A 57,671-nucleotide genomic window follows, 5' to 3' on the forward strand; every position below is an offset into this window, starting at 1 on the left:
TAAAATACGAGTAATAATGCCTGGATTAGATTCATACCTAACATGCGAATCACAAGACTCCATACTCCATAACCTGATACAGCCATTGCAACTGCTATAACTCCAGACAAAATACTCGCTGCCATGTTAACTTTTGCTTGAACTTTAAAATTCACTTCTTTAGTAAACATGGCTCTAGGTATAATCGAAAATGCGTTAATAATGACACCTAATGCAAGCACTCGAATAATAGACGTTAACTGTGCTTGATCAAAGAAATTACTGATTAACGGTGCCGATAAAAACAGCACGCCATATATTAAAATCGATACAGCCAAGTTAAAGTAGAAAACTGTTGAATAATCGGTTTGATTTGCTTTTTGATCTCGGATTAATGCTTGTGTAAAGCCACTGTCAACAAGAGAATTGGAAAGTGCTACAAACACTAAAATCATTCCGATTAATCCAAAGGCTTCAGGAGTCAATAATCGAGCAAGAATAATCTGGATAACAAACTGGATGCCTTGGTTGCCCAGCATGTCTCCAAAGCTCCACAACAGTCCACTAATCGTTTTTTTCTTTAATGAGTTTTCCTGTTTCATAAGCCTTCTCCTAACTCTATACGATAAAAATAGAAAGTTCAGAAATATTAGAATACCGCATATATACCTAATTGAGTAGGTATATCAAATCTAATTTAAGATTTATAAAGCTCAAATCCGTTCCAAACATATTACTTTGTGCTTAATTCTTGTACTTGATAATCATTCTAACACAATATATGTCTTAAATGACAGATAATTTAGATTAATTTTTATTTTTTATTTTGCAAATTATTCCACTCTTTTTATTTCCAACATCATTTCGACTAATATTTGAATAAATTTCTAAGGAAGACTCTTCATTTTACTGTTATATCTTTACTATTTTTTAGAATCGTTCATTTTTAATTCTATTAAGCTGTTTGAAAAATATACTAAATAAGGAGGTCTACATCCAACTATGTATTTTCTTCTGTTCCAACAATCCAAATAAAAAAACAGTTTCAAGTAGCTATTGTTACTAGCTACAGAAACTGTCTTTTTAACCATATAATCACGAGGATATTTTATATAGTAATGCGCTTAAAGATCCGCTTAAAAAATTCGGGCTTTACATAAAACTGTCGGTACCCTTTTTTCATTGTTTCTTTAATTTTTAGTTGTTTTAATAACAAGTAAAAACGATTTCTTTTTTTTGTACGACTAATTACATTATCGTATTTAAAATTAGTATAAGCATTTACTTCATCAAGTAAATTTGCAATATCTTGAAGATGTTTTTTCTTAGCAGAGATGTCTGAGAGATAGACATCTGTCCATGAGCCTTCAACTTCTACTCGATATGCAGCCATATTCCGTTCCATGTAAAATATCGTTCCACTTAACGCGCCTAATATTACCATTGGGTAATCACCGATTGTAGCGTTCAAGTAAAACTCTGGCATCCCAGGAATTTTTTTACGTGAATACATAATCGAATTGGTAGCGAACAACTCTCCACCACCTTCTATTACTTCTTCGACTGAAAAAATTTTATCTCTTCGACTAGGTCTAACAGTATCCACCCTTTTTTTTGTTATAGCAGAAACTTTTTCAGCAGCATGCACACACATACTACACTCCGGATGTGCTTCCATATAATCTACTTGTTTTTGTAGTTTTTCCGGATCGGTCCAGTAATCATCACCTTCACAAACGGCGATGTACTTGCCTAATCCACGTTCACTATTGTACACCTCGAAAGGGATATCTTGTGAATATTGGTTTATTGTTTGATAGATGGGTTTGATGATATCCGGATACTTTTGTTCATAAGTTCTAATGATGTCAGCTGTTCGGTCAGTAGATGCATCGTCATGAACTAAAATCTCATAAGCGAAATCTGTTTTCTGCATTAGCATGCTGTCTAACGCTTCCGCTATAAATTTTTCATGATTATAACTATTACATTCAATACTCACCATTATCCGGTTCAGCATAAATCACAGACTCCTCTACAATTAAATAATTTCTTGTCATCCGATTAAATAAAAGACTAGAATACTACACCCAAATTTAATTGAGTAGAATGGCGATAAATTTCCTATACCTATCGTATCTTAGCATAAAAATACATTAAAAATAGATTATTCAGATAAAAATTAACTAAATTTACAAATATATTAAATTTTGTTTTATCATTCGTCTTTAACGATAAAATTTTCTCGTTGATATTTTACTCGTAACTCCTCATCGCGCAAAATCAAATTATTTTCTTCCACAGTATTCCCTTGGACAATATGGCCCTCACCGACATTAATATAAATTCCGCGTTCCGAGCTTTCTCTTGGACTGATGGCTAAATTGTTAAGGATACTAATTTTTTGACTCGGTGTCATCAAGTTTTTTCCACCGTCTCCCGGCCTTACAGCAATATTGAATTCATTGTTATAAACGACATTGCCTTTAATGATATTGTTTTCTGCTCCATTTTTAATGTCGATTCCGTAATAGAAACCACTCACCATGTTTTTTTCAATTATGCTGCCTTTTTCACTTTCTACGGTAATCCCCTGCTGATCAGTATAGCCTGGACGATCTTCAGTCACCATACACCCTTTTACTAAATTATGTTTTCCTTTACCAAATAAAGAAAGGTGACCATCCCCTGAGTTTCGAACAACACAAGATTCAATCGTGTTGTAGTCTGAAGCAAAATTAATAATGCCCGAACCATAATTAGATTCGGTTATTACATTTCGGATGATGTTGTTATTAGCATGATGTAAATGAATTCCTTGAGAATAGTTTTTTGTATACAGATTTTCAATCGAGCTTTCCTGACTATTTTGAAGCAGAATAGCAATACTTGAAGTTAATGCTCCCTTTTCAGGCAATTTATCCCCCATTAAAAAACCGCCTTTTAAATGGACATCGGCCGTAGCCGTAATCCAAAACACGCCATACTCATCTAATGATTCGGTTTTAAAAATCGCATTGTCCATATAAATAGTCATTGGCTTTGATATTTTTAAAGCAAAATAACTATCACCATATCCAGTGCTCGCTTTTAGATTAGGGTTTTTTGTCACTTTATAAATGCCAGGTGGGATGTGTAATTCTCCACCTATTGGCGTTTCATCAATAGCTTGCTGAATCGCTTGCGTATCATTAGTCACTCCATCACCTTCTGCTCCGAATTGTATTTTGTCGTTAGTCTTTTCATTTGCTAAGAATGAATGTTGTCCTATTATTAAAATAGCGATAAGCCCATAAATTCCTAATCCATAAAGCAGAAAGCGAATAGTTTTTTTGTAGGTCATCGACAACTCTCCTTTAACCTATCGATCAATTCGTAAAATGTGTAAGTGGAAGTTAATTTTAGTATAAGCCAAATTTTCTTTAAATGCACATTTTTCTGAATACTTGTTTTTTAAAAATACCCATTTTCTACCTCATTCTTTCCTACTTTCAAACGAATCCCTCATTTTTACTCGAATAAAAAGGTTTTACCCCCTCGCAATCACCTATAATGTCCGTTATACTTACCTTATAAAATTATTTTTTGAAAATTTAGTTATATTTAAGTTGTAATTCATATTTACTAAATGCATTAGTAAATAAAAAAGAATATTTAATACGCTGAAAAACTATTCGGAAATGAGGTTTTACTTTTGAGAGATGTATTTTTCGAGAAAGATTATGTCGAACTGTATGAGGAAATCGAAGGCGGGAACTGTGAGGTTTTCGAATTCGAGCACGCTTTAGGTACAGTTTATCACCAGTTTATTAAACGAGAGATTCCAGTCTCTATAGAAGGGGGACCTTATTTTGATCTTCTGACTCCTTATGGTTACGGGGGTCCCGTTATAACTGAGCTAAAAGATAAGGCGCGTAAAGATGAGTTAGTCAATCTTTTCTGCCAAGCATTCCAAGACTATTGCTTAGAACAAAAAATAGTTAGTGAGTTTGTTCGCTTTCACCCGCTTGTTGATAATGCTCAAGATTTCGAGTCTTGCTATACCGTTTTATTTAGGCGACACACAACCGGCATCACATTAAAAGGATTTGAAGATCCCATACAAGAAGAGTTTTCAGGCTCAACTCGCAAAAGAATACGCAAAGCATTAAGAGATGGTGTGACTTATCGAATCACAGAAAACCCATCTAACTTAGATCATTTTCAAGAGATCTATCTTACAACCATGGAACGAGTTGGCGCTGAAGCCTTTTACTTGTTTGACGATACGTACTTCTCTAAAATGATTGAGAATTTAGGCAAACAAATCATATTAGTTGAAGCGATTTACGACTCACAAGTGATTGGGGCAGAACTTCATTTCCACACTGGTCCATTTGTTCACACTCACCTTTCAGGCACTATTGAAGGCGATATCAATCATTTATCACCTGTCTATGTCATGACCTATGCGATTGTACTATGGGCTAAAGAACACGGGGTTGAATACATTCACTCTGGCGGTGGCGTTAATCCAGGTCCTGATGATTCATTGTATTTATTTAAAAAAAGATTTGGCAAAAATACAGAATTCGATTATTATGTTGGCAATAAAATCTGGAACCAAGAAATTTATGACAAATTGAATATAGCTACACAAGCAAAACCAGAAACCGAACTTTTTCCAGCCTATCGCTGGTCATAAAAATGGGAAGCAGAAAATTCTGCTTCCCATTTTTCTATTTTGAATGCCATGCCCAAGCACTAGAAATGATTGCGTCCAAATCATAGGCCGGAGTCCATCCTAATTCGCTACTGATTTTATTGGATGAAGCCACTAATGCAGCTGGATCGCCAGCTCGTCTAGGTGCATATTCGATTATCGCTCGTTTACCGGATATTTGCTGGCACGTCTCAATAATTTCTTTTACGGAATACCCTGCTCCGTTACCAAGATTATAGGTTTGATTGGCAATTTTTCCAGACGCCATACCTTCATACGATAAAATATGTGCATGCGCTAAGTCAGTCACATGGATATAATCACGGACGCATGTTCCGTCAGCTGTCTCATAATCTGTTCCAAATACAGAAATTTTGTCACGTTGACCAAGAAGATGTTGCAATACTATAGGGATTAAATGCGATTCAGGATCATGGCTTTCACCAATTTCACCAGACTCATGCGCGCCTGCTGCATTAAAATAACGCAAGACAACGTATTGGAAATCTTGCACATTTGCCAAATCAGCTAAAACTTGTTCAATCATCAACTTTGAACGACCGTATGGATTGATTGGATTTGTTAAGGTTTCTTCAGTAATCATGTTTGTATCCGGGATACCATATGTTGCCGCTGTAGAAGAAAAGATAAATCGCTTTACACCATGCTCAATCATTTTTTCTAATAGCACCAAGGTTGCACTCACATTGTTTTTGTAATACTTTAGAGGGTTCTCCACTGATTCCCCCACTAAACTATTTGCCGCAAAATGAAAAACAGCATCGATTTTATGGGTGGTAAAAATTTCATCTAAAATTGTTGGATCGCCCAAGTCTCCTTTAACAAAGCTGGCTTTTTGATCGATTAATTTTTCAAAACCTGTCGTCAAATTATCCAGCACTACAACGTCGTATGTATTTACCAATTCTTTGACCGTGTGGCTGCCAATATACCCTGCGCCTCCGCAAACCAAAATTGCCATCTGATGTTGACCTCCTTTAAGCTATTCTATTTCCAATTATACCATTTAGAGGTGTAGTTGATTTGAAAAAATTGTCGACCGCACCTCTTTTCTCTCTAACCGCACCACGTACAGCTTTAAGCGCACCTCAACGTGCAGGAACCGCACCTCAAACCATTTTTTCCACACCCCAACATGTTAAAACCGCACCTGAGCAAAATAAAACACGCTTCTAGGAACCCATGACGAGTTCTAGCAAGAAGCGTGTTTCACAAATCAACCTTTAATGATCGTCTTCTCCGACAAAATAGTTTTGACTTTCATAAATCTCCATGTCTTTGTCAGGAAGAATTAAATTATCAAAGTTTAACGTATTCCCGATTACCACATGGCCACTTCCTGCACCTACATAAATACCATAGGAAGATTTATCGCGTGGATCGATAACCATATTGTTTAATATTTGCGTATTATAGCTTGGCAATTCGAGGTTTTCCCCACCATCTCCACCACGTACTGCTATATTGTATTCATTATTAAAAGCAATATTCGATTCGATGATATTCGATTTCGAATCGTTTTTAATATCAATCCCATAATAAAAACCACTCACTGTGTTATTTTCGATCAAACTGCTTGTTTCACCTTCTACGGTGATGCCTTGCTGATCGTCAAATCCAGGACGATCTTCAGTCACAAGACAATTGACTACATGATTATCTTTACCGCCACCGTATAAGGACAGATGTCCATCGCCAGAATTTCGTACAACGCACGAATCAATGAGGTTATCGTCTGAATCAAAATTAATAATCCCTGATCCATAATTAAACTCGGAAGTAACATTTTTTACAACATTATGATTCGAATGATTAAGGTGTACACCTTGTGAGTAATTTTTCAAATAAGTATCTTCAATTGAACTATCACTTGTGTATAAAAACAATATACCTATATGCGATGTTAATGAACCATCTTCCGGCAAACGTTCTCCCATTAAAAATCCACCTTTAAGATGAACATCGCTTGTTTTATCAACCCAAAATACACCATACTCATCGTCCGTATCTGTCTTAAATATTGCTTCTTCCATTAAAATAGTAATTGGTTTTGATATTTTTAAGGCAAAATAACTATCTCCATAACCAGTAGTTGCCTTAAGGTCTGGATTTTTACTTAATTTATAGACACCAGGAGGGATTTCTAACGTACCACCAGCCGGAGTATCATCTATAGATTTTTGAAGTTCCACTGTTTTATCTTCTACTTCATCTAAACTCGCACTATAGCTCTCTGGTCCATTTTGTTCTTCTTCATTCTGTGTCATCTTTTCCATGATTAAAAATAAGTAACTAAACCCAGCCATGCCTAATAAAACAATAAAAAGAAACCCGATAGTTTTCGCTTTCATTTATGACACCTCCTGTAGCGAATATTCGTTTCTCTTCTATCATACATAGTTCTATATAAAAACGACAGCTTATTGTCCGATAATTCAGATAACTATTAAAAATAGGTTAATAAGGACTAAAAAAGACATCCGTCAGATTTGCTCTGATGGATGTCTTGCTGTATTTCCTTTATGTGATTGTCGCTGTTCAGTTGATTCCGTACTTGATCTTACTACCGGCACTGAGTCAGCACCCGAGTTTTCACTGCGTGCTAACAACTCTTCACGGTGGCTGTGGGTAGCTTCTTCACGCTTCGAACTTGCTTTTCCTAAAGAGAAAAGAACAGTCATTCCAAACACAAAGCCGCCTGTTAATAAAGCCCACATACATTCCACCTCTTTTTAAGTAAATTAATAACTATCATGATTGCACTTCTCCTTACAATTGCCATTAATCTTTCTGATTCAACCTATTTTACGCTTAATTTTAATCAAATGATAGATTCTTATGTACCAGTAATTCGAATATGGATAAGACTTTAAAACCAAATTAAACCTATATTTTGTTATTAATCTATTTAAAATTTCTTTTTATTGTCTTTTCTTTCTGAAAAACCAATAAATTACCAATTAAAGTGTAAATTACTACACTTAATCCAACACCTGCGCTATCAATCAACACATCTCGAACTTCACCGCTACGTCCCTCAATAAACAATTGATGAACTTCATCCGTTACAGCAAACAATACACTCAAACCAAAACCGAATATTAATCGTTTAACTCCACGATACCCGCTACTTCTCCATGCATTTAAGCTCAACAAACCTAATAAAAAATAAGCGAAAAAATGAGCGTTTTTCCGTATAAAAGTATGAAAACTTTCAATATCAATATTTAATTGAGGAGCTATCCCTTCAATTAACTCGAGCAATGCTGCGACAATACCTGAACTTAATTGACTAGAAGCTGATCCTGGTTGATGAGAAAGATAAAAAATGACAGCCATCCAGGAAAATACAGCTATCCAAGAAACATATTTGTATACCTTCATACGACAAATCCTTTACTTAAAAATCATTTTCTTCAATACGATTGATTATACCACTCACTTGAAAAAGCCGTCTAAGAGAGAATTATGCAAATAAAAAAGAAGTCGCTTTAAAAGCAAACTTCTCTCATGAACACTCGATTTCTAATAAATAAAGTTACTCTTTCACTAATTTTAAAGGCGCTGAACGATAGGCTGGAAAAGAAGCGTGTTCTTTATCGACACCGACACTGTCGCATAACAGGTCGTATACTTTTTGATTCCAAACTTTATAACTTACATAAAACGAAAACTCGGTATTTTTTCCAAATTGTTTTTTGAAAAGATACAAAGGATCATCTGGCTTACCCGTTAAACCTCCACCTTCATGGATAAGCTCCATTCCGTGTTCTTTTCCCCATAATACTAAAGCATATCGCATAACAAAAGCCGACGACAAATCTTGATATTCCTGTAACGTTCCAGACAAATGAATATGAATAAACTTCCCATAAGCAAAGTTTAATCCACTCGCAATTATTTTTCCTTCATATACCACTTCTACAACTACAATACTCGGACCAAAAGATTTTAGGAGCCCATCGAAATATGCATCATCGAAATAGTAAACAGATGCCGCACCTCTTCTGTTCATCGTTTCGTAATATAGGTGTTTAAATTCTTTTAAATCTGGTGGATTAACAATTACACGATACTCAACACCCGCTTTTAACGCTTTTTGAACACTTTTCTGTTTTGATCTAGAGAATTCGGATTTAATGGGATCGTCAAAATCTTTCAAGTTTGTTCCTGTCGTATACCGACGGAATGTCAATTCATAACAGCTTTCAAAGTCTTGTGCGTTTGTAAACAATGGATGAAAACGCACAAACTCGCTAATAATATTCTCTTGTAGACAATATTCTTCAAATGCATGATGAAAAGCTGCAACAAGTTCTGCTTTAGCCCCCTCCTTACAGTCACTAATGCGTGGGCCTCCATATCCGTATGGAGTTGTAATATCGTAGAAAGCTTCTTCTCTCAGATCCATAGAGATAACTCTCCTTATGAACATATGGTCGACTCTTCCAAATGGATGTTGAAATTTAAACACCTCGCAAACCCCTTTTTCAATCTGTTCATATAAACGACCGTAGTCTTTTTCAAAATAGATATCCTTCAATTCGAAGATGCCTCCCCATACTTGATTTTTATTTCAATTTACTTAGTTGTAAATTCCCATTCCCTTACAAATAAAACTCTATTAACGTTCATTCTAGCACAAAAGAATTAGTAATACTTAAATAATTAGAATATTTAGATTTATTATCTTTGATTCTGTAAAACGTCTTTTTAAAGTGATTTAAAAGAATTAACTATATTTCTCAAATACCTATTAAATACCCATTTTTCTGTTGACATTATACATATATTAACTGATACTCACTTTATATGACTATTTTTTACAGAAAGGTTTTGTTGTACATATGCAAAAAAATAACGAGAAATGAAAAGCTCCAAATTTGTTTTAAGTATGTTGTTTCTAATTAGTATATGCGTTCTACTTTCGATAACAAAAGCAGAAGCAAATTATGCAGATAGTGATTTTGACAAATCCGAACTACTAACTACCACAGAAGTTTCATCATCTATTCTTATGAGTACGCCGATGCGTTTTATTTTAGAGTACTACGGGTTTAAAATGGGATGGATTGAAGATTCCACCAGCCCACCTAAAGTGTTAGCAGCAGTAACTGACAATCAAGCTGTAGATATTCCTGTGTTGATGTATCATATTTTAATACCAGGTCGAAATGACTCGATTAGTGTAGATCCTGTCCGTTTTAAAGAACAAATGCTTGCTCTAAAGTTATCTGGCTACACGACGATTACAGAACAACAATTGCTCGCTCACCTAGAAAACGATGTACAGCTACCAGAAAAACCAATATTAATTACATTTGACGACGGTTATATGAGTAATTACACAATAGCTTTTCCCATACTAAAAGAACTGAACATGAAAGCGAGTGTTTATGTCATTGCTAGTCGTATTTTTGAAACCAATGGAGTTACTCCTGGCGAATACGAAAAGTTCTCCTGGCAACAAGCTAGAGAAATGGTCGGAACAATAAGCATTCAAAGTCATACGTGGGATTCTCATTCTAAAAAACCCGACTCTCACTATCAAAGTCGAGGATTGATTACAACCCGATTGTTTAAAGAAAACAAACTAGAAACACAGCAAGAGTTTGAAGAACGTACGTTTAAGGATTTATTTACAGCTAAAAATACCATTGAAGAAAATGTCGGTACCGAAGTTATTGCAATTAGCTATCCCTATGGCGAATATACGGATGATACAATCCGTTTAGCAAAAAAAGCAGGCTACAAAATGGCTTTCACCATAAATAGCGGGACTAATGACCGAAATTCATCTTTATTTAAATTAAAACGATTTACCGCTGACGGTATGTATTCAGGTCAGGAATTGATCCAACTAATCGAATCCAAATAAAAAGCAGTGACCAAGAAATTAATGGTCACTGCTTTTCGTTAATTTTTATCAATATAAGATTCTTTTAACTTGTCATCAAACAACTGTAATAAACGCTCTCGCAATTCAGGACGTTTTAAAGCAAATTCAATCGTCGTCTCAATAAAGCCAAATTTCTCACCCACATCAAAGCGGCGTCCATCAAATTCGTAAGCATAAACTTCTTGAACTTCATTGAGTTTTTGGATAGCATCGGTCAATTGAATTTCGCCACCGGCACCAAGTTCATGTTGTCCAAGATACTCAAAAATTTCAGGAGTTAAAATGTAACGCCCCATGATCGCATAATTTGAAGGTGCGGTTCCTGGTGAAGGTTTCTCAACAAAATTATCAACTTTGATCAATTTTCCGTCGATTGAAATCGGATTGATAATACCATATCGATGGGTCTCATCTTCTGGAACTTGTTTTACGCCGATGACACTTTTACCGGTCGACTCGTTTTGTTTCATTAATTGTGCTAAGCAAGGCTCTTCGTTTTCTACAATATCATCGCCCAATAAGACGGCAAAAGGTTCATTACCGATAAAGCGGCGCGCCGACCAAATTGCATGCCCAAGACCAAGTGGTTCTTTTTGACGAATATAATGAATTTCCACATTCGAAGTTTCTAAGACAGAATCTAGCATATCTGTCTTTCCTTTTTTCAACAAATTATCTTCTAATTCGAAAGCATGGTCAAAATGATCTTCGATGGCACGTTTACCTTTACCGGTAACAATAATAATATCTTCAATACCCGAAGCAATCGCTTCTTCAACTATGTACTGGATTGTCGGCTTATCAACGATGGGCAACATTTCTTTTGGCATAGCTTTTGTTGCTGGAAGAAATCGTGTTCCAAGACCTGCAGCAGGAATTATTGCTTTTTTCACGCGCATCTTTTCACCTTCTCATCCTTATTTATTAGCTTTCTATTGTTTAATAATAACATTTTCCTATTATAAAGCTAATACGAATTAAATCACCTTCTCAAATTGACTCAAAGGAAAAGCTTATACCACTTATTCTAAATAACTATTAACAATTTCCTATAAATAGTTAAAACTATTTACATATGTGTTAAAATAAATACATCAAATGTCCCTAGTTATTTTTTTCTCGTTATATTTTTTTATTAATCTGCATCATTTTACTCTATATGATCCAAAGGAAGTGCGAACTAGTTGAATTTTTTACCATTATCCTATGACTCTGGATTAATCGTCCTTTCGATGATTGTTGTTTTTTGCTCTACTTTTATAACATTAAATATTAGTCACACCTTGTTTAACGCAGTTGGCACAGCAAAGATTAAATGGATCTTACTAGGCGCGTTTGTTATGGGTCTTGGTATTTGGTCTATGCACTTTATTGGCATGCTAGCTGTTCATACGCCAGTAACAGTGACTTATAGTTTTCCACTTGTAATCACGTCAATTTTCCCAGCTTTGTTTGCAAGTGCGCTAGCTTTTTCTATCGTAAGTAAGGTACAAATTCGTAAAGTACAAATACTCGTTGGAACTATTCTTATAACATCGGGCTTTATCGCCATGCATTATATCGGGATAACCTCAATGCAGACACAAGCAATGATGCAGTATAATTTCTCGCTATTGGGAATCTCTGCGACAATTGCACTCATTTCTTCAGTTCTGATCATGTACTTTTTATTGAATGTAAGAAATCATAAAGGCTTTTATTGGATGAAGACAGCTGGAGCTATCCTTATAGCAATCGCTATTTCAAGTATGCACTATATTGGCATGGCTGCTGTACAGTTTAAAACGCCTAATTCCTCTATTTCAACAACATTTTATTCGCTTAACAATCATTATGTAGCGTACATAGTAGGAATCATCATGGTGTTAATTTTACTTGTAGCAATACTTAGTTTGTATGGTGACAATAAAGTGAAATTACTAGCCGAGGAATACAATCGTCAATTTGATTCTCTCATTGAAACTGCGACAGACGGTATTGTTGTAACAAATGATAAAGGAATTATTACACAATGGAATTACGGCGCTGAGACACTTTTCGGCTATCAAAAAAGCGAAATTATGAACCAACATGTTCAGACGATTTTACCAGATGCTCAACCTTCATCCTGTCGGAAAGAGCTTGCTTCCATGGTTGGTAAAATTCGTGAATTCAAAGGTTTTAAAAAAGACGGAAACCATTTTCCAGTTGAGTTATCGACAGGGTATTGGGAAACTCCGCGAGGCGATTATCACAGTTTTATTATCCGAGACATTACTAGCAGAAAAAATAACGAAGAAAAAATTAGTAACTTAGTTTACTTGGACTCGCTGACAGGTTTACCAAATCGTCGTTTGTATAATAATCGACTCGAATCTACAATTGACCAAGCAATTAATAACAATACAGTTCTCTCAGTCTTGTATTTAGACCTTGATCAATTCAAGCTTGTAAATGATATGTATGGGCATCAAACCGGTGATCAGCTATTAAAAGAAGTGTCTCAGCGGATTATATCGTGTATGGATAAAGCGGATACATTAGCAAGACTCGGTGGCGATGAATTTATATTGTTGCTACCAAATAGCAATTACACAAAAGCAGAAGCTCTTGCTCGAAATATTTTAGACGTGCTTAATCATGCTTTTTTACTAAAAAACGAAGAAGTGTTTATTACACCGTCAATCGGTGCCAGCTTGTTCCCCACAGATGGTACCGATTCTGAAACTTTGATTAAAAATGCTGATATTGCGATGTATCGTGTAAAAGAAGAAGGGAAAAACAATTTCCAGTTTTTCACTTCTGAAATGAATGACCTTATTTCTCGCAAATCTAAAATCGCCATTAGTATTCGTAAAGGCTTAGAGCTTGGTGAATTCTCGGTTCACTATCAGCCACAAATCGATATTGAAACAGAAAAAATTATTGGCGTAGAAGCATTGGTTCGATGGAATCATGCCAAACTAGGACCGATATCGCCTGGTGAATTTATTCCAATTGCAGAAGAAAATGGCATGATTTTGCATATCGGCGAGTTTGTTCTTCGCACCGCTTGCCAACAAACGAAAGATTGGCAAGACGCTGGCGTTGAACATTTCCGAGTTGCCGTTAACATTTCAGCGAAACAATTTTCGCAAGGTAATATTTCAGAAGTCATTACTTCCGCTTTAGAAGACGCCAATTTAGCACCTGAGTATCTTGAACTCGAATTAACCGAAAGCATGATTCAAGGAGCTACGTCTGCTATTTCTAAAATGCAGGATTTAAAAGCAATGGGCATCCATTTATCGATAGATGATTTTGGTACGGGGTATTCATCTTTAAGCTATTTAAAGCTATTCCCAATTGATAGCTTGAAAATTGATCAGTATTTCACGCGCAATATTAACAAAGATCCAAAAGATGCAGCATTAGTCGATACCATCATTCAAATGGCGCGTAATTTAGGTTTAAACGTCATCGCAGAAGGTGTAGAAACGATCGAGCAACTGACATATTTAAAAGCAAAGCGCTGTCATCAAGCGCAAGGCTATTATTTCCAAAAACCCTTATTGCCTGAAAAAATTAAGGAACTGTATATGAAAATTTAATGTAAATAGCCCATACCTAGAAGTTTTACTTCTGGTATGGGCTATTTATTTGCTCTCTAGTAATTTCGCTAAAGGATGAATGCCAAGACTTTGAATGATTAATGACAATATCACTACAGAAAAGCTGAGCGCAATGAGTTCACTCGCCGCATCACCACCGGCCATTGCTCCAAGTTGCAATAGTAAAAACACAGACATAGAACCTCGAATACCCGACCATGAAATGAGCAATGCTTTTTTCCAAATTGCATGATGTTTCTTTCCTGCTAATAATTTAAAACTACTTCCTACTACAACGAATCGAACGGCAATACTCGCAAACAATATCAATGCTGCCAGCAGCCAATTTTCCAGTGACAAGTATTTTGTCGCTTCGATGCCAATTAATAAAAAGAGTAATGCTAGCAATGAAGGTTCGACAACACTCCAAAACCCCGATAATGACTCGCGGTAATGATCTTCTTTATTGGTATGAGAAAACTCCCACGACAACATGACCCCTGCAAAAACAGTTGCGAGAACACCTGAAAACCCGACACTCTCAGCCAGTTGAAATACGCCGTAAGCGAGGACAATACTGAGCATGACTTGATAGTCTTTATGGTGTGTAAAGTGAACTGCTTTACTTAAAAGCCAACCGACAGCAATACCAAGAATCGCGCCGCCTAAAGAAACATAAAGAAACTCACCTAATGCAGCAAATACATCGAGCGATTCGGATTGTAAATAAATCGCTGATAATACACTAAACAACACAATGCTCGTTCCGTCATTAATCATCGATTCTCCGTCCACAATGTCTGCTATGTTTTGATCAGGTGAAGATTTTTTTAAAATCGCTACAACAGAAGCTGGATCGGTCGGTGCCAAAATTGCTGCGACAACAAAAGCACCTGCAAGAGAAATCGAAAAAAACCAACCCCCTATCCAATAAACAGTCAGCCCTACAAGGACAACCGTTAGACCGAGCCCAATAGTACTCAGTAGTCCAATAATGCCCGCATTTTTTCGTAAAGCTTTTGCTGAAAATTGATACGCAGAAACAAATAGTAAGCCCGGTAAAAAAACATCATAAATTAAGGTCTCTGTAACCGTTATGCCTGTAAAGTATGGGATAAAAGATAAACCGATACCAATTAACACGAGTACGACCGGTACTGGGAAATTTTCTTGTTTTTTATCGATGGTAAACACTAAATAACCAATGCACAATAAGATGGTCACGAGTCCGACTGACAAAAAATCTCCTCCAAGCGTAAAACATATCTAAGCTTTAAAATTCTTGTAAAACAAAGTCATCAAACAAAACAACCGGACCATTCATTATTAGCGGTCCAGTTGTTACTCTATTACAAGAATAGTTTATAAAAACTTCTTTACTTATTCTGCCCTTTGTTCTTCTTGTAGCATACCATCTTCTCTTAAACGGCGTTTAACTTGTAAGTAAGATTTCATCTCTTCCAACTCTTCTCCGCTTAAAGGATGATCATCTACTACGAAATTAACCGAATTTAAATCTGCTAGTTGTATAGAGTCAAGTATGTTTGCGTGTTGATTGCGTTCTAATAAAAAGTCTACAGTAACGTTAAAATAATCCGCCAGCAATTTTAAATGAGATACGCTCACTTGCTTTTTGCCACTTTCATAACCCCAAATTACCGACTTGGCAATTCCTAATTCTGCCGCTAGCTCATCTGTACTCACTTGTCGCTCTTCTCTCAAGTTTTTTATTTGCTTACCTATTTTATCCATTTAATCGCCTCCTTCGTATTTAAAGCGGTTATAGTTACTATATTACCTATCTGTTGATAGGTTTCAAACTACAAGATAGGCTCTTCTAATGAATTAGAAGCTTAATACCTATAAGTATTCTGAAATTTCAACTAATTTAAGTTTGTTTTGTGGTAATATTGAATTAATGAAGAATGGAAAGGTGGGTATTAAGATGTTAAAAAAATTGATCTATCTATTAATAATCGCCCTCATATTTATTGTCGTTTCAGGAGAACGAAACTTAAACAACATTCAATTAGGAGAAGAAAATACCTTTCTTACTCAAAAAGCCGAATCGCAAACCTTAAGTGGTAGTTTTTCAGAAAAGCTGAAATCTGGTAAGCCTGTGAAAATCGTATTTTTGGGAGACTATGTAACATCTGCCGATTCGCTACCTGATGGTAGTTTAAATCATATCGCTCTGCTAGAGGATTGGTTTGATGAAGACTATCCTGATCAAGTAACAACGATTAATGCCGGCATGAATGCCAATACCACTGCTCATATGAAAGAACGAATCGAAAAAGATGTGATTCGTCACAAACCTGATTTAGTCGTAATTTCAGCCGGTTTAAATGATGCATTAGGTGCTTGGAAAATTCCAGTAAAAGAGTACACGACCAATTATCAAGCAATTGTCGATACAATCGTTGCTTCAGCTGATAGCGAAGTGCTAATTCGCACGCCCAATCCAACGACTTCCCCTGAAGAAAACATGATTATGGGACCATATATGAATGCTAGTCGTAAACTGGCTGAACAAGACGAGGTTTATTTATTTGATTTTTATCAAGTGATGGCAGCCGATGTACATTCCAGAAACATTTCTCAACTAGATTTGATGCAAAACAAATTGCTTCCAAACATTAAAGGTCAAGCTTACCTGGCAGAACAATTTAAAACTTATTTGACTTCAGAATTGATTAAACCATAAAAAAAGCGTCTCTCGATCAATTGATCGAGAGACGCTTTTGGTATTTACTTTACTAATAGATTTCTTGCTTCTCTAAACTCTTTAATGTGATGATCAAGGATATGACCGTTCTCGATGACTACAGAATTACGAATCATGTCCGTCCAATTGCCTTCTACAAAATGATCAACCATTGGCGAAAATCCTTCGCTTAAAACTTTAGTCACCGTGTGCGGGAACATTGCAGGCGTGTTGTCTACAGTGTAATGGATAATGCCATCTACTGTATAAACAGGATCATCGATTGTTGATGGACGTGACGTCTCAATTTCCATGTTCGGGTCACAACTTACATCTATAATCATCGCGCCTTTTTTCAAGCGTTTTAAATCTTCTTTGTAGATGATGCGGTCTGTTCGGGTCGTATCCCACATCACACAGTTTACAAGTACATCGTAATTATGCATATTTTTCATGAATAACGACTCTAATTTACGTCCGTAAACATCCACATCTGCACCTAGGCCGTGAAGAATACGAAGTACACCTTTTGTAGTGTGACCGTTTCCAAGAACCGCCACTTTTGTTTCATACGGCATTTTTCCAGTATATTGATACGCTTGTAAAACGGCAGCTTCACCAGCAACTTCACGGTTGCGGTAAAAGATATAACGACCATCTTCGAACATTTCTTCCCAAGCTACGACAGTATGATCACCTGCAAGAACCGAATCAGTAAATGCGATATCTTGAACTGCGTGAGCCCACCCGATCAATAATTTACCAGGTGTCAATTGATCGAAATAATCTGCGTTGCCTAACTTTACATCAACAATTGCATCACATTTCAACACTTCATCGCGCGACACGAATTGTGCACCAGACACTTCATATTCTGCATCTGCATAACCAAGTGCTTCGCCATAGCCCACTTCAAAAAACAATTGTTCAATGTTTTTGATATTCGGCATATCCTTTGGCAAAAGCGCTCTTCTTTTTTCATTGTTTTTATGACTAATTACAAATCCTATCGTGTGAATAATAAAACCTCCAAGTAATGAAATAATGTAACGCCTGGTCCGCATATAATAGGCATGTCCTAGAACAGTGACCGCACAACATTCACTAATTGTCTTCGCACGCCTCTTCCGAAAAGCTGACCTACTCTGAATCATACCATATTTCGGAAGCATTATAAGTACTTTGTAATATGGATCTAAAATAAATATAATACAAGCTCATAGATGTATTATTATTTTATTGTCGCCACAAAGAATCTTGCACAAATTAATGAAATAAAAAATTCCCAAAACCTGATTGGTTGTGGGAAGGGTGATAATTAAGTTTACGGATTTAATACTATTTGCTCTTTTTTTAGCATTTTCACTAAGTAAGCCATATCTTCAATGGTATAGCGCTGATCACAAGGCAATGGCAAAATATTGGCAGCGTATTGATATTCAATGCTATTTTCTGGGCAATCTTTGAGAACGTTTGGCCATAATAGCGGAATATAAATTTTTTCTTCAGCTAATTTTTTGCGGATATTTGTCCCGTCTTCTACCAACAATGGATATGCAAAAGCTCCGTCTGGAATTGTTACTGGCAAAGGATTTTCTGCAGCAAGCTGCTCATTTAAAAAAGCATAATTTTCATTGCGTATTTGGCGTGCGCGCTCGTAATCTACTGCACCCATTATATTGCTTGTCAATTTCGACATAGTTCGGAGAGGCACCTCAGAAAGACTATCGTTAATAGCAATAAAATCGCTATAATAATCACTAGCATTTCCTTCCGCACGACCAAGTACATGCACCATACGATCTTTTGAAACATCTTGCTCGAGTTCTTCAGAGAGGACGGCATCGGTCGTTAAATACGCTCCGTCTGGAACCCCAAAAAACTTGCGACAAGAATAAATAGTATCCACGTCTTCAACTGGTTCTTGAAAGAATGCTTGGCTATGATCTAAAATCAACTGGTTGTATCGCTCTTTTAACGCTCGTGTTTTTTCTTCCGTAATTTGGCCATATAAATTTACGACATATAAGTACTCACCTTGCTTTAACTGCTTGTCAAAAATTGGATGGAACTGTGAATCTACATAATAGTATTCGTATTGGTATCCATGATTATCTAGCAATATACTGATACAGTCACATAAATAATAAGGAATGTGAATTTTTTTAATTTGACGTGCTTTTAATAAATACAACAATGCGTTACTGCCGCTATTAAGGGCAAGTAAATCACCGTAAAACTCTTTTCGAATCAATTCTTCTAAACCAAAATATCCACCTATTTCTTTCATATTGGATCCCCCTTCCACCACGTACATTTTGGTTACCTGTATTTATGCTGCCTTCCGTATCTCAAGCAACGATTTCTGAATCCCATCATAATTCTCCTCACCTTATCGCCATTAAATCGTGCCTCGCAAATTACCCTCGGTATAATAGGAAATATCCCGGCATTTTAATGCCGTCGTTTTGACGCTTTGCTTCGACCAATTGAGCAGAAGCTTGCTGATTATGAATTTTTTTCCCCATTAACAGTTCGAGCGGTTCATCTTTTGTGAAGTTTCGCTTAAAGCAGTAGAGATTCTCATTGGGAGCACCCCCAAGTTGAACTTCCTTCTGGCCATGCTCTACTGCCAAGCGGCAAAGCTCGTATATGATGGGACTATTACCCGACAGGATGTGGGTCGCTAAAACCATAAGGTGTGATAATATCATAATATCGTTTTCCCTCTACCTGTACTGGAGTTGGACAAACGATAAATTGATAATAAATACGGCCCAATTCATTGTTTTTTCAAAAAGATGCACTTTACCATCTTGCTCTTTCGTTCCGAAAAACTGCCTCAATTCTGGCAATAAGTAAATATCTGGCAATAAAGACTCCGTACTCTTCTATCCCTTAGAAAACCTCTTTTTTAATGAAAATTCTTCCAGTAATCCACTCTATTTATCTAGTTATTTCGGAATCTGTATTCATTTTACCATTCTATTGACTAATTATACAGATAATTGTGAAAACTTTTTTAACATATATATTAAAAAACGCTACCTCATTTGGTAGCGTCTTTGAAGAGAGAATTTCATTTTGTTCACATTACAGAGCTTTTTTCGACAACAATGGTCGCTCATTATTCCAAACAATTGTTACTGGCATGCCGAAAAACTTAGAAAGCTGCTCGCTGTTGATTAATTTTTCTGTATCCCCAGCCGCAAAAACTTTTCCATCTTTTAGCAACAAGGTTTTATTAAACTCGGGCAAAATTTCTTCAATATGATGCGTGACATAAATAATTGTTGGTCCGCCTGGCTTTTCAGCTATAATGGCAATCGATTCAAGCAGTTCTTCGCGGGCAATAAAGTCGAGTCCTGATGTGGGTTCATCCAGAATGAGTAATGCCGGGTCTGCCATTAATGCGCGTCCTATTAACACGCGTTGTTTTTCGCCTTGCGACAAAGTATGGTAGTTCCGATTGGCGTATTCAAGACAACCAAGTTCGCGAAGAATCTCAACGCCTTTTTGATCAATTTCTTCAGTAGTTTCTTGATGCAAACCGAGAGAAGCATAAGCTCCGCTCAATACCACTTCATATGCATTGTCCTGCGGCGGCAGTTTTTGCTGAATTGATGACGACACAAAACCAATTTGGCTTCGTAGCTTCTCCGCTAAATATGTTTTGCCAAACTCCATGCCGAGTACCGTTACCTTTCCTGTTGTCGGGAAAAAGTAAGCATTGATCAAACTGAGCAACGAGGTTTTTCCCGCTCCGTTCAAGCCGTACAATACCCAATGCTCTCCTTTTCGAACTTGCCAATCGACGCCGTCTAGTAACATTTTGTCGTCTCTTCTACGTGTAACACCTTCAAGTTCTAAAATCATTGTCATATGGATATATCTCCTGCCTTTTTAACTCGCGTAACTTGCCCTTCTGCTAATGGATCAGCTTGTCTTAATTCACCAAAATCAAGACCGGTTAGCTCTTCTATTTTTGTGACTGGCACTTGATAAGTTTCAAACTGACCGTAAACAAATTCTAAGTCGCCTTCAATCAAGTTTTCTTGTGTTTGCAAATAAGCGGTCGCTGACAATTCCGTCCCGTCTTTTACCATGACCGCGACTTTCCAAAACTGATTTGGAATTTGCGCATCTCGGTAATTCCGGTCAGTGTCTCGAAAAACCGGTCCTGTGAATATCGAAACTTTCATATCGTATTCGCGTGCGTTATCAAGCAAATAATCTTCTAAGTCGAGCCACACTTTTTGATTGAAGTTTTTATGCTGCGGCGAACTATTGGTGAAATGGAATGTATGCTCATTGGCTTTTACCGCATCAATGCCCCAGTTGGGATCACGACGTCGCACGAGATGACCGCGGTCAATATCATTCGACTTGTAAAACTCATTGCCCAGTTGGTAGGCTTTATCAATCCGCGGATCAAAATACCAACGGTCGTTTTTCCGTTTAACATCCACCAGTTGATCGCCATCTATGTTTACTGCCGTGAAAAAAGCAAGACGACGCGACTTACTCATTGCGACTGAAAAATGAGTGTAGTCGAGCACCTCTTTTCCTTCATTAGTTGCCGCTACATCTTTTTTCATTTCAGTATCTAGCTGTGGCAATGGCACAATAAATTCTTTGCCTAAAAATTTATCGTTATATCCTGTTGCTTCTGCATACCAATCCGCGTCCAATACCCCTACTTCCATCGGTGCTGTTGTTGATCCGGGCATTACAACCGACAGTAAATAATCGAGCATTTTGCGTGCTTGTTCTGTTTCTAAGCTACTGCGTTTTTCACTAAGATGCTGAATGATTGAGCTAATGCGAATGCCTTCATTAGCAATCCATTTATTAGGATCAGTCGGATCTGGCACACCGGCATGATGTAGGGAAACGACCATCCATTGATCATTGAAAACAGGTGAACCTGAGGAACCCGGCTCGGTATCACTAACATAATGAACATAATCAGAAGAGATAAATTTGATTTCGTTTTCCCGAATGGTAATGGCTTTTGGTCCACCTTTAGGATGTTGGATGATGGTAACATATTCACCCTCCAAAATTTTCCCGGGCTTTGGCAAGAGCGGCAAATAACCAAAAGTCGCGAGCGGTACTGCATTCGCATTATGAGGCTCTATTGCGACTAAGGTGAAATCGAGGGCTTCATCGGTCATAAATAACAGCTCCGGGTCTAAGCGGAAACTAATGATGTCACGCGGCTTGAAATGTACATCGTCTTCATAATTAAACTCAGCCACCGCATACATCGCGGCTTCAGTTGTTTCTAGTACATGATTATTCGTGAGCAATAAATTGGGACCTACAAGAAATCCGGTGCCGTAACCTTCAAGTTGCCCATTTTTTCCACGAATTGAAATGCGACAAACTGCTTGGCTGACATCAAGCCCCGCCTGCAAATGCGCAATCGGAAACAAATCACTTTTGTTGATAATTCGTTCGATCGCCAAATTATCGTGGTGATTGATAATACTCGACCGCGTCATCATTTTTTCTTCTGTAGCCGCTGTATATTTCTCTGCTTTATGTTCTTTATCAAATTTTAAATACCGCTGCAAAGCGGCTTGTTGTATCTTTTCCATTTTTTCGACCATTTGAGCCAGCCCCTTTAAGTGGTTGAGTTTTGGTCTTACTTGGTCATATTTTCATTCTAAAAATTAAATATTCTAATTATTAACTTCAATAAAAGTTTATCATAACTGAACAAAGAAAACTCATTCCTAGGTATGGAATGAGTTTTCTTTTGAGTTAAGCTTATTTATCTTTCATAAGTTTCTTTTCGCCGGTTTCCGGATCACGCACTACTTTGTCTTCAGTTGGAACGTAGTCTGTGCCCTCATCAGCGGTTTCATGGGCCTTAGCTTCTGTCGGAGATTCCCATCCTTCATCACTACCACCCAATACTTCACTAATTTGCTCAACCATTTTATCTACTGTTGAATCGTTTTCTTCTTTTTGACGTTCGGTGTTCTTACCTTGTGAGTTGTTTGTCATTTGGCATCCCTCCAAGAGTTTTATTGTTTTAGTTTACCCCTTGTGTTGGAGAATAATCATTATTTTGTGAGCTGGTTTGGGTGCGCTGTGTTTGTGGCGCACGGGTTTGGGCATATTGGGGTTGGGGGTTGGGGGTTGGGTCGCGGACAGTATTTTCGTGATTTGGACAGTATTCGAGTGGATTCGGACAGTATCTCCAGATTTTTCCACTCACACAGATCAAAACCTTTTAATACCCAAGACCAGGAAAGCGCAAGAGCGCGCTTTCCGCTCCGGACAGTATTTTTTTGAATTGGACAGTATTTGAGTGGATTCCGACAGTATTCATCCCGATTTGGACAGTATTCCACAAAATTCGGATAGTATTACCAGATTATCCCACTCACAAAGATCAAAACCTCTGAATACTCAAGACCAGGAAATCGCGAAACCGCGCTTTCCGCTTAAGATCTAGCCCCTTCAAGTCAAAAGAGTTCTTATTTTCAGTAAACTTAGGGTAAACTAATAGTTGAAATGACTATACATAAAAAGGGGCTATGCAAAATGGATTTTATTACATTAAATAATGGATTAAAAATGCCGCAATTGGGCTTTGGTGTGTGGCAAGTTGAAAATGATGAAGCAACGAAGGTTGTCGCGAAAGCGTTAGAGACCGGTTACACTTCGATTGATACGGCGATGATTTACACAAACGAAATTGGCGTTGGCCGTGCGTTAAGTGATACGAAAATTCCGCGCGAAGATTTATTTATTACGACGAAACTTTGGAACTCAGACCAGGGTTATGACAGTACTTTACGTGCATTTGATGAAAGCCTAAACCGTCTTGGACTTGATTACGTGGATTTGTATTTGATTCATTGGCCGACTCCGGAGTTTGATACTTATGTTGAAACGTATAAAGCATTAGAAAAGTTGTACAAAGATGGTCGCGTGAAAGCGATTGGCGTTTGTAATTTTGAAATCGAGCATTTGCAGCGGTTATTGGACGAATGTGATGTTCCACCGGTGTTGAACCAAGTAGAATGCCATCCCTACTTGGCTCAAAAAGACTTGAAGGAATTTTGTGCCAAACACGATATTTACCTAGAAGCTTGGAGCCCACTTGAACAAGGTGGCGACGTGTTGAAAGATCCAACCGTTAACAAAATTGCAGAGTCGAAAGAAAAGTCTCCTGCTCAAGTCGTGTTGCGTTGGCATTTGCAAAACAACACCATCGCGATTCCGAAATCGGTTACCCCATCGCGCATTGAAGAAAACTTTGATGTGTTTGACTTTGAGCTAACGAATGAGGAAATGGAAGCAATCAATGCGTTAAACAAAGAGCGCCGCAACGGACCTCACCCGAATGATATGAATGTACGTTAATAATTTTTTACCGCCACTTTAATGAATAAAGTGGCGGTTTAACGTATGATTAAGAAGAATTATTAATCATACGTATTGAAAGGAGGAGAAGCAACTTGAGACATCTTCTTGCGCTTGGCATTAAATTTGTCATTGTGACCTTTGTCTTGGTTCTAGTGCTGACCTTAATCTTTAACGTTTCATTCGTAACCACTTTATTGATTAGCTTGGCGTTGACTGCGTTGTCTTATTCACTTGGCGACATCATGATTTTCCTAAACGCCAGTAGCCCTGAGAACCAATCAACGCGCAACGGTATCGCCACCTTTATCGATTTTGTCATGGCTTTCCTAGTTATTTGGCTGATTGGTTGGTTACTGACGGGACAAAATATCGAAATGGTAACACCTGCACTTGCTGCAGCTGTAATTATCGCAGTGAGCGAATGGTTCTTTCACCTCTACGTTGACCGTTTTGTGGTACCTGAGTACAACAATGTTGGCGCAGTTAGACGTTAATGAACGAAAAAAGTCGATCCTCTAATGGGATCGACTTTTTTTATTGCTTTAACACACCAATAACTCTTCCATTGATGAAAACATCTTCGCTTCGCATAACAATCGGTTCATAGCTTGGATTTTCCGACATCAAAATTATATCGCTGCCCATTGGCATGTATTTTTTCATCGTTGCTTCGCCATCAATTACCGCTATAACAATATCGCCATTTGATGCATTGTTTTGTTGGTGAACAATTACAACGTCGCCTTTATTAATACCTGCACCAATCATGCTATCACCAGTAACCGTTAAAGAAAACGTTTCGGACGGAGACACCACCCATTCACGCGGCAACGTATGGAACGTTTCGTATGACTCGGTTGCCAAAACCGGAATTCCTGCAGCCACATTGCCAATCAACGGAACTGCTACTGTCTCGTGAACTTGGATCAATACTTCTTGACCCGCTTCTCTTACTTCAATTTGACCAATCGTATCTTGGTCTTCGGCATAATCGTATTGTCTACCGCTTTTGAGGTTTTTGTAAAGGCGTCGATTTTTTGTATTTGGTAAAAACTGCGCGCGGCATTTTGGTAAGTCTTGTACTTCTTCTCCTTTGCGGTCGATAATTTTGACCTCTAGCCCATCCGTCGCAATACCATAAAAAATACGACTATCCGCTTCCATATAGCTTTTCAGTTGTATCATGGCATCCTCGATCCCACTACCGAAACGTTTTACTTCCGCGATGATATAAGGCCTTGCTTCTTCGCCGGTATAAACTTGTACTGCGATATCACAATAACCTTTTTTCGAAAACTGCTGAACCGGAAATTCCAACTCCATCAATTCGTATGGATAGCCATAGGTTTCGTGAAGCTCGCGAATCAACCATTGGCGCGTAACCTCTTCTTTAGCATGAACATCCACTAAACGATCTGCCAAACGGTACTCGGTCATACTAATCGACTCGAACGGTCGAAGAGATGCCTCCTTTTTCATTCTTAAATAATTTCGATTGATTTCTTTCACAAAGCTAGACGGCTTTTTTACTGAGGACATATACAATAATTCGTTTGCGCGTGTCATGCCAACATAGAGTAGTTTACGCTCGTCGGATTCGACTGTTTTCTGATCTTCTGCATCTGCGTATAGTTCTTGCGGAATCAACCCACTGTTTAAATCTATAAGGAAGATAACCTTAAACTCCAAGCCTTTAATCGAATGCATAGTCACTAGCTTTACTTTATCCGATTCAAAATCAGGATCGTTACTTTGCAAAATTTCACAAGCGATTCCGGCCTTTTCTAAATCGGCCGCGGCACTTTCAATATTTCGGTTTCCACGAGCAACGATACACATTTCAGATAATCGATAGTCGTTCTTCAACATTGAAATTTCTTCTGCAAGAAACTTAATTTGTTGTTGAGGTGTTAAGAAAAAGCGATATATAGGTGGATGACCATGACGATCAATTAACGCTGGTTTAACAAAATCGACATTTGACTGAATACTGTCATCTGCTTCAATCAATTGAAATGCAGCAGTAGAAATCTCAGTGGTCGTTCGATAATTCTTACTTAATGTGCGTGATTTCCCGCTCATGTCATAACCAATCGTTGTAAAGGGACGACCTTTTCCAAGCCAAGACTGAGGATAAATACTTTGAGTATTATCAGCTACAAACATCAACGATGAGTATTCTTTTTCTTTGTATAATTCTTTTAAAAATTCCAATTGAACACGTGTTAAATCTTGGCTTTCATCAATAAGAATATGTGTATATCGCCCAGCATCACTCAAACGTAACTCTTCCAACGCATAGAGGTTCATAAGCTTAAAAGTAGTTAGTCCAGCTTTTTCGAGTAATTTACGAAATAGAGTCATGACTGCATAAATAGCCTCACGGGTTTGTGAATTTTTCAGTAACTTTTGTGGAGTTCCGCTATTTCCTGATGCACGTCCGATGCGATCTACAGATTGATACGTTTCTAAATCTGTCATCGCACACGAATAAATCCATTCCACTTCGTCTAATAGAAATTTACTGTTCTTTGGCAACAGCAATTTAACGTCTGGGTAAGATTTCTTCACTTCGTGGATAGCTTGTATCATCACTTTATAGGTCTTGTCCGCTGGGGAAATCTCAAGCCTTTTCCCGATACGCTTTTGATAACGTCTAAATTCTTTGAACATCATGCTGTCGATGGTGGTAATTTCGACTTCAGCATCCGAAGAAAAAAAGCGTTCTGCTTCTTGCAGTTCCTTTTCCGCCATACGCTCATACTGATGTTTTATATAATGAAGTAAAGTTTTATTATAAGTAACCAACAAAACTTTATCATTTTCCTCATGACAATAATGATCCAGCAAAAAATGAATTCTCCGAATAGCAACAGTCGTCTTTCCTGAACCCGCCACACCTTTTACTAGCATTGGTCCCGAAGGTTCTAATTCAACAATACGTCGTTGTTCTATATTCAACTTCATAGTGACACCTCCCTATTTTTACATCTTCTACCTATATTATAAGAATATTGTCATGTAATAGCAAAGACTATAAATGTAAATAGGTTTACATTTATTAGTTCTAATCTTAGAAATAAAGTCGGCTCTTGTGAAAGTTACATCTATATGTTTATACATACAAAAAACAGTACCCGAATTCTCTTCGAGTACTGTCTTCATTCATTACTTAAAGTTACCTAAACTTTCGCTCCACAAATTCTTGCTCCTGCTCTGGCGTCATAAAGCCCGTAGCTCTTCCCACTGTACCGCCATGCCAGTCCCAAATGGTGTTGTGTACATAGACAGCATTAGAAAAGTCGCCTTCTTTCCATTTGTTTAATGCCTTTAAATAAAAATCGGTATGCTTGTAATGACCCGCATAAGTGTTGACGATTGTTAGTAAACCATCGATGTTCTCAGGTGTCATTTCGACTGCACCTTTCTTTTCACTTGCAGTAATTTTTTGATGTGTCATTCGATGCATATGAATTTGCACATCAACTTCAGTCATCTCGAGATCTTCGCTTTCTACTTTTTCTGCTGAAACTGTTTGTTCAGCTTTTTTCTTGAGTACTTCGGCTACTTTGGTTATTTCTTCCCCTTTCGAGGAATTCTGAGTGAACATATAGTAGCCTCCCACAGCTAGTAATGCCAATACCCCTATTGTTATACCAATTATTTTCATGATAGATTTCATTTTCTGCAACTCCTTGATTTATACCTAGTATATAAGACGATATCCCTATTATAGTATGCAGGACACGTTAACAGCTTTCAAGCTTTTATTGGAAATCGCACACAGTAAATACTTATAAAGTCAAAAAAACGCCATCTAAAAAAAGATGACGTTTCTTGTATACTTTATTAAACTCCCACAGCCAATACTTCTTCTAAAACCTGTTCAAATAATTCTTCTTCCACCGCGGCCTCGATGAATACTTCGCCGCCTTCTTTTTCAAATAGCTCCGTTAGCAATTTCTTTGCTTGAGTAGGTTGGTTTGCTATCATTGCTGCCCGTGCTAGCTCGTAATCCGCCGGTAAATATTCCGGAGCCGCGTCTTGCAACTCACGTAATCGTGTCATTGCCGAGACACTGTCCCCAGTATTGATAGCCATAATGGCAAGCGTTAAACAAATCCATTCGTTCAGTCGAAGCTCATCAGGCAAACGACTTTCGAATTGCTCTGGTGGTGTTTTCCGGTGATCAGCAAGCAAATGCATCAATCGTACATAACTATCGCTACGATACGGATTCAGTCTGATTGCTTTTTCGTAAAACGCCTGTGCCTGGTCGATATCTTCTTCGATCGCGGCCATATCCCCTTGCCACAAGACCAGATCAATATCAGTCGGTTGTTGCTTAGAAAGTTCTTGTGCTTGTTTTTTGGCTTTGCCTAGTAGCTTATGAGACTGCTTGTTATTAGCTTCTTGGAATGTTGCTTGCAACAGTAATTTCGCCGCATCAAAATTGCCCGTCCGTTTAACTAAAGGTTCAAGTACTTCTGCTGCATCGTCTGCTCCGTCACGCTCCATAAAGAATTCTGCAAGGTGCAGGACTGGTATTTCGCTGTCTTTGTATTTTTTCGCAGCATCTGTATACAGTTCGATAATATTCGAAACGAGTAAAAAACGGCGTGATTTGTCACGTAATTTACCGAAGAAATTTGTGGATTCCTCTTCTTCTGCATCCAACAAAACTACCAATTGATCAGCGCTATAAGTTTCAGCTATCGCTAAATTTTCGCCTTTAAGTCGTTTTTTCAAACGTCTTTGAATCTCACCGGTTTTGCGCAGTTCTGCTAATAACTGAACATATTCTGGGTAAAAGCCCTCTTCTTCTGGATGCTCTTCAATCAGTTCTTCTACCAAAACAAGCGCTCGTTTGATATCTCCTTGTCGCATCCAAAATTGCATATGTTGATAACGAGAAGGAAGTGCCCCGTTCAACGCTTGTGCTTGAAGCAATAAAGTCTCAGCTTCTGCTACGTTGCCTTTTTTCTCTGCTAATTGCGCTTTTGCGGACAATAGCCACTCTTCAAGTACTTGTGCAGACACCCTGTCAAGCACTTGCGCAATTGCTAGTTGTTTTTCTTCACTATCGACTAGCTCAAACAATTCTTGCAAATCGAGCGACAATGGTTCATTTTTTAAGACGTGTAAAGCGGCTTTAAAAGCACGATCCTTATCTTCTAACGCTGTATAACTACGCATCAACCCTTCATGAGCTGCCGTGAAACTCGAGTCTGCCTTCACGCTCTTCTTGTAATGTTCGAGTGCTTTATCCCAATTGCCGGTACTTTCTGCAAGGCGACCCAAATGATAATACGCCAAATAAAATCCGTTCGCTTCTACCGCTTGCTCGTATAGTGTTTTTGCAAAACGCTGATGGTCTTCTAGCTCATACAAACCACCTTCGTAACACAATAATTCTGGATCTGCAGCAGTTTCGCGGAAACGTTTGAACCGATCGAATAAACGGCTACGGAATTGTGGAGCTTCACCAAACCCTGCATATTGCACGGCAATTTCATGAAAATGAAGCGATTCACGTTCCATGCCAGCTTCTAACAAATCGAGCGCTAGCGTTTTCCCTTTGTCGTCTTCTGATTCTTGCCAAAGCATCGCAGCGGTTCGGTTAAAATAAAACGTGTCGCCAGTTTCAGCGTATTGCATAATGAGCTTATTCATTTCATCGTGTTTTTTTTGTTTTAACAATACGTGCGCAATATGTGTGACTGTGTATAAATCTGCCGCATCTAGCGCGAGTGATTTACGGTATTCCACTTCCGCTTCCGCATACTGCTCCTGCTCCATGGCGATATGTCCCAAATACAAATGCAGCACATCGGTTTTTTCGCAACGTTCAATTCCTTCACGGATTACAGTATTTGCTAACGGCCAATCTTCTTTTTCCATATAGATTTCTGCAATGCGTATGTACGCATATGGCTCTTTAAAATCAATTTTTTTAGCTTGTTCAAACGACGCAATCGCATTTTCTTCTTGACCAAGCGCTAGTAAACAGCGACCCATTTCATAAATAAAATAGCCGTCTTCAGGATGTTCTTGAGCCAGTTCACGGAAACGTGCTAACGCTTGTTCATAAGCACCCGATTCAAATTGAATCAAACTATGCGTAATTCGCGCAAATACATCTGTCGGTTCTTGCTCAAGCGCAATACTTGACCATTTAAATGCTTGAACCGTTTTGTCAATTTCCAAATAGCAACGCGCCAAATGACTATACGCCATTGGTTGATAATGATCCAGTTCAATCGAACGCTTTAACAGTGGGACCGCTTTTTCATGTTCACTTTGGCTCATCAAAATAGCCGCTTTTAAAAACAACGCATATGGACTGTTCTTTTCTTTAACACCACCTAAACAGATTAAAGCTTGTTCGGTTTCTTCTTTTCGGTAATGCATGTGCGCTGCTAACAGCGCAACTTCAGCATCATCTTTCCCGAGGTCTGTATGGAGCTTTTCTAACCAAGTCGAATGAAGAGCACTTGCTCTTTCTGAAAATCGCGTAACCAGTCCGATCATGGCACCGTAACGTTCCTCTGGATGAGCTTCCAGAAAATCAATCGAACGATCTTTTTCTCCCTCTTTTTCTTCAGCAGCCCAAATTTCAAACAACTGAGAAAAATAAAGATGTTCCTTAGGATCAAGGTTGCTCGAAAACGAATGTTGTTCTGGCAATAAAAACACCATACTTAAAGAATCCGTTAGTTTATAAGTATTTGCGACGTCTTCATATGACAATAGGAACGGCCCTAAATCATTCGGATCTTGAATGATTAATGCTTGCAAACGGTCGTCATAGCCAATAACAACTTGCACATGTGCATTGTTTTCAATCATCATACTAAGAAGTACTGGAATTCCCGCATCAATAAGTTGCTTGTATAAATCGAGTTGCCCTTTAAAATAACGTGCTGTAAATCCGAGCGATTCCATATAAGCCATCGTTGTCTGCAGATCCGATCCCGTGACGTCAAAAACATGTTCTGCGATTTCGTCTTGCCCTTTTTTCATGCCGTATGCTTCAAGCATCAATGCTAACGATGCCGGCACACAATAATTGAGCTTTTGAACATTCGGCGTTAACTTGATTTCTTGGCGCTTGGCATCTTGATCTATTTCTCCTTTGCCGTAAACGGTTTTTTCTAACAGCTTGTGATGACTGCTGACCCACGCCTGCAACTCTTCCCATCGCTCTAGCTTATACAAGCATTCGGCCGCTACATGCACCCATGCTTTATGATGCACGTGGTACGGGTTTTCTTGATTATAGCGAGTCATTCTAGCGAGTGCTTTTTCGTAATGACCAAGGAAAAACAAAGTCCGGATCATGTCTGCACGGTATGTCCACGAGTCGGGCTCTAACTCTTGTCCCTTTTCAAGAACAACGAGAGACTCCGCTTGTCTGCCTGTCATTGCCAATACATCTGCATACAACATGCGTACTTGTTGACTCCGTTCAGTCACCTCATCACTCATTGCACCTGCTAGCACGCTTTCTGCTTGTTGCCACTCCCCACTATGAATAAAATAAAAACCTTCAAGATCTGGCCAAACAAATCCTTTTTGCGCTTTATACTGTTCCAGTTGTGTTTTTGCTTCTGGCAAACGGTTTAACTGCGCAAAAACGCGCAATAATAATTGATGTGCTGCAGCTAGTTCTTCTATTGAATCATTACCAGAATCAATGTCATGCAACCTGCCCACCATTTGCTCTTCTGCTTCCAAGCTGCGACCTGTCTCAAGTAATCTTGCGCATTGCCACGTAAATGTGCGCAACGTGCCAAAGCGTTTATGCGCTTGTGTTGCAAGTACATGGCTGTATGTATATAAATCGGCTTGATCGGTTAATTTCATCAAACGCAAAAAATCTTCTTCGGTGTGTAATTCCCCTATAAATTTCCGTACTCCTCGAACTGAACGTGCAGTCCATAACTCACGAATTGCGTTTACAACTTGTTGCGCTGTTTGTATTTCGTTTGCTTTCATCCCTGATCGTTCCCGCCTCTCCCATTGCCTCATGTAAATGTGGTTGATTTATTATATAGTGGAAAATTATAGGGCGCAATACAAATTTAGGGGGTAAAACAAGTTTATTTTGGGAAGTGGCTGAAGATTAGATTATAAGCAGGGGGTTAGCTACTGGGAGAGCGTTTTTCTCTTTCCTCCTATAAAATGATAAAGCATCAAATTAAACGACTCCGATTCACAGAGTTTGGGAATCAAAAAACGTTTCTTCTATTGAATAGAAGAAACGTCAATTTGCTATGGAATGTTTATCGAGTTTTTTCGTCCGCGAATACACCAGCTAGTTTCTGAATCGTTTTCCAAAAAGTTTGTGTGATTCCGCCTTGTTCTTTCACATAAACACTCAATCGATAAGCCAAATAAATACCACCAATATCAATCACAACATCAGAGATTCTTCCGCTTCTTTGGAAAAACAGCTGAAGGAATTCCGTGAAGAATGCAAAAAGGCTACATAAAATGATCGCTTTGTTTTTATTGTTTATCGTTTTTTCTATAATTAAAAAAAGAATCCCGAAAGACATAGCATGACCTGTTTTTTGAAATACGTAAACTTTACTGTTCAAATGAATGTCATTCATAATGAAGAGATCGGATAAATTGGGGAATACGCGAATATTGAAGTTTATTTCTTGTGCGAATAGCAAGGCTTGGAAGTTGTAGTTGTTGGTGGCTAATAAAATGCACAGCCCCCAGAAGATGGCCGGTATGTACTTTAGTTTCAAAATGTTCGTCCCTTCAATCTTCTTTACTGACATGAAATTCCAGTAGATTCTCTTAGCTTATTATATGTCGAGTTTACTTAAATGACTAGTGACTATCTGGTGTAAAAATGGAAAAAAGCAACCGGAGTTGCTTTTTTCGATAAGTTTGTACATATATCGACTTTACTATCGGTTACCGATTTTCACCACGTATCACTTTCTTCGTTATGGGCGCACTTAAAAAGTTGGATGACTTTTCAACATACTCTGTTATATAATCGCTTGCAATATGTGCATCGTAAACTTCTGCGTCTTTCCAAAACCCAACTACTTTGTAGAGGTTGTCTTCTCCGAATACTTTCATCAAATCGTAACTAATGTTGCCTTTGTTCGCTCTGGCAGCTTGGAGAACAGGCTTACATGCTTCTAAAAATTCCTCTTCATGATCCGGTTTTACCGCTAAATGTGAGTAATTAATAATCATCGTCTGTCATCCTTTCAACCGATTTTATATCAAAAACTTAATATTTAGTTAACTATATATCATTTGGATAAAAACTACCAATAATCAGTTTTTAATTTGAATAAAAAAAGAGTGGCTAAAAGCCACTCTTCAGAACTATTGCTATTACATTTCTACAGTTTCTGCGCTATAAACGTTTAAGTCCATTGGTGCGGCCATAAATGCTGGTGCTTGTTGAACGAATGCTTGGAAATGTTCGCTTGTGTTATGCGCTTGGACTGCTTCAGCGTCTTTCCACACTTCGACCATAGTGTAATGTTGCTCTTGGTCAGTGGATTTTTTTAAGTCATAGCTGATGTTGCCTGTTTCTTGACGCGATCCTTCGATTACGGCTTTAGCTGCTGCTAAAAATGCTTGTTCTTGAGCTGGTTGTACTTGTAAGTTTGCGTGAATAATTATCATTTATATTCATCCTCTAATTTTTATTTGGCGATGCTTTAGTATTCGCTTATATTATTTTGCATACGGCTTAGCATGTCGGACAGGTGTTCAATTTCTTCTGGTGTGAAATCATGTAGCATTTGATTAACAAAGCCCATATTTTCTTGGCGATAGCCGATAATTTTTTCGCGCCCTTCTGTTGTTAAGCTGACGAAAATAACGCGGTTGTCGGCAGGACTTCTTTTTCGTGTGACCATGCCGTCTGACTCGAGTTGCTTTAAGTGGCGCGTAACAGCGGCGCTATCAATATTGACGGCTTTTTGAAGCGTCGATTGATTGATTTCGTCTGTGTTATATAGCTGGTAAAGCAATTCATAGCGCGATGCACTGATGCCTGTACAGCGTTCAAATTTCGGACTGATTTGGTTAGTCAATCCTTTAAACAACTGCAAGACTTGCTCTTGTTTTGAAAATGAACATGCCATCAATTGACCTCCTCTTTTGTGATAGGGTCAATTGATAGCGTCTTCGCTTTTCATTGACCATTTTTTATTTCCATTGTGTAGTTGTTTCAACAGGCAAACGGTATGACTGGAAGCCATCATTTAATGCTTTCCCGATTGTCAGTAACATTACCGGTACATAACGATCTTTATCTAAGTCTAACACTTCTGCGATGTTTTCTTTATCATAACCGCCAATTGGGTTTGTGCCGTATCCGTGAGCGCGAGCGACAAGCATCAATTGCATCGATACAAGGCCAGTATCCAACATAATGATGTCTTTCATTTGATCGTACGATGCATTTTCATAAGCCGGTTTGAAATAATCAAGCTGCGCACGCATAACATCTGCAGGCATATAACCAAGTTCTACCGCTTTTCCGTAAATTTCTTCACCGTATTCGATGTTTTTAAGATCTGCAAAAATTGCGATGACAGCAGACGCACTCATTACTTTTTCTAAGTTGAATGAAGCAAGAGGTGCGATTTTTTCTTTTCCTTCTTCGGTATCGATGACAATGAAACGCCAAGGTTGCATGTTAATCGAAGATGGCGCTGTTGATGCTTGCTCAATAATTTGGCTCATTTCTTCGCGACTGATTTTCACCGATGGATCGTATTGTTTGATCGAACGACGGTTATTGATGATGTCGTTAAAATCGTTTGTTTTTTGGTAAGTTTCTGTAGTTTGCATATAGGACGTGCTCCTTTTTCTGATAGGTTCTGGTGTTTAAATAATGATTGAGGTATCAATCATTGACTCCTCATACAATATAAACCCATTGCGTGGATTGTGCAACTATAAAGATTGGGGAGTTTTTTGGGGCCACGCGCAAGTCTTTCTCCACCGTGCGTATGCCGCCGCCTGGACTACTCTCTCACAACGAGCAAAGAAGAAATCTTAGATGCCCCGCTTTTCGCGAGCGAAAAGCACTAAAACCTACTTGCTCCATTTCTAGAAATAGTAGTCTCTACTGGCGAGTGCGATGGTACAGCGCCGTCCGTGCGTATTTTCTCTTGAGCGTGCATATGTCCCTCGCCACCGTGCGTATTTTCCCCGGAGCGTGCGCAAGCCTCTCGCCACCATACATATCCTCACAAAAACCAACCAATTCCCAAAAATTCCGACAACAAGGGGTGACCAGACGCTTGCTCTTCGGTACAATAAGAAGAGAAGCACCGATCCAAGGAGGGTTCCCGATGTCGACATTACAAGAGATTGCCCAATCAGACGATTACGGGCAATTTGAGTTGAAAGAAGTTTATCAAGCGGCACAATTATTGCTGCAGCAGTTTCAAAAAACACGCACTGAACCGGAAAAACTAAAAGAGATTATTGAACACTTGAAAAAACGCCTGGAAGGTCAAACGGCTTATCCACTCGCGATTTTACTTGAGAGTAGCAAGCTAGGCGTTGAACACCAGCTGCAAGAAGATTGGAATAGCCCGATGAAGCAGCGCCAGCTCTTTCTCATGGAAAGCTTATATGCGCAGTTTCGCGGCAAAGTGCCGCCTACAGTATGGAACCAAATTTGCTTGAACTATGCGGAAGCGTTGATTTATGTGGGTCGTTCACTTGATGGACTCGATGTGTTGGAGCATATGACAGAAGCGGAAAATGATCCGTCTTACGAACGTTTAGACGCTGAACGTGGATGGGGATTGTTGTTTTATTCAACATTCTTGCGCGATAAAGAAGCAAAAGCGGAGGCACTTCATTTGTCGCGTGATTTATTGCGTGATGGAGTTGAAAAAATCACTAACGTTAACGGCCGCGCGTTATATGCAGACCGCTTTAAACTCGCCTTGAAAATGCTCGAAGAAATCGGTCCGGTTGATTTGACTGGTGGCTATAAGCCGAACTTTTTCGAAGGCCGCGAGCGTGAATACCGCGACTGGTGTGCAAAGCATCGCTTATTGCTAAATGATAATAATGAAGTTGACCCAGAAGGTACGATGAAAATTGATACACTCACCTACCGCTATATTGGCGCTGATAAAGAGCACGGGTTATTTCTTGAGACGTTTATGGACAGCATCCTAGCTGAGTTTACCGTGCTGCGTTGGAATCTCTTTGAGGCACTTGAGCAAGAGCCGAGCGCTGAGCGCAATGAAAAACTAAAGAGCGTATATCGTCAGTCGTTTACACTGTTCTCAAAAATCGCTCAGTTTGTCAGCCATTATTACAAACTCGAAATGACAAATCCACGTGCTGGCATGCAGCGTATGTGGTTTGAAGAAGAAAATCCGAAAAAGCCGCTTAAGCCATTTATCCGAAATAGTAAAAATGGTGCGTTAAAAGCATTGTTCTGGCTGTCTAAAGAACTTTTTGGCTACGAGCAATCAGCGGTTCAAAACGTTGCAACTGTTCGTGCGTTGTTAATACGTGATCAACTCGAACGCAGCTTTGTTCAAGTGATTACGAAAAAAGAAGAAGTCGCTGAAACTGGAGAACTGCGCAAGCATCAAATGACGCAAGTCGAGCTTGAACGCTTGGCGCAGACGACACTATTTAAAGCGCGTAATGCGTTAATGTATTTAGGATTTGCGGTTGAAATCGAGAAAAAATAAAAGATTGTAAAAGGCGTTTACGGAAAAAATCCGTAAACGCCTTTTTATAGATAACGCTCGAATACCCAAAAGATTACTAAGCCTATCATTAAGATGGTCAATAATAGAAGCGGAAGCTTTATTTTTTCCATCACCACAAACCCTTTCTTCTGCGCATGAACGATCTAAATAAGTTGGTTTCAATTATTTATATACACGTTATTTCATAGAGGTAAACATTTTGTGGTGGTTTGGGGTGATTGGATTTATTGTTTACCCGGGTGTTCGTTTGTGTTACCCGGGTGTTTGCTGGACTTACCCGGGTGTTCGCATTCTTTACCAGAAATGTTATTGCTTACCCGTGTGTTCGCTCGGCTTACCCGTGTGTTTGCATTCTTTACATGAACTTTTTGAATCTTAATCCGGGTGTTCGCACCGCTTATCTAAACGATATTCTTTTACACATTTTTTCTAACAAGAAAAAGCGACTGGCAAAATCACATGGATTCTACCAGCCGCTTTATTATATTTCCTCAAAAACTAATACCCAACTTTAACGCTTCCCCTTCTTTTTCTCATCCACTTTAATAACGATCGTCGTCAACGGATCAACTGTTAACGTGTCTTTTGATAAGGTAAAGCCGGATGGTTTTGATACTTTTTTTGCTCCTGCTTCGTCGTTGTCAACGACAATCTCACCGTTTGAGAAGTCGTAGTCGCCTAATGTAAAGGTACGGGCTTTGTTGTCCGCATTCACAAAGACGTAGTAATTTCCTGTGTTGTCAGTAGATTTATTTTCGTACGCAACAACTAAATCGGAATCTTTCATTTCTGGAATGTTGAGTAGCGAGACGTTTTTGTCCACTAACTCTTTTTCGCCTAATCGGAAAGCATTTGTCGATTTTCTTAATTCGATCAAGCCTTCTGTATAGGTACGCGTTGTGTTGTTAACGGCAAATTCTTTTTTGTTTGTTGCTTTTTGCCAATCAAATTGATTGATGGCATCTGAAGAATCGTAAGAATCATGGATGAAATAGCCGAATGGATTGCCGGCCTCATCTTCAAACTCGTGGTATTTTTGCTCAGGAACGCCTTCACCGAACCATTGCTTGGTACGGCCGTATTCTTGGCCTGCATGGATAAACGCTGTTCCTTGAGAAGTTAATACCATTGCGTTTCCTATACGGATTCGTTTATGAATTTCGAGATTGTTTTCTGGAATTGCTGGATCTTTTTTGATTGATTGCGCAATCACATCGTAAAGCGGCAAGTTATCGTGTGCTGCGATGTATTGAACCATATCGCCCGGATCGTCAGCTGCCGTGTTTGATGGTTGGCCTTTAATGTTATTGAAAATAGTCGCTACGTTTCGTGCGCCACCTGTGATAAATCGTGGTTCGCCTTCTGAGCCAAACCCAGATTTTAATTCATTGCGCATTTCGTCTGAGAATACGCCGACGCTATCTGTTTTGTCCATCCAGTCTTGATCGGCACCCATTCCCTCAAGCGATGGATCTGCGATATGTCCTGCAAACGTTCGCCACCCTTCTCCGATAAATAAAGCGTCTGGATTGATCGCAGCTGCAGCGTCATACGCTTTTTGAATCGACGGGTACGTAGCGTCGCCCATCATATCAAAGCGCATACCATCAATTTTGTACTCGTCAAACCAATATTTCACCGAGTCGACCATTAGCTTTTCAGCCATCGTATGGCTTGTTGCTAAGTTATTGCCAAAGCCGCCAAGGAAGTTTCCTTTATCGTCTTGGTACGCGTAATAATTTGGCACAATGTCATCGAGTAAACTCGTTTGCGCCGTATGCGTATAAACCACATCCAAGACAACTCCCATATCGGCATCGTGAATGGCATCGATCAACTCTTTTAGTTCTTTTACACGTAGTTCAGGATCGGTTGCGTCTTGTGAATACGCACCATCTGGTGAGAAATAATTATGCGGATCATATCCCCAGTTGTATTCGTTGTCTTGAGCTGAATAGCTTTGTTCGCGTTCGCCCATGTTGGTTTCATCGCCAAAATACCAAGCCATCACTGGCAACAATTGAACATGTGTAACGCCTAATGATTTGATATAATCGAGCTTGTCGATAAACCCGGTATACGTTCCCCATCTCGACTTTAATTCTTTCTCTATTGAAGGATCTGAAGTAAAGTCACGAATGTGAACTTCGTAAATCACCGCATCTTCTCGCTTCTCATAACCATCGATTGATGCATAGCCAAACTTCTTAGGATCGGTTGCTGCTAAATCAATTATTGCGGCTTTACCGACAGTATCTCCGTCTGGACCCGCTTCACCTTTCGTATTTACCGTAAAAGCCGCCATCGATTTTGCGTACGGATCTAAAACGGTTTTTGTTACGCCGTCATTTGTTACTTCGTATTGATAGTAATAACCTTTCAAATCCTTTATGCCCAATTCTTTCGGAGAAATGTCTTTCGACCAAACACCCTGTTCTCCAAGCGTTAATTCAACACTGCCAAGTAAAGTGGTGGCATCTTTTTTATCATAGAAATTCGCGACAACCTTACTCGCTTTAGGTGCCCACAACTTTAACGTTGCGTGACCTTTTTTATACGTTGCTCCGAGGTCATCACCGTCATAGGCAAGTGTCTGATCTAACATTCTCCAGCCCGTTGTCGCAGATACGGTTGTACCAGCGTATGTGACAGACAACGGCAGTTTATCGAGATCAAATTGCGCTTTGACATTGACCGTTTTGTCGCCCGTGATTTCTGCTCCAAGCACTTGAACGGACGCACCGTCTGCATCTTGAATTGCTAAACTAGCTACTAACTTTTCAGCAGTCAATCCTTCGGTGCTGTTAAACCCTAAGAGGAGTGTATCTTCAGAAACAACTTCTGCCGATCCAAGCCCAGATGTAACTTCTTCGTATGGAGAAATATAAACTGTATCTGAACCTTGCTTGATCCATATATGTTTGTATTTATCTACTAGATTGAACGATTTATCGCCCGCATCTTTTTCTTGCGTCGCTTGATTGACCACTAAGAAGTTTAATTCTTTTGCGTCCTTTGTCAGTTTGATGTCCGCATAGGCGCCGTAACGATCGGTTTTATCAAAATCAATCGCGCCTGTTGGCCACCCGTCTGAAGGAGACTCAACGTCACCCCAGTTCCACAAACCAAAGTCTTCATAGTCTGCATTGTCGCGTGTATAGTGAACGCGCACTGTATCCTCTGGCAACTCTACCGGTTCGAACGTATACACTTGGTCCGAACCTTGCTTGATCCAAATTTCGTTTGCTTTTGATGAAGAAATCGCAAAGTTCTTGTCTCCACCGTCTTTGCCGCCGTCTCCTGCCGTAATATCCATGACCAAAAACCCAATGTTTTTCGCATCCTTAGCTAATGGCACATCAATATATGCACCGTAACGATCGGTTTTTTCGAACATCGTCGCGCCTACTGGCCAATTGGCAGAAGGAGATGCCACGTCATTCCATAACCATGCTCCGAAGTTTTCATAAACACCGTCGGTACGGTTATAGTGAATGCGAATATTGTTTTCCGGTACCGGTTCTGCAACCACCTCACCGTCGTCTTTAGCGACACCAGTAATGTTGCCTCCTTCGACCGTTAACAACACCGTTCCACCATCTGCTTTTCCTGGAATGGTTATGTTCACGCCATCTGCTGTTGCTGCATATTCCTTACCTGAATAAGCATCTGTCACAACCGCATCTGCAGAATCCACTGCAACTGTTACCGCTTTATTTTCTTCTGCTGTATTCAGTCCTACATAAACCTGTTGATCTTTGTATTCACGTGAAAATAATAGAAACTCTTCCGCGTCAGAACCACCAACGAAAGTTCGTTCCCCTTTTGCGAATACTTTTGAATAGTCGCTTCTAAAATTTAATACTTTCGTGTAATGCGCTAAGATTTTATTGTCTTCGACACTATCCCACGCCAAATCATAGCGGTTATCGTATTGCGGGTAATTGTTTGCGCCTGTTTGACCAAGCTCTTCTCCGTAATAAATAACCGGTTGGCCTTTTGCCGTTGCTTGAAGTGTTGCCGCAACTTGCAATTTGCCTTCATCTCCAGCTAACGAATGGAGGAACCCTTCTTCATCATGGCTTCCTAAAAATTGGCCTAAAGTTGCCGTATTGTCTATTTTGCCATTTCGGTCAATCAATGCGTCATTTGCGGCTATCAAACTGCCATTGACAAATGTACGCGCCGTTTCTTTAAAACCGAAATCGAGCAGCGAATCCATCGTTCCTGTTTCCAAATACCCTTGTGTATTGTCTACTTTTGCTGCCCACGCCTCGCCAATCATTTTAAATTCAGGCATTTTTTCTGTTAATGCATTTTTAAATTGCATCCATGCTGCATCTTCTACGTGCTTGACTGTATCTACACGGAAGTAATCGATGGTGTTGCCTTTTTCTGTCGTCGCTTTATCGATCCAGTCGGTTTGCCAATCAATAATTTGTTTACGAACAGTTGGATCTTCCGTAATAAAGTCTGGCAATCCTGCCAATTCACCGACCACTTCGTCTGTTCCGACATCCGCACCTTGACGCAATAGATCGCTAAATCGCGCCCGATCAGCATCAGTCGGATAACCCGCTGGTGGATTGGCAACCGCACCGTCCATTTCTTTTAAGCCGTATCCTGAGTGATTAACCACGACGTCGACCATGATTTTCATATCTCGATCGTGTGCACCATCAATTAGGTCATGAAACTCTTGCATCGTCCCAAAATGCGGATTTAACTCCCCAAAATTATTGGCCCAATATCCGTGATAGCCAAAATAGGGATCTGAGGTTTCATAATACCGAACATCGTGTTTGATATTTTCAACAACTGGACTAATCCAAATAGTGTTGACACCAAGATCATCGAGATAGTCTAATTTACTGGTAATTCCTTTAAAATCGCCACCTTGATACGTACCACGTGAAGCGGTATCATAATTCAACTCATACGGGTCGTTATTTGATGCATCCCCGTCAAAAAATCGGTCAGTTAACATAAAATAAATAACCGACTCGTCCCAGTCAAAATCCCCTTCGCCAACCGACTGTCTTGTTTTGACTTCGACTGACGCGGTTCCCCGGTATTTATTGCCATAAGAATCTGTCACTGTTAGCGGAACTTCTTTTGTCCCAGCAGCGATGTCATCGTCTACGGCAATCGAAACTTCACTTACGGTTGGATCAATTTCTAATTGAGCCGAACCGCCCAAAAGAGAAGTATCTGCAACAATTTTTGAAATTTGAACGTCTTCTGTTAGCCCTTCAATCGTAACCTTTAACACAGCGTTTTGATTGTAATCGATCGCTTCAGGTGCAACCGTTCCACTAACCGTTAACTCCGCTTGGTTGAATACAAGCGTTGAGGTGCCATCTTTCGTGTTGTACGGATCTGTTTTTTCCGTCGTCACACCGTCTTTTGTCACGAGGTATGTATAAGGATTTTCCCCCGTCGGAATATCATTCGCCGAAAACACAAAACGTTCGTTTTCTGGTTCGTATGTCATTTCGTGCGTCCCGCCATCAAACTGCAGTTCAACTTTTTCGATTGAATCCATTGCGTCTTGCTCAAAAAGTTCCTTGTCTCGGTAATAAAACACAGCGTTTCCGCTATCCACAACAGGCGCAGAGCCATCCGGTACAATGCGAATTTGTTCTTCGCCACTCGTCACGAAAGCTTTTGTCAATGCGTCATTTTTATTCACTGGGATAAACCGATCACCAAACTCTTTTTCAGCTGTATTCCAGTCTTCTGTGCTACGTAACACAAAGCCGAACTTCTCCGTTTCTGGAGCAACAGCGATATGCGTGATTGCTACGCCGTTTTCATACGACTCAAAATTGATTTGATCGTTAACTCTTCCCGTATTCCAAGCCCATATATTCCAGTCCCCGTAAGTTTGATCTTCGCGAATATAAGACAAACGTACCTCTCGTTCGGCCGTTGCTGTTGCACCTTCAGCTTGTACCGGTTGAACTTGAACAAATGGCATCCACGTACTCATAACTAGTAACAATACTAATACCATTAAGAATTTTCGTTTCAGTTTCTGGGTCCTCTTCACGCTGTCATCTCCTCTTCTTTTTGCTTAAGAATAGCCTATAGATTGACAATAAATCCTCCTTTTACGAGTGAGACATCTTCCACCCACAGTTTGTGAAATCGTTTGCACAAATGGGCAGACTCGCTTACGTTTTATGCTAAATGATTGCTTCTTGATGCATTTACCTCAATATATGTAAGCGTTTGCAAATGACTACTAGTTATTTTACCTGAATATTTAGTGAACGGCGATAGGCAGTTTGGCTTGTTTTGGAAATAGGCTTACCCGGGTGTTCGCTCCCTTTACATGAACTTTTCGCGTTTTAACCCGGGTATATCTGGTTTCTATCGAAATTTCATCTCCAACAAAACATGCACACCAGCTATTCTCACAACTGGGTGCATGTTTTCCTTAACAAGGATCTTACAATTACGATTGAAGCACAAACTTCTCATACAAGCTACTCAAATCTCTTTCAAACTGCGCAATCAATTCCTCGCGCTCTTGTTGTTCTAACTCAAACACAGGACTCGTTAATTGGTGTGCCGATTTTTGAAGTGCATCAAACTTCCACATCCACTCAAAAGGTATTTGAGGCTCTAGAAAATTAATTTCCGAAGTGACCGGCAGTATAAGGTCATAACTTGCTGTATCATACGCAAAATCATATCGTTGCTCTTTGCTTAACTCGTGCCACTCTCTATAAACTTCCGTTATAAACCCATCAACCGTTCCATCAAACGAGCTTTCTGTTTTTTGATTGTATTTATTTTTAGGATTAGTGACATTGTGTTTAGACATCTCCAATTTTTCATCTTCTTTATCACTCGGTTCTTCTTGAACAACAGGTTCAGCTGAATCTACTGTATTGACCCAGATGATGATACCTCCGAGTATGACAAGTGTTAATGTAGGAACCGCAATTATTATTTTTCTAATCAAAGCTTTATTCTCTCCTTTAGTTAATGCTTGTAGCTATAGTTCTATCATACTAATACATAGAATGTATTTCCAGAATCTTTCTATTATCTTCTTTGAGCACCTTACACCACTACTTCATAAGAAAGCAGTACAATAGATACATAACACTATAGGAGGTATACATATGCGTTTAGAAAATAAAGTCGCGATCATAACAGGTGGCGCAAATGGTATTGGGAAAGCAATTGCTGCAGCGTATGCAAAAGAGGGCGCGAAAGTATCACTTGCCGATTTTAATGAAGAGGCGTTAACAGGCACAGTAAAAGAATTTACAGCACAAGGATTCGATGCGTTTGGCGTCAAAGTAAACGTAGCATCTGAAGAAGACATCCACAAAATGGTGGACGACACGGTGACTCATTTTGGACGTGTGGATATTTTAGTCAACTGCGCGGGCGTCTTAGACAAAATGCAAGCTGCTCATAATGTAGAAGACGATATTTGGAATCGTGTAATGGACATTAACGTCGGGGGCGTCATGCGCGGATCACGCAAAATTTTGCCGCTCTTTACTGAACAAGGTGGCGGCACAATCGTTAACTTAGCTTCAATCACGGCTCTTACTGGCGGACGTGGCGGCTTAACGTACACAGCTGCGAAACACGCAGTAGCGGGCATGACGAAAAACATCGCCTCTATGTACGGCGAACAAGGCGTTCGTTGCAACGCTATTGCACCGTCTCAAGTGGATACCGGCTTAACACAATCAATTGACGGCTACGACATGTTCGGCTTAAAACAAGCAACACGTGGCAGAAGTTTCATGGGTCCAAGTGCAACACCAGAAGACATTGCGAACATTGCATTGTTCTTAGCGAGTGACGAATCGAAAACGATTAACGGCGTAGTGCTTGCAGCTGATGCTGGATGGAGTGCTTACTAATTTCATATTCCATAAACAAAAGATGCCCCTTTCGAAATCATACGATTTCGAAAGGGGCATCTTTTTCACTCAAACCCTATTTCTCACAAGCAATTAAATCTTTATCACGATCGCTCTTTTTATTCGCGTCATACAACGCTTGAGAAACAAACGGCTTATACTTCGTAGCGCCGCCTTTGTTTTTCACTTTTGAATTGCGGGCAATTCCGCCTTTATATACTTTGTTGATAGCGGTACAGTTGGCGTATGTTTTTGCTTTTACTGCTGCCGCATCTACTGGTGTTGGTACTGCGCTGAATGTAAAACTAATAGCAACCATCAAAGACATGATGGCAAAACCAATTTTCTTCATCATTAGTTCCTCCTCTTTAAACTGTTCTCTATGAAATTTTTAGGAATACCAAGTTGAATCATCCAAATTTTTCTAGTTAATTCATTCTATCAGGTATTCTCACCCGTGACTATATACTTAAAAAAATTATATTCCTCGAAAAACACATTCACCTAACTTACCTTCATCGTCTTGTTTCCGCTCTTATTACCAGCCTTATCTTGAAGCTTCACTTTCAGGTAACTCCCTTTTTTCTGTGGGCTGATCTTCACTTTGAAGTTTCCTTTGCTGTCTACCGTTCCTTGACCGATTTTCTTACTACCGTTATAAATCAGGACAGTTGCCGACTTTTCCCCTTTGCCGTACACAGCAGTCGATTTGCTGGTAACTTTGTTGACCGTTGGGACGGCTGGTGCCGTTTTATCAACCACTTTAACGGTTTTGCTGCCGCTTTTGTTTTTGGCGGGATCGACTGCATAAACAGTAATTGCTGTACCTGTTTTTTGTTTTGCGATTTGGATCGAATAACTTCCATTTTTTGCAACCGCTTCGCCAAGTTTCTTGCTCCCCACATACGCGTAAACTTTGGCACCGGATTCCGCTTTTCCGCTCACAGTAACTGCGTTGTCACCTATCGTATTTACGCTCGGTACAGACGGCGCAATTTTATCAATCACTTTTATGGTCTTTTTCGCGCTTTTATTGCCGGCTTTATCCACCGCATATACATCAACCAGTGTACCGGCCGCTTGCTTCGGAATAGAAATGGTAACAGTGCCCCATAACGCTGTAGTTTGGCCAATCAAGTTGCCCCCGACAGTTGCGTAAACCGTTGCTCCTTTTTCGGCTTTTCCGCGCATTAGTCCGTCCGCATTGCTCAATGCATCTATCGTTGGAACACTTGGTGCAACTAGATCTTTCTTCGGCTCCGTTTCTTTAAAAATATAAAGTGTACTACCACCGTAGCCGTATATACTTGATCCGTCTGACTGCAAATTCTCAATATTACCTGCATCTACCTGGTCCAATAAATTCCCAGTCGAATCATAGACTTGCAGCTCGTTCTGTTCACCCGAATCGTTTATTGCTTTTCTTTTAGCTACAAATAATTTATCCGAACTTGTCGTCGCAATATCAAAGACATGCTCATCAAATACTTTTTCAAACTTTACAGTTCCTGAATCACTCAAGCTTTTAATCGTCGAAAACACATACTCATTATGCACGCCAGAATACTGCTTAAAGTAATAAAGTCCGTCTCTTGAAGCGATAAAATCTTGAACGAAATTATAGCGATTCCATTGAATATTGTTTTTTTGCTTTTGTTGCTTGATTGCCGGAGAGTCCATGTTGAGACTCATCTTTACACTTCCGTCAAAATAATGAAAATTGTGGAGTTCTTTTTCGTCGTTGCTCGTAAGCAATCCAAAATCTTTTACCCCAACTCTTACCTCTTGGTCCTTGCCTACATCTTTTTTATATAAAATCTTCCCGTTGCTAGGATTTATCGCCACCAATACATCTTTTACACGTAGCGGGTCTGTTCCTTCAATCCCTTGTGCGTAAATGACACTGTCATCAGGAACGAAGGTGTGCTGAGTGCTCATATGAGAAGCTAACGGGACGTGCCACATCTTTTGCTTCGTAATAAGATCGATGGAATGGATGCCTTTCGAATCTTGGAAGACAAAGCTAGTATTGTTGAGCACGCCTGCCTTAAATCCTTCAGCTTTTCCTTGCATGATAAATTTCCCGTTCGTATCATAAACGAAAAAACTGTTGCCCGTTGCTTGTTTATTGGCCAAAACAATATAATTATCATTCATAAAGACACGCGAAACTTTTCCGAAGTTTGCGGTTTCTGTATAGTTGCCTGTAGCCATCACTTTCCCAGTAACAGTAGAATAGATATACAGCACATTGCGGTCCACTATTGCCAATTTGTCTTTCGTAATGGCATTTGGCCCTTTTTCAATGATTGTCCAATTCAACGCTCCTGTTTTGCTGTAAGCAGAGATAACGGCAGCTTGGTCAGCGTAATACCGGTAGGTCGTAATAAATTGATCATCAAAAACATCCAACGTCGAAACTTGGTTGTTCATTTGAATCTTTTGCACTTCAATAAAGGTTTCATCCGTGGCTTCTGCACTGGAATGAGTAGTCATTATGCCAAACACAGGCATTAGTAAAGCAGCCATTACACTTACCCGCAATAATTTTTTCATGATGTATCTCCCTTTTTCTCAAATGAGCCCTCAATCCCACTTCAAACCCATGCTAACCCCTTACCTTTTCGCACATAAACTTTCCATATTTTTGAATACTCTTTTCTTAGAATAGACTATTTAGCATGATAAATACATACTTATTTAGTGAGTTAAATTTATTGTCTAGCACAAAAATTCCAACTTAATATATAGAGTGTTTTATTCATTATTTAATGTGGAGAGACTGGGAGTAATAATGACCGTCTTCTATGGATAAATCATGCCTAGTAAGTTATATGGCATCGGCATCTACAAAAATCTAAGAAATGTTACCTGATTTAATATGCCATTTCTATCTATTCATAGCCTAAAAAAACCATCCACGAAAGTCAGTCTAAACGACTTTCGTGGATGGTCCTTTTTATAAATTACTCATTCAATTATTTCGTCTGTCCATTCCCTCGCACAATATACTTTGTCGAAGTCAACGCTGGCAAGCCCATAGGACCGCGCGCGTGGAGTTTTTGGGTGCTGATGCCGATTTCTGCGCCAAAGCCGAATTCGTCGCCGTCTGTGAATCGTGTTGAGGCGTTGTGGTAAACGGCGGCTGCATCGATTTCGTTGAAAAATTGTTCCACACTCGGAGCATCTTCAGAGATGATCGCTTCTGAGTGTTTCGTGCCGTAGCGATTGATGTGTTCGACAGCGTCGTCGACTGTATCAACTACTTTAATGGCCACTTCAAATCCTAAATATTCTGTTGCCCAATCGTCTTCTGTTGCAGGATCAACACTAGATGAAACTTTCTGTACAGCGTCGTCTCCGTGGATCTTCACGTCGTGTTCTTCCAAAGCCGTAACAAGTTCAGCTAGATGAGAAGCTGCCCAATCTTTCTGTACAAGAATTGTTTCACACGAATTGCAAACAGATGGACGTTGCGTTTTAGCGTTGATCGCAATGTCGATCGCCATTTGTACTTCTGCTGTTTGATCGATAAAGACGTGGCAATTGCCTGCTCCTGTTTCTAAAACAGGTACTGTCGCATTTTGAACGACTGTTTGGATTAGTTTTGCACCACCACGTGGGATCAAGACATCCAAATAGTCGTTGAGTTTAAACATTTGAGATGCTGTTTCGCGACTTGTGTCTTCAAGCAATTGAACCGCTTCAACCGGCAATTTTGTTTTTTCAAGTGCTCGGCGTACTACTTGGACGATTGCTTTATTGGAGTTGATAGCTGTTGAACTGCCACGCAAGACAATCGCATTGCCTGTTTTCAAGCATAGGCTTGAGGCATCTACGGTTACGTTAGGGCGCGCTTCATAGATCATGCCGACGACACCGATCGGTACACGGATTTTGGTCATCGATAGTCTGTTAGGCTGCTCCCATTGTTCGAGGGTTTCTCCGATGGGGTCATTTAACTTGGTTAACTGGACGAGCGCATTGGCCATCGTTTCTAAGCGAGCGGCGTCGAGTGTTAAACGATCAACTAACGAATCGTTCATCCCGGCTTCGCGTCCGGATGCGATGTCTTTTGCGTTCTCTGCCAAAATAAAATCTTGTTCTTCTAGCAATTGAGCTGAAATTACTTGCAAAGCCTCATTTTTCTCGGCTGTTGTTGCTTTCGCTAAGTGGAAAGCCGCCTTTTTTGCTTTTTGTGCTTTTTCGATTAGTTCTGTTTTGGTTTTGCGTTCTTCTGTTAATGTTTCAGTCATTCTTTGTCCCCTTTCAATTTATGAAGTTACTAAAACTTTTGGTTCGACGAGTGACCCAATATACGTGCCGTCGCCTTTTCCTTCGGAAATATCGACAAGCTTTTCACGGCCTTCGCCTGATCCGATAAACACTTGAATGCCTGCATCCACTGCTTTTTTAGCTGCTTCTACTTTCGACTTCATCCCGCCTGTTCCAACACCTGACGCGCCTTCTGCTGTCGCGGCATCTTCCATTTCCTGATGAATTTCTGTCAGGAATGTGTATTTTTCGGCATCTGGATTTTTCATCGGATTGTCTTGATAAATGCCGTTTATGTCTGTCAAAATCATTAAAAAGTCTGCGTCAATGAGCGTGCTGACTAACGCGGACAACATATCATTGTCACCAAACGTCAATTCTTTCATAGCGACCGAATCATTTTCGTTAATGATTGGCAACACGTCTCGTTCTAATAAATTCGATATCGTGGCATTTGCATTTTTGTATAGATCTTTTGTTAAGAGTAATTGTGCTGCAACAATATCGTGTGTTTTGCATTCATCTGCGTATGCTTGCAACAACAACCCTTGCCCAACAGCTGCAGCTGATTGCTTATCTACCACTTTATCTGGTCGCGTTGCGTACCCAATGCTCTTAAATCCGGCTGCTACTGCACCTGATGAAATCAATACCACTTCATGGCCTTGTTCTTTCAAGCGTGCCACTGCCTGTACATGTTCACGCAATTTGCTAATTGACAATTTCCCGTTCAACTCCGTCAACGAACTACTGCCAATCTTTACGACGATTCGTTTCTTCTCCACTAACTACCATCTCCTATTTTCACTGAAAATTCTTTTCTAAAATAAACCCTACTGATCTTGTAGCATGTTTTCTTACTAAAAACTGCGCTGATCTAGATTTTATTTAATTTTATAGACCGAATAAATCTGGCGAAAAAAGTTGTATTTAGTAAATGATGAGCGTTAAATCTTGCTTAGGTTTTAAAACCAAATTGTGGTCTTCTCTTTAAACCCAAGCCTTTTCTCACCAGCGCTTCGCAACGTTCGGTATTGTTTAACGGTCGCGTACAGATGACCTTAAACAAAATCGTAAGTTGCAATGGTAACATATATTTTGTTCGTTTCCAAATTCTATCCATTTTTCAGATCGATTTTTTAGCTGCTAAAGCCTGCTGTATGTAGGAGTGTGGTTATTTATAAAAACTTAAAATAGTTGTTGTGAAGAAATGTACATACGTTAAAATTTTAATGAGCAACTACATTATTCTTTCTTCCATCTTCCCCAATTAAAGTATTTCCACCTAACATCCCCCCTATAATTGAAATTATTATATACTATTACATAAGTGATTCAGGAACTCCGCTTTCAAAATTAAAAGCGAAGTGCTGATTGCAAATTTGAAGTTGAGGTGAAAGATTTGGATTCGACGAAAGCCAGACTCGCTGCAAAAGTTATTGCAACGACCGGTATATTTACTGCACTACTTTTTATGGGCATGCAATTCACGGTACATCATTTTATGAGTAAGGAATCTTTACTTTTTCCGGCCATTATTTTATCCATTGTCTTGCTTTACCATGCGCTGATAGATCGTAAGCTTGTCAGCCAAAAAAGTAATTTAATCGTTCTCGGTTTATTACTGCTTTTCACTACTTATTACGTATTAAACAATAACTCGAATGCACCATTAAAACTTGAATACATAACGTATTTCTTGCTGATTGTTGCACTCTTTATAGCTATTGTATTCTTTAAAAACAGAATTGTAGATAAACGGATGTGGATCGTCTTTACTTTCATTTACGCCAATGTTTTCTTTTTACCAATTCTGCTATCTATCAATATCTTGATTGCCGCAAATTCAAACGGCATCATTGCTTTTTTGCTGCTATTCTTTTGCCTCATCAATCTCAATGAAAAGAACATCATCCTAAAAGTGCTGAATCTATATACGACGATTTTGTTAGTTATCACGTTGTTCACAGCCACTTCTCGAACTGCCATGATGGCTTTCATCATTGTCATCTTTATTTTCTTTGCAATAAAATATCTATCCCGTTTTACGTTCCAACTATTGACTGCATTAATCCTCTTGAGTCCGGTGGTCACTGCACTATATGTTTATTTAAAATATACTTCCATCGGCCAAACTCTAAATGACCTCAGTATTCAGGTTACGGGGAAAATATTCTTTTCAGGGAGAGATCAAATTTGGGGAGATGCAGTAGAAACTGTACTACAGAAAGGTGCATTCTGGACAGGATTAGGCATCAATACTGAATTCGAGAAGCTAGGTGGCTATCTGCATAATCTGTATGTGCAAGTTTTTTATCAAACTGGTTTTATCGGACTCATTTTAGTAGTAGCACTGCTCTTTTCAATCGCATGGGCTGTCGGAAAAGCGAAGGTTTTGGATACTGATGCCAGAGTCTTGATAGGCTATTTTATCGCTATTCTATTTTTACAGGTGTTTGAAGGACATTTGATTTATAAATTCGAAATCATTTCGGTATTGATGTGGATCATCATAGCTTTCCTAATTAGAAAGTCTTCTCATCAGTTGTCACAAGAACAGAAAGCCTGAATAACCATAATAAAAACCAGCAGCCACTCTTTTAACTTAGAGTAGTTGCTGGTTTCCCCCGCTTCCTGGAACCAAATTTTAATAATAATTTCATATATATATAAACTACAAAACTCCATTACCAAGAATCTCATGTTCCCGGTAATGGAGTTACTTATTCATACGATTTTTAAAAAGAATTATAAAGCCCAAGTAGCGAAAATATTTTCTACTCTTTGGCACTTGAATTCAACTGATTATTCGTCCTCAAAATCTTCATCCAGAACAGCCATTCCGTTTTCCCACTCAATCTCCTCGAATCGATCAATCATCTCCAGCTTCACTTGAAATCCCTCATAGCTCATTAGCATCTTGCCAACTTCATTCCAAGTATAGGATTTCCCATCAACCGCTACTAAAGGTATCTGATCATCTGATAAATCCGATTCGATGCGTCCAACTAAACGATCGTTTATTAGTGAATGAAAGTGCTGACCATTTGGAAATTCACCTTTTTGAATATAGATTTCAGCCATTCCTCGTTCAGCCTTGGCTATCAACTCTAAGAACAGCTGTCCTTGATCTACGTCTAGCTCGCCATGGACGGTAAACTGATAACCACCATCTACCAGCTCTTCAGCTTCCATAATGACACCAATTGGATCGAGCGTTTTTCTTAACCGAAAGTGGTGTGGCTCGCCTTCTCCGTCTTGAATCGTTACGCCATCTGGATAACTTGTCGCTTCCACGCTAAGCATATCTGTCAACATCAGGTTATAACAACTCAAACAAAGACGCTCCGACTTTATTGTTGAATTCCAGTGAATATAAGCATCTTTTTTCTCGCATCGATCACATAGCGACATGTCCGCACCTCTTTTTCTCATTTGCTCTTTCTCTTTTACAATAAGCAAAAATAGACGAGATTGAAATAACTAAAAATTTCTCCAGTTGCTCCCTGTGTACGGCTCAGTTATGACTATTTACGATCCTGAATAAAAAAAGGAAAGCTGCCTTTGAAAACCGTTAGGGTTTCTGAAGACAGCTTTTTTCGAATACAATTGTCGTGAATATACTGAATCGCGTCTGTCACAGGGGCGCGATTTTATTCCGTTCAACATAAAAAGAGACAGTCCGTGTTCGGCTGCCTCTCACTTAGAAAACTACATTTCCCCGCTTAATTCAACGAGAATTTTTGATTGGGATTTGTCATTAGTCAGTGCTTCGAACCCTTTTTCCACGATGTCGTCCAATTCAATCTGGGAAGTGATGACACCTTGTGGTTTCAACTGTCCTGTACCGATCAAATCAACCGTTTGCTGGAATGTTGTAGGCGTGTAGGCAATAGACGATGTCACTTTTACGCCTGTACTGGTCAATTGCATAGGATTCCATTCGATCGGGCGTGCAAAAATCGATACAATGACCATTGTGCCCCGTGCACGCGTTACGTCAATAGCCTGTTTGAATGTCGGTGCGACACCGGCCACTTCGAAAGTTACGTCCACACCTTCAGGGATTACATTTTTCAACGCTTCTACAGGATCCACCTGGCCTGAATTGAAGACGTGGGTAGCTCCCAGTTCTTTGGCTTTTTGCAAGCGCTCTTCAGACAGATCGAATGAGAAGATTTTGCTTGCGCCAGCCGCTTTAGCAGCAATAATGGTAAGCAAACCAATCGGACCTGCACCAAATACTGCGACGGTGTCACCAAATTGCATATTGCCTTCTTTAACGGCTTGTACAGCCACCGCTGTCGGTTCGACCAACGCGCCATCCTGCAACGTCATACCTTCTGGTAATTTATAGACAAAGCTCTCACCGGCGTTTACATACTTGGCGAATCCACCGTCAGAGCCCAAACCGATGAATTGGAAACCATCATAGGCATCCACATCTTCCGGCTTGTTGCCGAATGTGTACATAGGGTTAATCGCAACACGGTCTCCTTCTTTGACAGATGTGACGTCTTTCCCAACTTTTTCGACTACCCCCGCAAATTCATGTCCCATTGTGAGAGGAGCCTGTTGGCCAGTCAACTCATTATTTTTCTCAACAGGGATGAAAACAGGACCTTCCTGATATTCATGCAGATCCGAACCGCAAATGCCAGCCCACGCTACACGCACAGTTACTTCATTGTCCTGCAAAACTTTTAGTTCACGTTCTTCCACCCGGATGTCTTTTTCTCCATACCATACTGCTGCTTTCATTTTCCTACCTCCCAGTTTTATAATCCGATTCACTATTCTTTCAGTAAAATATTTGCATTAATAGATTAATTCAAGATAATTATAACACTATATATTTTGCCATTCTAGGAATATACTCGACCAGCGACAAAAATATTTGCAATATTTAATGAAAACACCTTATCTTAATTCTCTTCCTATGATTTTTTTATGTTTTTACTTATATGAGAATTGCTGTAAACGCTAAACTAGAGTAAACAGTTTTCCACAAATAACGGTAAACAGATTTCACCAAATAAGACTCCACAGTTTAGTAACTGTTCCCAGAGAACGGCGCAATTCATAACAATTCAGCTTTCTGTATAAATGATGGAAATCCAAGCTCTTGAACCTTGAGTTCTAGGACTTGGATTTTCTTTTGCATTTATTTGTAGTAAATTGTCTGAATTCTGTAGAATTGTTTCTTTCCCAGGGACGCGAATTTCCACAATTTGCTATTCTTACAGCTTTAATGGAAAACATTCTCCAGGTGGCCCGTGTGTATGGTTCAATTATGACTATTTATCAATCTCACTAACATACACACCCCCTTCGAAATCGATTGATTTCACTGAAGATGGTATTTTCTCTATTCAATCTGTTTGTATAAATTGAATTTTTTCGCTCACAGGGCGCGTTTTTTCTTTTTTAACATATTCGAAAAAGGGGATACACTAGTTTATTTCTCAGGATAGCGATTCAATTGTTATTTAAGATTTCATTCATTTCCTGGATTTGCGCTCTTAAAACTTCAATATTTGGTGTTAAATCATTAATGTCGTCAGATTCATAGGTTCTATTTAAAATAATTTGGATATTATCAATAGCTACTAGAACATTTCCCTTTAATTTTCTTGCTTCGTCGGTTTGTACATCTTTTGAAGTTAAGATTATCTCAGTATTTTCGAATTTTCTACTTAATTCTAAATTCATATCATATCCCTTTTCAACTTGCCAAGTAGTTAAATTTAAACTGTTATTGAAGCTTTCATATTCTTCAAGAAATATTGCAAACTCTTTTGAATCCGGAATGTACCCATCATAAAGAAGCGAACGTAAGGAATTAAAGTCTTGATAATTCTTATATAAATTATAACCATATATTCCTACAAATAAAAATACTACTATGATAAGACCCATTACAATTTTTTTCTTCATCGAGATTCACCTTCACTATATATTATTAGTTTATTACTATATTAATAATACCATCCCCTAATAGTCGAAGGTATCATTTTTTAAAATGCGAAAATATTTATTATAAATAAATATACAGTTTAAGGTAAAAGCATATTAAAATATACGAAACTTTTTTACAATACATAATTCAAGAAGTTGCAGAAATCTGCAGGTGCATATTATCATCCATTAGCCATTACTCACTTACAGTTCTTAGGTTTATTAAGAACGCTATTTTGTCAAAAGGCCTATTCGCATTTTTGTTTGCTGACTGTCAGCATCTATATTTAACATTATCCAACTGAGACAAAATTACCTTCGGTAAGAAACTAGATTTTTCCTGCATAGCTCGTTTCTGCTATATTCAGATGAAGAGGTTCAAAATTTTTTAACCGACAAGTGTTAAAAAAATTGTTGCAGGAACCTTTTGATAAGTCCAATACAGCCTATTGCCTTTATTGCTCGAGTTACCGACAAATAGCGGAAGAAGATTCGCATTCAGAACGGTTTGATCCATAGATTCATATGGAGCGGTGAGCTGTCCGCTTTTTCCCTTTCATTCTTCTTTTTTTCTGCTCTCAAGGGACCGGACAATTCATGACAATTGCACTTCTTTCATAAACTTATACTCTAACTTTAAGGGGGCACTACAGAACCTTGTGTTCATAGGAATATAGCTTCTTTCTCATATAATTGTCATGAATTTTATAAATTGTTTATAATTACTTCTTTTTCATGGACGTAAATTCTTATTATATAGGAGTCGTTCTTTTAGATGGCTATATGCACCGTCTCATGTACAAAGTCTTTCAACTTACTTATGGCGCTAATTCGACAAGGTCTTGACCGTTTCTTCTGTTGGTAAAACCAAATCGATGAACGAATCGCATTTTTTACTTCTCCAGTCCTCGAATCACCACATCAAATAGCAACGCCTGACGTTCAACTAAACTAAACGCGCCTCTATTCATTCCCCAGTCATAAAGGATGCCACGCATGGCATGTATGAGGACGGTATGCATTTGATGCGCTGTCAAATCGTCTCGTATCTCATTGTTTTCGATTCCTTCATTCAACAACTCGATTAAAAATTGATAAAGTGGGCGCGCGGGGTTACTAAAATAACTTTCGCGTTCTGGATTGAGTTCTTGCTCGTAGATGGTTCGTACCACATCCCATCCTAAGTCTTGTTCAATGTAAGTCATTTGCATGAATAAAAACTGTTTTAGTTTTAGGGTGATGACTTTTTCCGCTTTGAGTTGAGGAAACAACTCTTCTACGTAAAAATTATCGATTTCTTTAAATTTTTCTGCGAAAATCTCGTGTTTGCTTTTAAAGTGATTATAAAAGGCACCTTTAGAAGAATCGGCTTTTTCGATAATTTCGTCGACCGTTACATTGGTAAAGCCTTTTTCGTTAAACAAGGCTAAAGCAATTTTCGAAATTCTATTTTTGGTTTGTTGTGCTTTTTCTTGTCTGCTCATCTAAAAACCTCTCTTTATCAGAATATTTAAAATTGACTTGACAAAGGAACTTCAGTCTGCGAAATTATATTCATAGACTATAGTCTATATACATACCTATTACTAGTCAACGTCATGAAAGCGTCTACACGACAAGGAGGAATTATTGCATGTTAAGAAAAATATCACAACGTTTTAATGTGGGGGTTGAAAACTATTTACCAAACGCTTTTATTTTCGCCATTCTTCTTACCTTTTTAACTTTGATCTTAGGAATGACCGTTACAAGCCAATCGTTAACGGAAATGACCACGCATTGGTACACAGGATTTTGGAACTTCCTAGCCTTTACCACACAGATGATTCTGATTTTAATCACAGGCTATGCATTAGTAAAAGCACCCCCTGTCCAAAAATTATTGGTTCGTGTGGCATCCATTCCGAAAACACAAAAATCTGCATTGATCTCCACCATTCTTGTTGCAGCTGCAGCCGGCTATCTTAGCTGGGGACTTGGCTTTGTGCTTGGCACCTTGTTTGCCATTGAAGTTGCGAAAAATGTAAAAGCGGCAGACTTTCGTATTTTGATTGCCGCTGCGTATACAGGTACTATTGCCATCTTGCCCGCAAGTATTACCGTAACAGCACCCCTTCTTGTCAATACACCGGGGCATTCGCTTGAAGCGGAAATCGGCTTGATTCCACTAGCTGAAACTATTTTTAGTCCCACGCTATTGCTTACGGCTTTTTTGGGACTGGTCGTGGTCTTGTTCGCTTATATTAAAATGATGCCAAAATCCGATGAAGTCATCCCTTTTGAAAAAGACGTGGATGTCTTTGTGGTTGAAAAATTAGCACCAGCTAAAACAGTTGCCGAAAAAATGGACCGTAGCAAAATCCTAAATTACCTTTTAGTCGCACTGGGAACCATTTGGCTTGTCCAGTACGTCTCGTTGAATGGCTTTAACTTAGAATTAAACATTTTGAATTTCTTCTTTATTATATTAGGTCTTGCCTTACACGGTACACCGATTAGCTACATTAACGCGATCACGGCAGGTATGCCTTCTGCTTCAG

General features: G+C 39.1%; 45 protein-coding genes (2 of these 45 cut by a window edge). 10 read left to right on the forward strand and 35 right to left on the reverse strand.

Going from position 1 to position 57,671, the window contains the following annotated elements; genetic code table 11:
* From PLANO_RS11555 to PLANO_RS11565, 3 genes are all read right to left on the reverse strand, one after another.
* Positions 1–581, reverse strand: partial view of a lipopolysaccharide biosynthesis protein gene (locus PLANO_RS11555; RefSeq protein WP_038704600.1) — the start only. The gene continues 898 nt to the left of window position 1, outside the view; the window shows 581 of its 1,479 coding nt (coding positions 1–581); its start codon is at positions 579–581; its stop codon lies beyond the left edge, outside the window.
* A 506-nt stretch (positions 582–1,087) separates the two neighbouring features.
* On the reverse strand, positions 1,088–1,999 hold the full coding sequence (locus PLANO_RS11560) for a glycosyltransferase family 2 protein (protein WP_038704601.1): 912 nt from the start codon (positions 1,997–1,999) through the stop codon (positions 1,088–1,090).
* A 198-nt stretch (positions 2,000–2,197) separates the two neighbouring features.
* Positions 2,198–3,322 (reverse strand): right-handed parallel beta-helix repeat-containing protein, encoded by a 1,125-nt coding sequence (locus tag PLANO_RS11565; RefSeq protein ID WP_038704602.1) that lies wholly within the window; start codon positions 3,320–3,322, stop codon positions 2,198–2,200.
* Between the two features lie 351 nt (positions 3,323–3,673).
* On the opposite strand from PLANO_RS11565, the gene PLANO_RS11570 reads away from it, so the two are divergent.
* On the forward strand, positions 3,674–4,663 hold the full coding sequence (locus tag PLANO_RS11570) for a GNAT family N-acetyltransferase (RefSeq protein ID WP_038704603.1): 990 nt from the start codon (positions 3,674–3,676) through the stop codon (positions 4,661–4,663).
* Positions 4,664–4,697: 34 nt separating this feature from the next.
* Here PLANO_RS11570 and galE read toward each other — a convergent pair whose 3' ends face one another.
* From galE to PLANO_RS11595, 5 genes are all read right to left on the reverse strand, one after another.
* On the reverse strand, positions 4,698–5,663 hold the full coding sequence (gene galE / locus PLANO_RS11575; protein WP_038704604.1) for a UDP-glucose 4-epimerase GalE: 966 nt from the start codon (positions 5,661–5,663) through the stop codon (positions 4,698–4,700).
* Between the two features lie 262 nt (positions 5,664–5,925).
* Complete coding sequence (locus PLANO_RS11580) at positions 5,926–7,053, reverse strand: right-handed parallel beta-helix repeat-containing protein (protein ID WP_038704605.1); 1,128 nt, start codon at positions 7,051–7,053, stop codon at positions 5,926–5,928.
* Positions 7,054–7,185: 132 nt separating this feature from the next.
* The gene (locus PLANO_RS11585; protein ID WP_038704606.1) at positions 7,186–7,419 is read right to left on the reverse strand and encodes a hypothetical protein; all 234 of its coding nucleotides are present in this window, start codon (positions 7,417–7,419) and stop codon (positions 7,186–7,188) included.
* A gap of 187 nt (positions 7,420–7,606) precedes the next feature.
* Positions 7,607–8,086, reverse strand: coding sequence for a VanZ family protein (locus PLANO_RS11590; RefSeq protein WP_038704607.1), 480 nt, complete (start codon positions 8,084–8,086; stop codon positions 7,607–7,609).
* A gap of 154 nt (positions 8,087–8,240) precedes the next feature.
* The gene (locus tag PLANO_RS11595) at positions 8,241–9,113 is read right to left on the reverse strand and encodes a peptidoglycan bridge formation glycyltransferase FemA/FemB family protein (protein WP_331429107.1); all 873 of its coding nucleotides are present in this window, start codon (positions 9,111–9,113) and stop codon (positions 8,241–8,243) included.
* Between the two features lie 618 nt (positions 9,114–9,731).
* On the opposite strand from PLANO_RS11595, the gene PLANO_RS11600 reads away from it, so the two are divergent.
* A complete protein-coding gene (locus tag PLANO_RS11600; RefSeq protein WP_231554721.1) occupies positions 9,732–10,580 on the forward strand; it encodes a polysaccharide deacetylase family protein in 849 nt (282 codons plus the stop codon).
* 38 nt (positions 10,581–10,618) lie between these two features.
* Here the strand turns inward: PLANO_RS11600 and galU are convergent, their stop codons facing one another.
* Entirely contained in the window at positions 10,619–11,500 is an 882-nt protein-coding gene (gene galU / locus PLANO_RS11605; RefSeq protein ID WP_038704610.1) for a UTP--glucose-1-phosphate uridylyltransferase GalU, read from the reverse strand.
* 285 nt (positions 11,501–11,785) lie between these two features.
* Here galU and PLANO_RS11610 point away from each other — a divergent pair, with 285 nt between their 5' ends.
* Positions 11,786–14,170, forward strand: a complete 2,385-nt coding sequence (locus PLANO_RS11610) for an EAL domain-containing protein (protein ID WP_331429108.1) — start codon at positions 11,786–11,788, stop codon at positions 14,168–14,170.
* 45 nt (positions 14,171–14,215) lie between these two features.
* Here PLANO_RS11610 and PLANO_RS11615 read toward each other — a convergent pair whose 3' ends face one another.
* Both PLANO_RS11615 and PLANO_RS11620 read right to left on the reverse strand, forming a co-directional pair.
* Positions 14,216–15,409 carry a cation:proton antiporter gene (locus PLANO_RS11615; protein ID WP_038704611.1) on the reverse strand — a complete coding sequence of 398 codons (1,194 nt, stop codon included), beginning with the start codon at positions 15,407–15,409 and terminating at the stop codon, positions 14,216–14,218.
* Between the two features lie 141 nt (positions 15,410–15,550).
* Entirely contained in the window at positions 15,551–15,922 is a 372-nt protein-coding gene (locus tag PLANO_RS11620) for a helix-turn-helix domain-containing protein (protein ID WP_038704612.1), read from the reverse strand.
* Positions 15,923–16,115: 193 nt separating this feature from the next.
* Here PLANO_RS11620 and PLANO_RS11625 point away from each other — a divergent pair, with 193 nt between their 5' ends.
* On the forward strand, positions 16,116–16,877 hold the full coding sequence (locus tag PLANO_RS11625; protein WP_038704613.1) for an SGNH/GDSL hydrolase family protein: 762 nt from the start codon (positions 16,116–16,118) through the stop codon (positions 16,875–16,877).
* A gap of 44 nt (positions 16,878–16,921) precedes the next feature.
* Here PLANO_RS11625 and PLANO_RS11630 read toward each other — a convergent pair whose 3' ends face one another.
* The 6 genes from PLANO_RS11630 to PLANO_RS11655 all read right to left on the reverse strand — a co-directional run bounded on the left by PLANO_RS11630 (position 16,922) and on the right by PLANO_RS11655 (position 22,892).
* Positions 16,922–17,941 (reverse strand): N(5)-(carboxyethyl)ornithine synthase, encoded by a 1,020-nt coding sequence (locus PLANO_RS11630; protein ID WP_081976655.1) that lies wholly within the window; start codon positions 17,939–17,941, stop codon positions 16,922–16,924.
* A gap of 260 nt (positions 17,942–18,201) precedes the next feature.
* A complete protein-coding gene (locus tag PLANO_RS11635) occupies positions 18,202–19,167 on the reverse strand; it encodes a hypothetical protein (RefSeq protein WP_038704615.1) in 966 nt (321 codons plus the stop codon).
* Between the two features lie 130 nt (positions 19,168–19,297).
* Positions 19,298–19,591 (reverse strand): hypothetical protein, encoded by a 294-nt coding sequence (locus tag PLANO_RS11640; protein ID WP_038704616.1) that lies wholly within the window; start codon positions 19,589–19,591, stop codon positions 19,298–19,300.
* Between the two features lie 379 nt (positions 19,592–19,970).
* Positions 19,971–20,753, reverse strand: coding sequence for an ABC transporter ATP-binding protein (locus PLANO_RS11645; protein WP_038705446.1), 783 nt, complete (start codon positions 20,751–20,753; stop codon positions 19,971–19,973).
* 2 nt (positions 20,754–20,755) lie between these two features.
* Positions 20,756–22,492 (reverse strand): DNA/RNA non-specific endonuclease, encoded by a 1,737-nt coding sequence (locus tag PLANO_RS11650; RefSeq protein ID WP_038704617.1) that lies wholly within the window; start codon positions 22,490–22,492, stop codon positions 20,756–20,758.
* A gap of 160 nt (positions 22,493–22,652) precedes the next feature.
* Positions 22,653–22,892 carry a hypothetical protein gene (locus tag PLANO_RS11655; protein WP_038704618.1) on the reverse strand — a complete coding sequence of 80 codons (240 nt, stop codon included), beginning with the start codon at positions 22,890–22,892 and terminating at the stop codon, positions 22,653–22,655.
* A gap of 543 nt (positions 22,893–23,435) precedes the next feature.
* Between PLANO_RS11655 and PLANO_RS11660 the strand changes: the two genes are divergently transcribed.
* Positions 23,436–24,260, forward strand: coding sequence for an aldo/keto reductase (locus PLANO_RS11660; RefSeq protein ID WP_038704619.1), 825 nt, complete (start codon positions 23,436–23,438; stop codon positions 24,258–24,260).
* Positions 24,261–24,355: 95 nt separating this feature from the next.
* On the forward strand, positions 24,356–24,757 hold the full coding sequence (locus PLANO_RS11665) for a DUF2512 family protein (protein WP_038704620.1): 402 nt from the start codon (positions 24,356–24,358) through the stop codon (positions 24,755–24,757).
* A gap of 40 nt (positions 24,758–24,797) precedes the next feature.
* Here PLANO_RS11665 and lexA read toward each other — a convergent pair whose 3' ends face one another.
* The 8 genes from lexA to PLANO_RS11705 all read right to left on the reverse strand — a co-directional run bounded on the left by lexA (position 24,798) and on the right by PLANO_RS11705 (position 35,105).
* On the reverse strand, positions 24,798–27,230 hold the full coding sequence (gene lexA, locus PLANO_RS11670) for a transcriptional repressor LexA (RefSeq protein ID WP_038704621.1): 2,433 nt from the start codon (positions 27,228–27,230) through the stop codon (positions 24,798–24,800).
* Between the two features lie 211 nt (positions 27,231–27,441).
* Positions 27,442–27,945, reverse strand: coding sequence for a DUF6241 domain-containing protein (locus PLANO_RS11675; protein WP_038704622.1), 504 nt, complete (start codon positions 27,943–27,945; stop codon positions 27,442–27,444).
* A gap of 167 nt (positions 27,946–28,112) precedes the next feature.
* Complete coding sequence (locus PLANO_RS11680) at positions 28,113–32,261, reverse strand: tetratricopeptide repeat protein (protein ID WP_038704623.1); 4,149 nt, start codon at positions 32,259–32,261, stop codon at positions 28,113–28,115.
* A gap of 287 nt (positions 32,262–32,548) precedes the next feature.
* On the reverse strand, positions 32,549–33,025 hold the full coding sequence (locus tag PLANO_RS11685; protein WP_038705447.1) for a VanZ family protein: 477 nt from the start codon (positions 33,023–33,025) through the stop codon (positions 32,549–32,551).
* Positions 33,026–33,197: 172 nt separating this feature from the next.
* Positions 33,198–33,488, reverse strand: a complete 291-nt coding sequence (locus PLANO_RS11690) for a putative quinol monooxygenase (protein ID WP_038704624.1) — start codon at positions 33,486–33,488, stop codon at positions 33,198–33,200.
* Between the two features lie 144 nt (positions 33,489–33,632).
* Positions 33,633–33,929 (reverse strand): putative quinol monooxygenase, encoded by a 297-nt coding sequence (locus tag PLANO_RS11695; protein ID WP_038704625.1) that lies wholly within the window; start codon positions 33,927–33,929, stop codon positions 33,633–33,635.
* A 35-nt stretch (positions 33,930–33,964) separates the two neighbouring features.
* Positions 33,965–34,393 carry a MarR family winged helix-turn-helix transcriptional regulator gene (locus PLANO_RS11700; RefSeq protein WP_038704626.1) on the reverse strand — a complete coding sequence of 143 codons (429 nt, stop codon included), beginning with the start codon at positions 34,391–34,393 and terminating at the stop codon, positions 33,965–33,967.
* A 64-nt stretch (positions 34,394–34,457) separates the two neighbouring features.
* Positions 34,458–35,105: a nitroreductase family protein gene (locus PLANO_RS11705; protein WP_038704627.1), complete on the reverse strand. Its 648-nt coding sequence runs from the start codon at positions 35,103–35,105 to the stop codon at positions 34,458–34,460.
* A 506-nt stretch (positions 35,106–35,611) separates the two neighbouring features.
* On the opposite strand from PLANO_RS11705, the gene PLANO_RS11710 reads away from it, so the two are divergent.
* Positions 35,612–36,982: an LA2681 family HEPN domain-containing protein gene (locus tag PLANO_RS11710; RefSeq protein WP_038704628.1), complete on the forward strand. Its 1,371-nt coding sequence runs from the start codon at positions 35,612–35,614 to the stop codon at positions 36,980–36,982.
* A gap of 532 nt (positions 36,983–37,514) precedes the next feature.
* Here the strand turns inward: PLANO_RS11710 and PLANO_RS11715 are convergent.
* Complete coding sequence (locus PLANO_RS11715; RefSeq protein ID WP_442956652.1) at positions 37,515–42,983, reverse strand: pullulanase; 5,469 nt, start codon at positions 42,981–42,983, stop codon at positions 37,515–37,517.
* A 480-nt stretch (positions 42,984–43,463) separates the two neighbouring features.
* Positions 43,464–43,976 carry a hypothetical protein gene (locus tag PLANO_RS11720; protein WP_038704630.1) on the reverse strand — a complete coding sequence of 171 codons (513 nt, stop codon included), beginning with the start codon at positions 43,974–43,976 and terminating at the stop codon, positions 43,464–43,466.
* A 163-nt stretch (positions 43,977–44,139) separates the two neighbouring features.
* Between PLANO_RS11720 and PLANO_RS11725 the strand changes: the two genes are divergently transcribed.
* Positions 44,140–44,898, forward strand: coding sequence for an SDR family oxidoreductase (locus tag PLANO_RS11725; protein WP_038704631.1), 759 nt, complete (start codon positions 44,140–44,142; stop codon positions 44,896–44,898).
* 76 nt (positions 44,899–44,974) lie between these two features.
* Here the strand turns inward: PLANO_RS11725 and PLANO_RS11730 are convergent, their stop codons facing one another.
* The 4 genes from PLANO_RS11730 to proB form a co-directional block, all read right to left on the reverse strand.
* On the reverse strand, positions 44,975–45,250 hold the full coding sequence (locus PLANO_RS11730) for an excalibur calcium-binding domain-containing protein (RefSeq protein WP_038704632.1): 276 nt from the start codon (positions 45,248–45,250) through the stop codon (positions 44,975–44,977).
* Positions 45,251–45,402: 152 nt separating this feature from the next.
* Complete coding sequence (locus PLANO_RS15700; RefSeq protein ID WP_052124314.1) at positions 45,403–47,454, reverse strand: Ig-like domain-containing protein; 2,052 nt, start codon at positions 47,452–47,454, stop codon at positions 45,403–45,405.
* Between the two features lie 422 nt (positions 47,455–47,876).
* Entirely contained in the window at positions 47,877–49,154 is a 1,278-nt protein-coding gene (locus tag PLANO_RS11740; RefSeq protein ID WP_038704633.1) for a glutamate-5-semialdehyde dehydrogenase, read from the reverse strand.
* Positions 49,155–49,172: 18 nt separating this feature from the next.
* On the reverse strand, positions 49,173–49,958 hold the full coding sequence (gene proB, locus PLANO_RS11745; RefSeq protein ID WP_038704634.1) for a glutamate 5-kinase: 786 nt from the start codon (positions 49,956–49,958) through the stop codon (positions 49,173–49,175).
* A gap of 617 nt (positions 49,959–50,575) precedes the next feature.
* Here proB and PLANO_RS11750 point away from each other — a divergent pair.
* Complete coding sequence (locus tag PLANO_RS11750) at positions 50,576–51,742, forward strand: O-antigen ligase family protein (protein WP_038704635.1); 1,167 nt, start codon at positions 50,576–50,578, stop codon at positions 51,740–51,742.
* Between the two features lie 236 nt (positions 51,743–51,978).
* On the opposite strand, the gene PLANO_RS11755 is transcribed toward PLANO_RS11750, so the two are convergent.
* From PLANO_RS11755 to PLANO_RS11770, 4 genes are all read right to left on the reverse strand, one after another.
* Complete coding sequence (locus PLANO_RS11755) at positions 51,979–52,608, reverse strand: DUF7713 domain-containing protein (protein ID WP_231554722.1); 630 nt, start codon at positions 52,606–52,608, stop codon at positions 51,979–51,981.
* A gap of 276 nt (positions 52,609–52,884) precedes the next feature.
* Complete coding sequence (locus tag PLANO_RS11760) at positions 52,885–53,934, reverse strand: 2,3-butanediol dehydrogenase (RefSeq protein ID WP_038704636.1); 1,050 nt, start codon at positions 53,932–53,934, stop codon at positions 52,885–52,887.
* 717 nt (positions 53,935–54,651) lie between these two features.
* Positions 54,652–55,110, reverse strand: coding sequence for a hypothetical protein (locus PLANO_RS11765; protein WP_038704637.1), 459 nt, complete (start codon positions 55,108–55,110; stop codon positions 54,652–54,654).
* A gap of 914 nt (positions 55,111–56,024) precedes the next feature.
* Complete coding sequence (locus PLANO_RS11770) at positions 56,025–56,615, reverse strand: TetR/AcrR family transcriptional regulator (protein ID WP_052124316.1); 591 nt, start codon at positions 56,613–56,615, stop codon at positions 56,025–56,027.
* Between the two features lie 149 nt (positions 56,616–56,764).
* Between PLANO_RS11770 and PLANO_RS11775 the strand changes: the two genes are divergently transcribed.
* Positions 56,765–57,671 carry the 5' portion of a short-chain fatty acid transporter gene (locus tag PLANO_RS11775; protein WP_038704638.1) on the forward strand. Its footprint extends 422 nt past the window's final position, so only the first 907 of its 1,329 coding nucleotides appear in the window; the start codon lies at positions 56,765–56,767; its stop codon lies off the right edge, out of view.

Origin of the sequence: Planococcus sp. PAMC 21323, from assembly GCF_000785555.1 — a bacterium.
Lineage (GTDB): Bacteria > Bacillota > Bacilli > Bacillales_A > Planococcaceae > Planococcus.

Coding starts and splice junctions, on each gene's coding strand:
- PLANO_RS11765 (WP_038704637.1), bottom strand. CDS start 55,110: ATGAAGAAAAAAATTGTAATGGGTCTTATCATAGTAGTATTTTTATTT.
- PLANO_RS11725 (WP_038704631.1), top strand. CDS start 44,140: ATGCGTTTAGAAAATAAAGTCGCGATCATAACAGGTGGCGCAAATGGT.
- PLANO_RS11590 (WP_038704607.1), bottom strand. CDS start 8,086: ATGAAGGTATACAAATATGTTTCTTGGATAGCTGTATTTTCCTGGATG.
- PLANO_RS11715 (WP_442956652.1), bottom strand. CDS start 42,983: ATGCCATTTGTTCAAGTTCAACCGGTACAAGCTGAAGGTGCAACAGCA.
- PLANO_RS11660 (WP_038704619.1), top strand. CDS start 23,436: ATGGATTTTATTACATTAAATAATGGATTAAAAATGCCGCAATTGGGC.
- PLANO_RS11645 (WP_038705446.1), bottom strand. CDS start 20,753: ATGATTTTAGAACTTGAAGGTGTTACACGTAGAAGAGACGACAAAATG.
- PLANO_RS11560 (WP_038704601.1), bottom strand. CDS start 1,999: ATGCTGAACCGGATAATGGTGAGTATTGAATGTAATAGTTATAATCAT.
- PLANO_RS11630 (WP_081976655.1), bottom strand. CDS start 17,941: ATGCGGACCAGGCGTTACATTATTTCATTACTTGGAGGTTTTATTATT.
- galE (WP_038704604.1), bottom strand. CDS start 5,663: ATGGCAATTTTGGTTTGCGGAGGCGCAGGGTATATTGGCAGCCACACG.
- PLANO_RS11600 (WP_231554721.1), top strand. CDS start 9,732: ATGCGTTTTATTTTAGAGTACTACGGGTTTAAAATGGGATGGATTGAA.
- PLANO_RS15700 (WP_052124314.1), bottom strand. CDS start 47,454: ATGAAAAAATTATTGCGGGTAAGTGTAATGGCTGCTTTACTAATGCCT.
- PLANO_RS11700 (WP_038704626.1), bottom strand. CDS start 34,393: ATGGCATGTTCATTTTCAAAACAAGAGCAAGTCTTGCAGTTGTTTAAA.
- PLANO_RS11655 (WP_038704618.1), bottom strand. CDS start 22,892: ATGACAAACAACTCACAAGGTAAGAACACCGAACGTCAAAAAGAAGAA.
- PLANO_RS11625 (WP_038704613.1), top strand. CDS start 16,116: ATGTTAAAAAAATTGATCTATCTATTAATAATCGCCCTCATATTTATT.
- PLANO_RS11675 (WP_038704622.1), bottom strand. CDS start 27,945: ATGAAATCTATCATGAAAATAATTGGTATAACAATAGGGGTATTGGCA.
- PLANO_RS11565 (WP_038704602.1), bottom strand. CDS start 3,322: ATGACCTACAAAAAAACTATTCGCTTTCTGCTTTATGGATTAGGAATT.
- PLANO_RS11740 (WP_038704633.1), bottom strand. CDS start 49,154: ATGACTGAAACATTAACAGAAGAACGCAAAACCAAAACAGAACTAATC.
- lexA (WP_038704621.1), bottom strand. CDS start 27,230: ATGAAGTTGAATATAGAACAACGACGTATTGTTGAATTAGAACCTTCG.
- PLANO_RS11680 (WP_038704623.1), bottom strand. CDS start 32,261: ATGAAAGCAAACGAAATACAAACAGCGCAACAAGTTGTAAACGCAATT.
- galU (WP_038704610.1), bottom strand. CDS start 11,500: ATGCGCGTGAAAAAAGCAATAATTCCTGCTGCAGGTCTTGGAACACGA.
- PLANO_RS11635 (WP_038704615.1), bottom strand. CDS start 19,167: ATGAAAGAAATAGGTGGATATTTTGGTTTAGAAGAATTGATTCGAAAA.
- PLANO_RS11760 (WP_038704636.1), bottom strand. CDS start 53,934: ATGAAAGCAGCAGTATGGTATGGAGAAAAAGACATCCGGGTGGAAGAA.
- PLANO_RS11650 (WP_038704617.1), bottom strand. CDS start 22,492: ATGGTCGAAAAAATGGAAAAGATACAACAAGCCGCTTTGCAGCGGTAT.
- PLANO_RS11640 (WP_038704616.1), bottom strand. CDS start 19,591: ATGATATTATCACACCTTATGGTTTTAGCGACCCACATCCTGTCGGGT.
- PLANO_RS11770 (WP_052124316.1), bottom strand. CDS start 56,615: ATGAGCAGACAAGAAAAAGCACAACAAACCAAAAATAGAATTTCGAAA.
- PLANO_RS11730 (WP_038704632.1), bottom strand. CDS start 45,250: ATGAAGAAAATTGGTTTTGCCATCATGTCTTTGATGGTTGCTATTAGT.
- PLANO_RS11595 (WP_331429107.1), bottom strand. CDS start 9,113: ATGGATCTGAGAGAAGAAGCTTTCTACGATATTACAACTCCATACGGA.
- PLANO_RS11755 (WP_231554722.1), bottom strand. CDS start 52,608: ATGAGAAAAAGAGGTGCGGACATGTCGCTATGTGATCGATGCGAGAAA.
- PLANO_RS11585 (WP_038704606.1), bottom strand. CDS start 7,419: ATGTGGGCTTTATTAACAGGCGGCTTTGTGTTTGGAATGACTGTTCTT.
- PLANO_RS11620 (WP_038704612.1), bottom strand. CDS start 15,922: ATGGATAAAATAGGTAAGCAAATAAAAAACTTGAGAGAAGAGCGACAA.
- PLANO_RS11705 (WP_038704627.1), bottom strand. CDS start 35,105: ATGCAAACTACAGAAACTTACCAAAAAACAAACGATTTTAACGACATC.
- PLANO_RS11695 (WP_038704625.1), bottom strand. CDS start 33,929: ATGATAATTATTCACGCAAACTTACAAGTACAACCAGCTCAAGAACAA.
- PLANO_RS11580 (WP_038704605.1), bottom strand. CDS start 7,053: ATGAAAGCGAAAACTATCGGGTTTCTTTTTATTGTTTTATTAGGCATG.
- PLANO_RS11710 (WP_038704628.1), top strand. CDS start 35,612: ATGTCGACATTACAAGAGATTGCCCAATCAGACGATTACGGGCAATTT.
- PLANO_RS11690 (WP_038704624.1), bottom strand. CDS start 33,488: ATGATTATTAATTACTCACATTTAGCGGTAAAACCGGATCATGAAGAG.